Source organism: Endozoicomonas elysicola, from assembly GCF_000710775.1.
GTDB classification, from domain to species: Bacteria; Pseudomonadota; Gammaproteobacteria; order Pseudomonadales; family Endozoicomonadaceae; genus Endozoicomonas; species Endozoicomonas elysicola.
In genome coordinates, this window is record NZ_JOJP01000001.1 from 5262712 (window position 1) to 5320382 (window position 57671).

Sequence of the window (57671 nt, forward strand, 5' to 3'; positions counted from 1 at the left end):
TTCAGCAACCTCATCAAGCACACATCCCTTCTGCACCGGAAATATCCCACGACACAACCATGCAATACCACTCCCGCCCAGAAAGACTGAAGAAGTAGATACGCCATGACGAGGAAGAGATCTTATGTGCAAATAGAATCACTCAGACGATATAGCTCATACAACGGAAAAAGGCCGGCACCCTCGCAGGCACCAGCCACCTGAATCTATTATGCAACAGACTCGGGATTATGCAATGCTTTTATAGAAATTACTTGATTTCTACTTTAGCACCAGCTTCTTCCAGCTGCTTCTTCAGTTCTTCAGCTTCTTCCTTGGAAGCGCCTTCCTTCAGAGGAGCTGGAGCGCCGTCTACAACAGCCTTAGCTTCTTTCAGACCCAGACCAGTAGCAGCACGTACTACCTTGATAACGTTAACTTTCTTGTCACCAGCTTCAGCCAGGATTACGTCGAACTCAGTTTGCTCTTCTGCAACAGCGGCAGCAGCAGCAACTGGAGCAGCAGCAACAGCAGCAGCAGCAGAAACGCCGAACTTCTCTTCCATAGCGGAAACCAGTTCAACAACGTCCATTACAGACATTTCAGCAATAGCGTTCAGGATATCTTCTTTGGACAGAGCCATCTCTATATCTCCAAAAATTTTCTTTGGGGTAACTATTTACAAGAAAACCCCAGAATTTGTTTAAGCAAAAAAGCCAGACAGTTAACTCAATCAGAATTAAGCGGCTTTCTTTTTCTCGTCGGCAACAGCTGCCACAGCACGGGTAACTTTTGATGGGAACTCGTTCAGAGTTCTTGCCAGCTTGGTTACCGGTGCGATCATTACACTCATCAGCATTGCGCGAGCCTGATCCAGAGTTGGCAGTTTGGCCAGAACATCAATTTGTTCTGCACCCAGCAACTGCCCAGAAACAGACAGAGCCTTAATTTCCAACTCTTTATTCTCTTTGGCAAATTCCTGCATCACGCGCGCGGCGGAGCCTGGATCTTCCATTGAGAAAGCAAGCACAGTAGGGCCTACCAGCACTTCCTGCAGACACTGAAGTTCAGTGCCTTCAACCGCGCGCTTAGCCAGTGTGTTACGAACTACCTTCAGGTAGACGCCACCATCACGAGCCTGCTTACGCAGAGCGGTCATTTGACCAACAGAAAGACCACGGTAGTCCGCGATTACAGCCGACAGAGCGCTTTGTGCAGCCTCGCTGACTTCGGCAACAATTGCCTTCTTGTCTTCGAGTCCTAACGCCATGGGCTTTACTCCAAATTTATGAAGTCACATCCAACCATTTATCACGATAAACAATCAGACACTTACAATACGGTGAAGGGTCTATGCACCACTATTGAGTCGTAGCATTTTCACCGTCTACACAGGAAATTAAGCCTTTTGCCTTTTACCCACCACCAAGTAGTGAACCCTGCAAGCAGGAACGGCATCCAACACCTGTGATCTTTGACGACCCCTGCCTGAGCAGGGACCCCAAAGTCTTTTGCGGCCAGTAAGTAACCAGCCAGAAGCCTGAGAAGTCTCAGACCTCATTAATTCTTAAGCAGTCAGGGAAGACATGTCGATGGTCAGACCTGGCCCCATAGTGGAGGACAGAGACACCTTCTTCATGTAAACACCTTTACTGGAAGAAGGCTTCAGCTTCTTCAGATCAACCAGCAGAGCTTCAACGTTCTGCTTGAGCGCAGCGGCTTCAAAGTCAATCTTACCAACACCAGCATGAATGATACCGTTCTTATCAGTACGGAAACGTACCTGACCAGCCTTAGCATTGCGAACCGCTTCAGCAACGTTAGGTGTTACAGTACCAACTTTAGGGTTAGGCATCAGACCACGCGGTCCAAGAATCTGACCCAGCTGACCAACAACACGCATCGCATCAGGAGAAGCGATAACTACGTCGAAGTCCATCTCACCAGCTTTAACACGCTCAGCCAGATCTTCCATACCAACAATTTCTGCACCCGCTTCTTTAGCGGCTTCAGCGTTGGCACCCTGAGTGAACACAGCCACACGAACGTCTTTACCAGTTCCATTAGGCAGAACAGTAGAGCCACGAACAACCTGGTCAGATTTACGAGGATCAACACCCAGATTCACAGAAACTTCGATAGTTTCCTTGAACTTTACACTGGAGATCTCTCTCAGCAGAGTAGCCGCTTCTTCAAAGCCATAAGACTTAGTAGAGTCGATTTTTTCAGCGATCAGTTTCGCACGCTTAGACAGCTTAGCCATTACTCAACACCCTCCACGATCAGACCCATGGAACGAGCTGAACCAGCAATGGTACGCACTGCTGCATCTTCGTCAGCAGCAGTCAGATCAGGTTCTTTGATCTTGGCAACTTCAAGCAACTGCTCGCGAGTCACAGTACCTACTTTCTCGGTATTTGGACGACCAGAACCCTTCTTCAGCTTCAGAGTCTTCATCAGCAGAACAGAGGCAGGTGGAGTCTTAGTCTCGAAAGTGAAACTGCGATCACTGTATACAGTAATAACAACAGGAATCGGCATACCAGCATCCATTTTCTGGGTGCTAGCGTTAAACGCCTTACAGAATTCCATGATATTTACACCGTGCTGACCCAGAGCAGGACCAACAGGTGGGGATGGATTTGCCTGTCCAGCAGGCACTTGAAGCTTAATATAAGCTTGTACTTTCTTGGCCATTTTCAACCTCTACATGGGTCACTGCCTTATTCAACACCCCACCTCAAAACCAAAGACCTTAAGGAAAGAAGCATTCAAATTTACGGCTACCCGTCTACAAAGCGCGGTAGTTTACAGAAATCATTCCGAAATCACCAGCGCAAAAACACTTAAGATAACTGCAAATCACACAATCACCTCAAAGCGTCCATCCAACCCTACAAAATGGCTCAGAAAAACAAAGCCCCGCCAGTCAATAAAGACAAAACGGGGCTATTCGAAAGCCGGCTTACACTAAAGCTTAAACTTTCTCAACCTGACCAAACTCAAGCTCTACCGGCGTTGAGCGACCAAAAATCATTACTGCAACTTGCAGGCGACTCTTCTCGTAATTGACACCTTCCACCACACCATTAAAGTCGGCAAAAGGACCATCAACAACACGAACCATCTCACCAGGCTCGAACAGAGTCTTAGGCCTTGGAGCCTCAGCACCTTCATGCACACGACGAAGAATAGCATCCGCTTCTTTTTCAGTGATAGGCGCAGGCTTATCTGCCGTACCACCAATAAAACCCATCACCCGCGGCGTATCTTTAATAAGATGCCACGAGTCTTCATTCATCTCCATCTGGACCAATACATAGCCCGGAAAGAATTTTCTCTCACTTTTACGCTTCTGGCCGTTCTTAATCTCTACCACTTCCTCGGTAGGCACCAGAATTTCGCCGAAGTACTCTTCCATACCAAGACGCTTGATACGCTCATTCAAGGAGCGCAACACCTGCTTCTCGTATCCAGAGTAGGCATGAACCACATACCAACGTTTCGCCATGTCCTGTCCCTATCAAATCAGGCTGCTGATCATCCAGCCTAGCAGAGAATCGAGCCCCCACAAAATAAGGCCCATCACTAATACGACAGCAACCACCACCAGCGTGGTCTGCACTGTCTCCTGACGAGTAGGCCAGACAACCTTGCGAATCTCAGTCTTAGCATCCTTCAACAACGTCCAGAAGGCACCACCTTTCACAGTTTGCAGAGCAATAAACCCAGCAATACCTGCAATCACCAGCAAGCCGACAACTCTAAGAAGAAGCGACTCAGCAGCAAAGTAATAATTACCGTAAACACCAACAGCGACCAGAATCGCCACAAGGCCCCATTTGAGACCATCCAGTCGACCCGAAGTCGCAATTTCAGAATTTCCACTCATCAGCTTGATTTTCTCTATCTAGACTCTCTAAGAGCAAGCTTCCCAGGAGCAAGAGCTTGATCATCGGAAATGGCAGGCCAGGAGGGAATCGAACCCCCAACCCCCGGTTTTGGAGACCGGTGCTCTACCAATTGAACTACTGGCCTAAATCCTTATCACTCTGAATCACAGAGTCGGTGAATTATAATCTTCATCAACCGACCTGAAAAGCCTTGTGGCTAATCGAGCGCAAAAAAAATACCACTCGAAAAAAAAGAGACATACGCCTCTCGAATATGGAGCTCTTAACCGGAGTTGAACCGGTGACCTCATCCTTACCAAGGATGCGCTCTACCAACTGAGCTATAAGAGCACTTGCTATCTACAACAACCATCTATAGGCAAGATAGGAACTGGAGCGGGTAGCGGGAATCGAACCCGCATCATCAGCTTGGAAGGCTGAGGTTCTACCGTTGAACTATACCCGCAAAAACAAAGCTTTAATCACGCAAACCAATATTGCACGAATTCCAAGGATTTGGAAACCAGCCATCAAGCTTAATTTCAATTCAAGGAAGAACAAATCTGGTGGTGGGGGCTGGATTCGAACCAGCGAAGCTTTCGCGTCAGATTTACAGTCTGATCCCTTTGGCCACTCGGGAACCCCACCAGATGCTGCGCTATTTTATTCAGGAAGTTTTCTTTGTCAACCCAACCTTTTTCTTCCAGATGACCCTGTTTTCAAGATCATCTTTTAATTCCCGGTTCGGCTAACTGTCTCCCTGAGCAGCGAGGCGTATACTAGAGAATCTCTTTGCTCGTTGCAATGCTTTTACAACTCTTTTTTAACTTTTTCAGTTCAGGAAACTGATCTGTGGTTTCATCCCAGAACGAAGAGCTCAACCTGCTTTCAACAGTAGAATCCATCTCAAGCCACCATTGTTCAGGAACCCTGGGCAGCGACTTGATCGCAACACCATAACCCGCATCAGTTAAACGACGACTAACTGTTTTTGCAGACTCGCTCCGTGAGAAAAGCCCCAATGATATACCATTGGCCAGCTCCCCCTGAGTAATCACAAAGCTATCAATTCTTTGCGCCTGTAACTCCCTCAACAAACGGATCGCAGCATCACGACTGGGTAAAGGCGGTATATGAACCCAGTAATCCTGTTGCTGGCTATTTTCATCAGCCCTTTCATGACTACTAACCCCCACTGCAAATAAACGCTGCTGCAGTTCATCCACCTCAACCACATTGGCAAAAGGCCCTACAACGAGGCATTCATTTACAAGCTTACGTCCTGACTGGATCGATGAATTTATCAAAGGTTTTACTCCAGCCATATCACTTGGAGTTGCTGAGTGCGCCCCACTTGTCTCGACAAGCAAAACCAGTCGTTCACCCGACACTTCTGTATAACTATCACTTTCTTCGGGAAGCCAGTACCCTCCCCTGGACTCGTGATAGGAGCCCCAGGCAAAATAACTGAGATTGGCAAATACAAGAAAAATAACTGTCCAGCGCATCGTTTATCCCAGCACTGCCTCTTCAAAAGCAAACGACAGGCCGTCCATCACCAGTTCAGGATGATAAAAACACTCACCGTTAATGTAGGGCTTAAGTAGCGCACCATCACCTCCCGTCAGATATACGACACAATCTTTATGAGTAGTTTGTTGTTCATTCACCATTGCTGCCGCCATAGCGAGAACACCGTTATTAATACAATCCATACTATTTTTGCCTGGACTGACACTGGAGGCTGCCATTTCCACCATGGGCAGTTGGGCCGTATTGGCGTGCAACATCTTTTTCATCAACCCGATACCCGGCACAATATACCCACCGAGATGCTCTCCATCACGGTTTAGCATATCAAGGGTGATAGCTGTACCACAGCTAACAACGATTTTATCTGTCTGCCGGTCCTGATGGTTAGCCGCCAACATTGCCAGCCAACGATCGACCCCAATACCAGGATAAGCAACACGAACTCCCCGCCAATCAGGTTTAACCGAAGCCTGCTGAAGAGAAATATTAAAGTGGCGATCAATCGCAGCATTGAGCAACTCAAAACGCTCCCGCCCCGAAACAATGGATGCCCTGGCACAGTCTACCTGTTCAACCTGCCCCATTAACAAGGGCAGTCCCTGGAGCCAGTTATCGCTGTTTGCAAGATAGCCATGGGAGGCTACGGTATCGCCATTTAACAGTCGCCATTTTAATCGACTATTCCCAGCATCCAGTTCCAGAATTCTCATGTTTACGTGCTCTTTTCAGGGCCAGCAGCCTTCAATGAAACTTCACCGCCATTGAAAACCATCATACCCTCACCAGTTTTCAATAACAGTCCACCATGTGTATTAACCCCGGAGGCCACACCAGAAACACTATTTCCCGATGCATCCAAAACAACACTCTGACCAGCAAAAGCATCGTATTGCTCCCACTGCTTCTTAAAATGGCCAAAGCCATATTGACTGAAAGCATCCAGGGTCTGGCACAACTCACTGATCAGTGCGCTTGCAACATAGTTCCGGCTGACCGCCATTCCACAGACTCGCTGAATATCCACGGCTGGCTGATTAATAGTATTAATTTGGTCCTGACTCAGGGCGATATTGACACCAATACCAATAATAACCTCACAGTCGCCAGTAGGGTCGCCATGAACTTCCAGCAAAATACCACTGAGCTTCTGAAAACTCTCCTTAGACCCTTTACCCGATAAAGGCTCCCAGAGAACATCATTAGGCCACTTTAGCTTCAAACTGCTCGCGCCACAGGATTCCAACGCTTTCACAACACAGAGGCCGACCGCAAGACTCAGACCTTCAAGAGAGGCCATGCCGGCACTATAAGACCATCTAACAGACATGCTGATGGTAGAGCCTAACGGATTATTCCAGGTTCTGCCCCGGCGACCACGACCACTGGTCTGATATTCCGCCAGACATACAGCCTTGATTTCGGGGCTATCTACATGGATATCCCTGACCAGATCATTGGTTGAAGCTGTTTTAAGGCAGGTTTGAATAACTACCGATTCTCTGACAGCCTGATCAAGACCACCCAGAATTTTCTGCCGATCCAACAGCTCAACCCCCGGGTGCAACCTGTAACCTTTCCCTTTCACTGAATCCAGTTGCAGACCAAGTTCTTCCAGCATTTTCAGTTTTTTCCACACCGCAGCACGACTAATGCCCAAAGCACTGCCCAGCGCCTCTCCCGAGTGGAAACTGCCATCAGACAGCAGCTCTAATACTTTTTCCATTTATAGCGAGCCCAAAAGCTTTATCAAGGAGATACAACCCAAGTAATGAGTGGCACAGGAGGTAACAAGAGAATGAAGCCTATCCGTATCTTTGGGTGCGTCCGGTATAGATAATATATCCTGCAGGTCGGTATACCCAACTTAACCACCTGATTTCTTTATCAAGACACTGCGAAAAAACCCAGCCCACTAGTGGGCGTTCTCAATTAGCCATGAGACCAGTTGATCACACAATCATCAGGCAAGGCGAACGGCGCAGGACATGCTGGCTCCATGCTCAAGCCGTTCAACGCTGCATGAGTGTTTGTGTGAGCAACCCGAAGGGCCGCCCATGGTTTACGCCCTTCTGCGTTGCTCACTGCTTATGTATAACCACACCTCGCAGTTCGCGCCTTGCTTGACGCAAACCATGGACGGCTGGTCACATGTCTAATTGAGAACACCCCCTAGCATCCAGCACTGATGCCAATGAATGATACAAAACCATCAGTCTTGCCAATCCATCAAAGAATGAATGCAATACAACACATCTCATGAGCAAAGATGAATACCCACAACCGGAGACTTATAGATTCCTTTATTGACTCTACCTATACTGCATACTCTCTAAATTCTAAATATAGAAAACAACCGATGGATCAGGGAAACAGCAGATGAGCATTTTCAAATCCCACATCACCCGGATGAGTGCCTACACCCCTCCCCTGGAAGGCAGGAATCCTCATAAACATCTGCTACTAGACTTCAATGAAAGAACATTACCCGTCAGCCATCATGTTAAACAGGCGCTTATAGACTTCATCAATGATGACCGGCTGCAAATGTACCCCTCCTATGGTGACCTGACCCGAAAGATTGCCAGTTATGCGGGTGTCAGCGAATCAGAGGTTATGATTACCAACGGCTCTGATCAGGGTATCGACATTATTATTCGTGCTGCCTGCACGGAGGACGATGAAATCATCATCCCCGGGCCGACCTTCGCAATGTACCAGCAGTGCGCCAATATTGAGAGGCTGAAAATCATAGAACCAGCCTATACGCTGGAAGAAGGCTTCCCTGTCAATGAAGTATTGAACTCAATCACACCCAGAACCCGGATGATTGTCATAGCCAACCCGAATAACCCCAGCGGAACAAAAATCAACTGCGAGGACATTCTAACCATAGCTAGAGCCGTACCCGATACCGCACTGCTGGTCGATGAGTGCTATTTTGAATACTCTCAGACAAGCGTTGCTGACAGGGTTATGGAGTACCCGAATATCCTGATTACGCGCACTTTCTCAAAAACATGGGGCCTACCATCCATACGGCTGGGGTATGTCATCAGCCATCCCGATAACATCAAAGCACTGCTGAACATTCGTGGCCCTTATGATGTCAATCAGTTTGCAGCTGTCGCTATTGATGCAGCGCTGGAACATCCAGAGTATACCCAGCAATACGTTAGGGAGGTTATGGAGGTATCCAAACCGTTGCTTGAGCAGTTCCTTGACCAGCAGAAAATTCCTTACTGGCCCAGCGCAGCCAATTTTATCTGGGCATTTCCTGACAACCCGGATGCTATTGAGCAGCATTTGCGAAACAATAACATTCTTGTCCGGCCAAAAGCTGACCAGAGTGGGCGCAAGGGGCTGAGAATAACTCTGGGAGATATAACTCAGACCCGGCAACTGATAGAAAAAGTTCAGGAAGTGCTTTCAAGCTCACGAACATCATGAGTCATGCGCATCGGACAAAAGTTTGGCCCACACATTGAACAGAAGCCTGCATCCTTGGCACTGTCTTGAGGAAGGGTTTCATCGTGATAAGCTTTTGCCGTATCCGGATCAAGGGCCAGGTTAAACTGGTCCTCCCAACGAAACTCAAAACGAGCCCGAGATAGTGCATCATCCCTTAGCTGAGCACCCGGGTGACCTTTCGCGACATCTGCCGCGTGAGCAGCAATTTTGTAAGCAATCAGCCCCTGCTTAACATCCTCACGATTGGGTAGGCCAAGGTGCTCTTTTGGCGTCACATAACAGAGCATCGCACAGCCAAACCAGCCGATCATCGCTGCACCGATCCCAGAAGTAATGTGGTCATAGCCAGGAGCGATATCTGTTGTCAAAGGACCCAGCGTATAAAAAGGCGCCTCATTACAATACTCAATCTGTTTATCCATATTTTCCTGAATCAGGTGCATCGGAACATGACCAGGTCCTTCAATCATTACCTGCACATCATGCTCCCAGGCCTTCCTGGTAAGTTCACCTAACGTTTTCAGTTCAGCAAACTGTGCAGCATCATTAGCATCAGCAACAGACCCCGGACGAAGTCCATCCCCCAATGACAGGGTTATGTCGTATGCTTTGCATATTTCACAAATCTCATCGAAATGCTCATACAAAAAGTTTTCTCGGTCATGAATCTCACACCACTGCCCTAGAATGCCTCCGCCCCTGGAGACAATACCGGTCACACGATTGGTCGTCAGCTTTACATGCTCCCTGAGAGTCCCGGCATGAATCGTAAAGTAATCAACCCCCTGCTCTGCCTGTTCAATCAAGGTATCTTTCATGACCTCCCAGCTAAGATCTGCAACATTGCCATTAATCTTTTCCAGAGTCTGATAAATAGGAACCGTGCCAATCGGTACCGGAGAGTTTCTTAAAATCCACTCACGGGTTTCATGGATGTTCTTTCCCGTCGAAAGATCCATCACCGTATCCGCCCCCCAGCGCGTTGCCCAAAGCAACTTTTCAACCTCTTCCTCTATGGTGGAGGTCACAGGGGAGTTACCAATATTGGCATTGACCTTCACCAGAAAGTTACGGCCAATAATCATCGGCTCCGCTTCAGGGTGGTTAATATTCGCAGGAATAACAGCTCGACCTGCTGCAACCTCCTGACGCACAAATTCAGGCGTTATCTTTGATACTTCAGACCTCCCCATATTTTCCCTGAGTGCTATATACTCCATCTCCGGTGTGACGATCCCCCTCTTTGCATAGTGAAGCTGAGTAACATTTTTTCCAGGCAGGGCACACCTGATAGATACAGCCGACTGAAAGCGCACTGGCTCAACCTGAATATCCTGCTTGCGCCGTAATGCGTATGTTGAAGAGCAGGCGCTCAGTTCTTCTGAGTCTTTACGACCCCGTATCCACTCTAAACGAATTGGCTGCAACCCCTGAAGGAGGTCCAGGCTATGCTCTGGATCGGTATAAGGTCCGGATGTGTCATACACCCTAATGGAAGATTCAGTTGATAATTTGCTGTACTCCCCCTGTCTCTGTCCAATCGCAATTTCGCGCAGGCCCACCCGAATGTCATCGCGACTACCGGTGAGATAAACTTTTCTGGAAGCTGGAAATGGACGACAGGCTTCTGCCAGAAGTGACTGACCGTCAGAAATTGGAGTACTCGTCTGAATACCCTGATGATGAGAGTTACAAGCCATGTATTTCCCTTATCTTTTATTATGTGTATGGCTTGTCGGTGTAGTTAGTAAATAAAAGAGAAAAAGGCTTTTACTACCTTCCTGATGCTAACGATAGCAATAAATTGCTGTATATAAGTCGTCAACTAATATGTTGATAAATCAGAGAATCATCAACAATCAAAAAATAATGCCTATCCTATAATCTCTTTTCTTGTTCCCTTCGCAGGTATTACCCCGGGCAGGTTCAACGGATTTGCTGCAAATAACTCCCAATGGAAGTCTGAAAACGCAGCGATCTCAGCTACATGCACTCCGACAAGATGCGAGAATTATAAAGGTGAACATATCGATAAGGATAGTACCAGGCTCTGTTGACATAAGTTTGCTGGCTCAGTGACTCATATAGCCGTCTTCCAGGCTTAAACCAGAGCGCCCGTGCCGCCGTTACAAGAGCTTGAAAGACGTGAGTATTCTTGCGCCTAGCAACGAATGCTCTGGTTTGAGCTGAGCCTGCAAATTTATGTCAACAGAGCCTAGGAATAATCCCCATCCAGCTCTTTAAGTAGCTTACCCATATATTCCCTGAGGTAATCAGAGTTGCGTTCCGCCATCCGCCGCCCAGCAGTTGTTTGCATGGTTTCAGATAGTTTTAGTAACTTTACTTGAAAGTGATCCAGAGCATATTCACGATCGTCAAGCTCACGATGCTCTGCCAGCGGGTCTTCCGGGTCAAACATCTTTCGCCGTAAGAGACCTGACGTATAAAAAACCCTGGCCAAACCAATCGCACCCAGAGCCTCCATCCGGTCTGCATCCTGAACAACCATTGCTTCAATCGTTTCTGGCGTAATACCCGCAGAATAACTATGGCTCTCTACTGAGTGACAGACGTTATCAATAAGCTCATGAGGAAACCCCATCTCTTCAAGGCAAACTCTGGTTTTTATGGCAGCCAGCGAGGATGCCTGAGATCTTTCAGGATGATCTTTTGGCAGAACCACAACATCATGAAAATAGCAGGCTGCAAGCACCACCAATCGATTTATCGGGATCTGCTCCTGATCCATTATCTGTTGTGCAGTCTTCCACACTCGCTGAAAATGGAAAAAGTCATGGGACGCATCATTATTATCATCGCCCATGGATTGTAACCAGGAGGTAATTTTCTGCTCCCAGCTATTCAGAGTGTCTGTGCAGCTATTGCTCATGAATTCAGGTAAAAAGGACAGTGAATGAAAGTTGAAAAATAAATATTAGAGTGGTGTAGGAAAATTATACTGCGATTTAAAACACTTTTCAGTGTCAGAAAAACCATTCCTGCTGTGTTATTTACAGAGGCGAAATAAGAGAGTGAATTTACAAATAAAAGGCATTGAGGCTCAAGCAAAACAGCTCAGGTCTTTGTGATCCAATTGCAACGACGTAGCTGGTTAGGTTAGAGGTGATAATGGACAGCTGACGATAGTTCAAATCGGTGACTGTATGCGATAACGTGCAACAGTACAGGTGCTCCAGCCTTCAAAGCGATCAAGTGTCATACCCAATTGTTGCATGACCCCCTGAGCAAACTCATTACTGGGTGTTGTATAAGAAATAATCTCCTCCATCCCCAACTGGTTAAATCCAAACTGTGTCACAGCCTCAACAGCCTCAAGAACCAAACCTTGCCCGCGGTATGCCGGTAAAAAGCGCCAGCTCATCTCGATGTGTTTACCATAGGGAGAAAAACCACAATAGCCAATCAGTTGATTATTCTCTTTGAGTACCACGGCCCAACGAGACCACCCCCACTTATCGAGTTCAGCCTGATACCGCCACAACTCGGTTTCTGCAAGACTGCCTGGCTCTGTTGCCATAGCATCTGATGACTGGGAAAGCGTTTCACCCAGTAAAGCAGAATAAGCATCCACATCCTGCAGCTGCCAAGTACGAAGTATCAGACGAGGCGTATCAGTAACAATCAACACGGTAAAACAATCTCCAGAAAACCTTGCTCTAACAAAACTGCTCCAACAAAAGTATCGCGCTGCCGTTTGGACAGTTAGAACATCTAAAAAGTTCTCACTAAACAGGTAGCCTGAATAATACAACTGATTGATTTACTGAAATTAATACTAAGATAACCCGCTACCGCCACTTCCGAAAAAAGGAGAACGAAAAAGGGGGAACGAAAAGGCTTAACAGGCAAAACCTGAACTCAGACTACCGGATAATGATCAAGCAAAAAGTTAAGAGGGCTTTAAAGTGTTAGCCTCTTCCAACAAATAATTGCTTCAACGGTCACACATATATAACTTGCAAATATTAGTGTGCACAGGCTGCCAAAAGTTCCCTGATAGCAATATCAGAAATAATTTGAAAACAAATTGAAGGCAAAACCTGAGCACAATTCAGATCAGAACTCCCTTATCTGTGAGCATTGACTCTGCCACCACACAAGGGATACCTAACAGCAATTAACATCCCGCAAGTGAGGGCTTTCCAAATCCAGCACAGGCCCTTTGGGAATTATTTGCGTCGGATTTATCCCTGTATGGCTGTAATAGTAATGTCGCTTTATGTGGTAAAAATCCGTTGTGCTCCTGACATCGGAAACCTGATAAAGCTCCTTTAAATATCCTTGTAAATTCGAATAATCTGCGATGCGCTTTTTATTACACTTGAAGTGTCCGACATACACAGCATCAAAACGGACCAGCGTTGTAAAGAGCCGCCAGTCAGCCTCGGTAATTTCTCGACCGGCAAGATACCGGTTACTTGCCAGATGAGAGTCTACTTTATCAAGCGCTACAAACAGATCCTCAAAGGCTTTCTCATAGGCATCCTGCGTGGTTGCAAAACCACAACGATAAACCCCGTTATTAATGTTCTTATAAACAATATCATTCCACTGCTCGATATGGTTTCTGAGTTGCTCCGGATAATAGTCATCATAATTCCCCGTAAGCTCATTAAACTCGGAATTAAACATTCTGATGATTTCTGAGGATTCATTACTGACAATGGTATTGTGTTGTTTATCCCACAACACTGGAACAGTGACTCGCCCCGTGTAATCCGGTTTGGCATGCGTGTAGATTTGATGCATTCGGGTAAAGCCAAATAATGGCTCAGGCGAACTCATCACCCAACCTTCTGAAAGCATATCAGGAGACACAACTGTGACGTCTATATGCCCTGTTAGCGCCTTCAACTCTCTAAATATCAATGTTCGATGAGCCCATGGACAGGCCAGAGAGACATAGAGGTGATACCGCCCTGATTCAGGCTGAAACCAAGCCGATGGATCATTTTTAATCCAGTCACGAAACCCGGCATCTTCACGGATAAACTCACCTTTACTCGCGTCAGTATCATACCACTCGTCCCGCCATACACCTTTCACCAGCCTGCCCATATATACTCCAACACACTCTGTCTGATAAACAATAACCAGGGGGCGTTCTCAATTAGCCATGAGTCCAGTTGATCACTACTTATGTGGAATAACCACACTACGCGGTTCACGCCTTGCCTGCGCAAACCATGGGTGGCTGGTCACATGTCTAATTGAGAGCGCCTCCTACATTATAAATAAGGACAAAGCTCCTTAAACCGGAACAAACTGACCATCGAATTCATTTATTTTGAACCAATGAAATCTTCACAAAAAACAGATAAACCAATCCAGTGAAAATGTCCTACCGTATAGGCAGTTATAGGGTAGATGTATCAATGACATGTCACTATTGCTTCAGGGGAACTGTATAGTGATGCCTGATTTCAAAGGCTGATACACAAAGGAACTGCTGGTAACTGACGATATTCGTTAGTACTGTATTTCTAATGTAAAGTGGAGAATAACAAGTGGCTATCGTTTCCATACCTGAGCCTGAAAAACAGATCACACTGGGAGTCAGCTCTTGCCTTTTAGGCCATAAAGTACGCTATAACGGGGGGCACAAACGTTCATCCTTTTGTGTCAATACTCTAGATAACTTCTTTCACTTTGAGCCGGTCTGTCCTGAGATGGCTATAGGGCTGGGAACACCCAGAGAGCCCATCCGGCTAGTAGGTGAACTGGCAGAAACATCAAAAACTTCCGGGCAAAGTTCATCATCTGCTCCAGATAAGCTGCTAAAAATCCGCGTAGTTGGTACCGAGGATGCCAGTCTGGATGTAACTGATGCACTGGAGCATTATGGTCATGAGATGTCTGACCAGCTTTCGCATATTTGTGGCTATATCCTGATGCAGAAATCGCCCAGCTGTGGGATGGAAAGAGTTAAGGTTTATCATGAAAATGGCCACCCGCTGGGTGAAAGTGCACCCGGAGCCTATGCCAAGGCGTTTATGGAAAGCAACCCATTACTGCCAGTAGAGGAGGAAGGCAGGCTCCATGACCCAGTTCTCTGCGAAAATTTTTTCACCCGCGTTTACGCCTATGACCGCTGGCAAAAAATGGTGCTGGCACACCCCTCCTATGCGGCACTGGTCGACTTTCATTCTATGCATAAATACATGATTATGGCCCATTACCCTCAAGGTTATGAGCTGCTTGGTCAAATCGTAGCCAAGGGTAGTAAAGCCCCTCTGGAGACCCTGCTTGATGAGTACTTTCAGGGTTTTATGATTGCCTTGAAGCGACGGGCAAATCGAAAGTCGCACACAAATACCATGATGCATATTCTTGGTTATGTTAAAAAGAACGTGGACAGTAAAGAGAGAAATCAGCTGCTCAAACTGATCGAAGAGTACAGGCAGGAAATGGTTCCACTCATTGCTCCCATGACCATGCTTCGGCACTTTATAGAAAATCATGGCAGCGCATACATACAAAACCAAACCTATCTGACCCCCCACCCGGATCAGCTGGGTTTAAGAAACCGCCTGTAGTCAATAAAAAGGGAAAAGGAAAAAAGATGTCGATCTGGAAAAGACCCTATGACCCCAATGCCGCAATGTTCAAGGAGAATATGTGTGACCATGTCGGTATTGAGATCACTGAAGTGGGCGACGATTTTCTGCGAGGCACTATGCCAGTAGACCACCGAACTATCCAACCCATGGGGCTTTTACATGGTGGTGCATCCGTAGTTCTCGCTGAAACACTGGGCAGCATCGCTGCCAACCTTTGCTGCGAAGATGGTGCTTACTGTGTCGGTTTGGAAATTAATGCCAACCACCTCCGCTCAGCAACTTCTGGCAAGGTCACCGGCACAACCCGACCGATACATATTGGCCGCAGCACTCAGGTCTGGGAAATTAAAATCGAAGATGAACAAGGCAGGCCCACCTGTATTTCCCGTATAACCATGGCCGCGAAAAAATTTTAACGCCAAAGCGCCTTAAGAGCTGAGAAAACTCACTTTAGAATCTCAACCAGGTCCTGTTCAAGCGATCTGGTTGGGCGCTCAACAATGCGGCCAATCTCAAGGCCATTCTGCATGACAATAAACGTTGGAATACGACTGAATTCAAACTGTGCAGCCAAGCCTTCCTCATCTTTCTTATTCCGGTCAACAGCAATGTAAGTTACGTTGATGTTCGGGTTATCAATCTCGTCAATAATTCGAATAAAGCGAGGTGTTTCCCGGTGACAGTCAGGGCACCAGGTAGCAATGATAGCAACGATGTCCGTTGGCACAGATAATTGCTGAAGTGATGCAACGGTACCAGTATCAACCTGATAACTCTGATAGTACCGGCGAAATTCTTCCTGCTCAGCAACCAGTTTTTCTGGGGTTATTTTTCCTGTTGGAACCACGGGGGGATACTCGTTGTGGCAAAAGGCAACTTCTTCAATCACTTCTTTATGGAAGCCGCAGCCTTCTGCCAGCACATGAAGGCTTAACGAGGCTGCAACCACAGCAAGAAGTCGCTTCACTTTTTTATTCATAAACGCCAGACCCTCAAGCTGAATTTGCCGATATGTCTGGCTCAACAGTATATGCAACCCTACTTCTTTTGCAGGGAGCTTTTCAGCAGAGCTTCATCCCGTCATCGACTAAAGCACATCAAGCAACTGCTTTTCAAGCTGAATCTGGTCAGCAGTAAAGTTCCTGATACCCTCCGCCAGTTTTTCAGTCGCCATAGCATCTTCGTTCATAGCCCAGCGAAACGCAGCCTCATTCAGAGTCACTTTTTCATCACTGCAGCTTGGCGAGTCAGCGAACAGCTTTTGCGCAAGCGGCTTCTCAGAAGAAGCCAGCTGATCTAAAAGATTCGGACCAATAGTCAGGTAATCACAACCAGCAAGCTCAATAATCTCACCGGTGTTTCGGAAGCTCGCGCCCATCACCACCGTTGGATAGCCATACTGCTTGTAATAGTTGTAGATACGAGTAACAGAGAGAACCCCAGGATCCTCTGGCGCTGAGAAATCCCGTCCTTCAGCTTTTTTGTACCAGTCAAGAATCCGGCCAACAAAGGGTGAGATCAAATAAGCGCCCGCATCTGCACAGGCCTGGGCCTGGGCAAAACTGAACAAGAGAGTCAGATTACAGCGAATACCTTCTTTTTCCAGAACCTCTGCAGCTCTGATGCCTTCCCAGGTAGAAGCAATTTTGATCAGCACTCGCTCACTATCAGCCCCCTGCTCTTTATAAAGATCAATCAGCTGTCTGGCCTTTTGAATAGTTGCTTCCGTATCAAATGACAATCGTGCATCCACCTCGGTAGAAACAACGCCAGGCACCACCTGCTGGATTTCTTTGCCAATACCAACGGTCAGCCAGTCACAGGCATAACGAGCACTTACCATTTTCTCTTTTGAATGATTGCGCCCAAAGACAATGGCTTCATCAAAAAGCTTTTTGTACGCAGGTAGCTGAGCTGCTTTTAAAATCAGTGATGGATTAGTCGTTGCATCTACCGGCTGGTATCGGCGAATGGCTTCGATATCACCAGTATCGGCCACAACCTTGGTCATATTTTTTAATTGGTCGAGCTGATTTTGCATGCTACACCTTCCCACAGCCGAATAAACAAGCTGGATTCATTATGATGAGTCAATCACGTTGAACAATTAGCGGTCAGTATCCATTGGGGCTCAAGGATTCCAGAGTATCTGCATTAGCTTTTGAAATCAAAACAATACAGAGTTCAGGAGGTATGCAGAGAACAGTTCACTTCAGCTATTTCCCGATCACACTGAATAAACTGTTCCACTTCAAAACGATAAGGTATAGACGACTGTGATCCTGAGCGCATCACTGACAATCCGGCACTTGCATTAGCAAAAAAAGCAGCATCAACCAATGGTTTTCCTTCCGCCAAAGCCACCAGCAAAGCACCATTAAATGTGTCACCAGCAGCGGTTGTATCAATGGGTTTAACAGGAAACCCTGGTATCAGAATACCCTGAGGATAACCTGTATCCATTGACGACACATAAACACCATTGTGGCCCATGGTAATAACCAAATCATTAATCCCTTTATCGTGCATAATGGCTGCGGCAATGGTTGCGGACTCGAGATCAGTGACCTTTATGCCCGTCAGTATTTCAGCCTCTGTCTGGTTTGGTGTAATGAAGTCAATAAGAGAAAGGAAGCTATCAGGAAGGTCTCTACCCGGAGCAGGGTTAAGCACTACGGCAGTATTATGCTTATTTGCAATATCTATAGCCTGGAGATTCACAGAATCAGGAACTTCCTGCTGTAGAAGTAGATAATCTACCGCCTTAACCAGCTGATCATTCTGATCAACAAACGCTTCAGTAAGGCAGTTATTCGCGCCAGAAGCGATACCAATCATATTTTCGCCCTTTGCATTGACGAAAATCAGAGCGACACCTGTACCAGTACCATCTACCTCTGTGATCGCTGAAGTACCAACCCCCTCTTCAGACAGCTGTTGTACAATTTCCCGCCCGAGATCATCCTGACCAATCGAGGCAAGCATATGGGTGTTACCACCAAGGCGAGCGCAAGCTACCGCCTGGTTGGCACCTTTGCCTCCAGCCATAATGTTATAAGAGGAACCAGTAATGGTTTGGCCTGGCTTTGGAAAACAATCAACCCTCAGAACATGATCAACATTAATACTGCCTAGAACGAGAATCTGCTTACTCATATCATCACCGGTGAAAATCAGGCTGACAATGCATAAAGTGTAATTCAAATGTCGTATGAAGCAGGTGGTTTTATAAAAATACTGTTGTAAAAACAGAGTCGGGAAGTCTGGCCAGAAACCAGACTTCTGTTTACCCGAGGCTCATTATAAGTCTGATGATTCTATGAGGCTTTAAGCTGCTCAGAAATGTACGCCCCATCCAGCGGTTCAAACGTAGAGTAAGGACGGTCAGGCAAAAATTCATTGGTATAACAGCTGTGGCAATCCATGGTTTCATCCGTAATACCAAGCTGCTGAGCGTAAAGGCCAACTTTCTCCCAATCTCTGTCCACATTAATCAGATCGCGAGAAAAATAGGGAAGACAACTGATATAAATTTTCCTGAAGGTATCAGTTCTCAATCTCGGAATCTGCTCACAAAGCAGCTCATACGCTTTTTCGGGATTTTCGAGCGTCCACTGAGTCCCTCTTAGGGTCGCTCTCATAAACCGTCTCACATTTTCCTGATTGTTCTCCAGATAGGCCTCATTCACCAGGAAGAGGATGGAACAGAAGCAGCAACACCCGAGTCCAGCAAGCTCATCAACCCTTAACATACCGGTCTCCTGACCACTGACCTGCTCCAGCTCAACCTGCTGAAAGCAGCCAATGCCCATGCCAGCATCTACCTTATTCTGAATAATGGCATCGGTAATGTTCATACCAACACGGATCGTTTCATAGGCATCAGGCTCAATATTTGCCCGTCTGGCCAAGTCATCAATGATGATTTTTCCAAACCGACCGATATAGCCGATCCGTTTTCCCCGGATATCATCAAACCCCTTAATGCCACTGGATTTCAGAAAAATCAGGCCTGTAGGGGGTTCATGAAACAACGTACCAATAGAAAGGACCTTATAGCCCTTGGCTCTGGCCGCAATGGAGTGCACCATCGCTTTCAATGCAATATCCACTTTGTTCTGACCGATCAAGTCGGTTACATCTGAAGGGTCAGTGGTTTCCATAATGGCGGGGGCAAGCCCTTCTTCTTTATAAAAACCCAGATGATGAGCCATGAAGACGGGAGTATGATAGGGGTTAGCATACCAGTTTAGAAGCAGAGAAAGCCGGGGCGTTGCGATCATGCGTTAATCCTCACGACAGATGGAAGTCATTGAATAACGTGACGCATAAAGGCCCGAAGAGGACAGCACCACCTATGCAGGAATCATTCTGAAGAGACAGAACATCTCTCCAGAATGTCTATATAAATTTAAGTGGTCGCTTTATGGCAGTTCCTACGCCGGTACTAACCGGTTCAGGTTCAACAGGTATAATCTCAGCCTGAAAGCTTACTGATCAAACAGGCACCCTGCGCCACTGGAGTCCACCAGCAACCATTAATAAGCAATGAAACAGGCAGACCTTAACGCAAAATTATAGAGTGCTTTTAGTCTTCTGCCAGCTGTCAGGAGGATCTCTCTCTGGCTCCCCTTCTCTGCAACCTTGTCAGATACATCGTAACGCTGACACCTATAGCTACAAGCAGGTATTTAACCCATACCAATTTTACAATCCAGATCGAGATACTCATGGTCAGCCAGAGAAAAACAACCGCGCGGATATAAACCTTTCTGGAAATGCTGCGTTCATCAAGATACTGACGCAACGGCGGACCAAGCACTTTATGACTCAGCAACCAGGAGTGAATGGCTGGAGATGATCGTAAACTGAAAAAAGCTGCCAGTAATAGAAAGGGTGTAGTGGGCAACAGCGGCAGAAAAACGCCGATAAAACCCAGCACAACACAAAGCAGAGCACAGGCTTTAAAAACCCATCGCACCACTGGGTTTCGTATCAGAATACCTGATGATTGAGGGGGCGAAGCTTTATCTCTTGAGCTCATTCTTATCGATAGTTAATTCTGTGGTTATGTTTTACTCAAAAAATGCTTCTTGAATCCGGGTGACATACTCCAGCTCAACCAGTTTTTTCAAGGTCACCAGGTAATTGGCCTGGTAAGTATCACCAACCACCAGATACTGCTCCTTCCCACACTGTAAACGTCCAGGGGATTCTTTGTAGACAATTGCGGTTGGGTCAATAGACATCACCTGCCGTGCCGTATTCACATGCGCAGGAATGCAAAACTCATAACTCAAGGATCGTTTGCCATCCGCTGGGCCATACAGACCATCAGCATCCAGGCGAGTCAAATCAAATTCCACCTTTTGCTGAACCTTGTCTTTCAGAAGACCGTCCAGATGAGTACAACCAGAAAGCAGGGTCAACCCCAATAGAGTCATTAACTTTAATAATTTCATAAACTTTACTGCAAACACTCAAGGTTCAATTATTGCCATCGATTAATCTTATACTTGGTATTAGCGAGTAAACAAGGTTGTCATCTTAGGGAAGGGATAATGGCACAAATAATCAGACCGACATCAGTCACATATGATAAACAACAAGCCATAGAACCAACAGATCAAAAAACCGGAGAACACCAACAACTTGGGCAAACCAAAAAAGTGGAGTCCAATGAAAAGGAGCTGCCTTCTACTGAGCCTCATAGAGGCAACCAAGCACCCACGTCAATTCTGAAGCGATCAGCCAAAGCTGTAAGCCAGACGGATAAAAAGCTCATCACTTTCGGAACTTCTTCCGAAGTCCCCCCCAATGGAGTGGAGCCTCCAGATACTCGCAGTGAAGAAAAAGAATCACAGATTGCTCTTGCTACTGAGCTATTCAACACCGATGGCGACTCGGAACACGAGCAATTACATAACATGCTCGTTATGCAGTATGTCAATGATTGTTCAACTAAGGCAGGAAGCAAAAGAGCACTGACATATGAAACTCTGACTGAAGCGCTCAAAAACAGTATAGGCAGTGATAATAATAAACTGATGGGTATTATTAACAGCGCAGAACAGGCAGCAGAGAAGCAGCTGAATAGCTCAGCAGCCTCTATGGGCACATCAGTAGAAGAGTTGACTGAAAAGATCGAAAAATTTGAGAAACGTCTTGCTGCTTTGGAAACCGGAGCCAGTCAAGATAGTTTGATTAAGAGAATTGAAAATCTAAAAGCGGCACGGACTGAATTACAAGATGCAGGAGATGCAAACCAGAGTTATCACTTTAAGAGTGGGCTCACAAAAGGTAATGCCCCAGAGCTATGGAAACTAAGAGAAATACTAGAGAACTCTGAGACTATCCCATTAGAAGAGATAGAGAGTCAGGCCAGTGATTACGTCATGCAACAGAGTAAGGAAACCGTTCTGGAAAGCATGAAGGTCATGCTGGACAAAGGCCATTACCCGTTTCCCAAACTTAGGCAGGCTATCGAAACCCGGCTGAGCCAGCTCTGATAGCCTGCATGAGACTCAGACGAGCGGCTTGAGGCCTACGGCTTGACGAATAGACGTCAGGAAAGGCGCGGCTTCAGCCCGAGCCTTTTCAGCCCCTTTAAGCAGCTCTTTTTCGATAAATGCCGGATCTTCGATCAATGCATTGTAGCGCTCACGAGGATCTTTCAAGTGCTCATTCAAGAATTCAAACAGCTCATTTTTCAGATCCCCCCAGCCAGCACCATCGGCATATTGCTGACGTTTCACCTCAACCTGGGTGGCATCAGCAAATGCAGAGTAGATCTGGAAAAGAGTACAGGTATCCGGATCTTTCGGTTCACCCGGCTCCAATGAGTTGGTTTTGATCTTGCGAATCAGCTTAAGCAGCTTCTTTTCAGGCACAAAAAGAGGAATCGTATTATCGTAGCTCTTGCTCATCTTACGACCATCAAGACCGTTCAGAACCGCAGTGCTTTCACCAACAACCGCCTCAGGCAAAACAAACTTGGTCTTGTAATGATGATTCATGCGTCCAGCAATATCTCGGGCCATCTCAATATGCTGAACCTGATCGCGGCCCACCGGCACTTTATGGGCATTGAACATAAGGATATCCGCTGCCATCAGCACCGGATAGCAGAACAGCCCCATGGTCACACCCTTGTCTGGATCCTGCTCACCGGCTTCTTCATTGGCCTGAACCGCTGCCTTATAAGCATGGGCACGGTTCATAAGGCCTTTGGCGGTCATACAGCCAAGAATCCAGTTCAGTTCGGCAATTTCCGGAATGTCTGATTGACGATAGAAGGTCACTCGATCCGTATCCAGACCCAGTGCCAGCCAGGTAGCCGCAATCTCCAGCGTGGACTGATGGATGCGCTTAGGGTCACGACCTTTGATCAGGGCGTGATAGTCAGCCAGAAAATAGTACGAAGCAATATCGTCACGCCAGCTTTCCTCAATCGCAGGCTTGATAGCCCCCACGTAGTTACCCAGGTGTGGTGTTCCAGTTGTCGTAATACCTGTCAGTACTTTCGTTTTACTCATGAGTTCACTCGCACAGCGACGATGTAACCTGGCCTGAAACGCAGACCAGAAAGGAGTTTCCTTTGGGTTCTGTTGACATAAGTTTCCTTTCTCAGCTCAAGCCAGAATGCTTCTGACTAGTCGCAAATACGCAGAAATACTCACCGTCTTTCAAGTCGTTGCAAAACGGCAGAGGCATTCTGGCTTGAGCCCAAAGGGCGGGACGCGCAGTCTGGCTCGTAAAGCCGTCTTCCAGCTTCGTTGAACTGGTTTGATGTAGAACCACTACACTTTCATCAGCTCGCCTTGTGGAATACGGCTTTACGAACCAGGCTTCGCGCCCCGCTGGGTTTGGAACCTTATGTAAACAGAACCTAATACAGATTTCAGGAAAGGGCTGCATTATAGAAGAGCGCAGCCCTCTCTCACAATAGACACCTGATCTCAGGGTCAGGCGGGCATCGGCATGATTTCAGAGGCCAGCATCCGATTCCGGCGAATGATGGCACGCAGACGCAGAGTCAACAGAAAGGCGCCCATGGTCAAAGCAGTCACCAGACCAATCCATAAGCCATGAGGTCCCATTGGCTCAACAATCCAGTCGGTCAGCCCCAGGATATAGCCAAGAGGTAACGCCACTCCCCAGCAGGCAAACAGGATCATTGCCATAGGCACACGAGTGTCTTTATAGCCACGTAATGCACCATTGGCAGCAATCTGAATACCATCAGCGTATTGGAACAGTGCCGCATAAACCAACAGCTGAGCAGCCAGAATGGCAACCTCCGGATTCTGTGTATAAATGGAAGTCACGACTCCAGGCAGAAACATCATGACAGAAGCACTGACTGTCGCGCTGACCAGTGTCGTCGCAATGCCCGCATAGCTGGAGTATGCGGCCTGCTCGGTTTTACCGGCACCCAGTGCCTGCCCGACACGAATGGTAAGCCCCATCGCCAGACTCATCGGCACCATAAAGGCCAGTGAGGTAAAGTTAAGGGCAATCTGATGACCCGCAACCACGATGGCACCTAATTTACCAATCAGCAGAGCAACCACCGAGAAGATACTGGCTTCAAAGAAAATGGCCAAACCAATCGGTACACCCAGCTTTAGCTGACTGGAAATAATACTCAGGCTGGGTAAGTCCCAATGGTCAAACAGGCCAATTTTACGATGCTGCTGACCCAGCATAGTGTAACCGGCCATCATCAGGAACATGACCCAGAAACAAACGGCTGTCGCATAACCGCAGCCAACACCACCCAGCTCAGGAAATCCGAACTTTCCATAAATCAGTACATAGTTCAGTGGAATATTCAGGGCCAGAGCAATGAAACTGAACACCATGCTCGGTTTGGTTTTTCCCATTCCCTCACAGTAGCAGGTAAGTGCCTGAAACAAACAAATCGCAGGAATACCCCAGGCAAGCGCTTTTAGATACTCAAGCGTTTTCGCAGCCATCTCAGGCTCAACCTGCAACCATTGAAGCACAACATCCGATTTATAAATAAAAACCAGCGCTAAAAGGCTCATTAGCAGAGCAACCCAGAGTCCTTGACGTACCTGACCACCAATTTCCCCGGTTTGGCGCGCACCGTATAAGTGTGCAACCGTTGGTGTGATCGCCATTAATATGCCACGGATTAACAGGTAAACCGGCATCCAGATACTGGAACCAAGCGCAATAGCCGCCAGATCCATGGCGGAGTATTGTCCTGCCATGCTGGTGTCAACAAAGGTCATCCCTGTTGTGGCCAGCTGGGCCCCCATAATGGGCCCAGCCAGATAAAGCAGTTCACGAAGCTCCGCACGATAGCGGGCAAAGGCTGAAAGATTTGTTCTCATTTTCGCTCACAGAATACGCCCAACGCCATACAGACCCGGGGCGATGGGGCTCATATTCTATCAGCGAATCAAATAATAGACTGATTGTTCATTTCGAAATAATGCACGGTGTTTACCCTTATACCAATTTAAATTGTCTAAGCCCGTTATGAACATGAATTGCTATTACCTTGTTGTTTACTCATGACTCCTTTTTGGAAAGCTGGGATACTCTCACACGGCCACTCTCTCGCTTTTAAAAAGAACCCGTTGCAAGCACCCTCGGAGCAAATGAACATGCCGGAACTACCAGAAGTTGAAACAACCCGGCGAGGTATCGAGCCCCATATTGAAGGACACACCATCCGAGAGGTTATTGTCCGTGAGCCAAGACTTCGCTGGCCAGTACCGGACAACATTAATCAGCTTCTCAGTGGGAAAACCATTCACCATGTAAAAAGAAGAGCAAAGTACCTGTTATTAGATACCGGTTCAGGTCATCTGATTGTGCATCTGGGGATGTCGGGAAGTCTGCGAGTATTAACAACGGATTCGCCGCCACAAAAGCACGACCATATCGATATTCTTCTGACTGATGGTCAACGCCTGAGATACACGGACCCCCGCCGCTTTGGGGCTGTTCTATGGTCTGAAGGACCGCTCCATGAACATAAGCTTCTTAAACATTTGGGACCGGAACCACTGGACAGTGAATTCACAACTCAAAGGCTCTATCAAATGTCCAGAGGGAGAAGCCAGCCGGTGAAGACCTTTATCATGGATAACAAAGTAGTCGCCGGGGTTGGTAATATTTATGCCAGCGAAGCACTGTTCAAAGCCGGTATAAGACCTGACAGAGCCTGTGGAAAAATCTCCCAGGCCCGTTACGAACAGCTGGTTGAATCAATCAAAGCAACTCTGGCCAAAGCGATTGAACAAGGTGGCACAACACTGCGTGATTTCGTAGGCGGTGATGGCAAACCCGGCTACTTCAAACAGGAGCTGGCTGTTTATGGCCGGACAGGCCAACCCTGCCTGAAGTGTGGCAAGACTATTAAGGAAATAAAGTTGGGAAACCGCAGTAGTTGTTATTGCTGTCACTGCCAACGTTAACGTTAACGGGGAACCCTTATTCCTCCGGGAACCCCTTGGTAGCTGAACAAAATCTGCCAGAGCTGTAAATCTCTGGCTCTAAATCCGCCAGCACAGGACAGTAAATAATAGCGGAACATCCGATAGAATGAATCGCTGTAATTTTCTCTTAAGTCAGGCCAGCCCGCAGTAAATCGCTTTTCCCACTCCACCAGAGTATGGTCATAGTCTGCGCCAAAGTTATGCCAGTCTTCTACAACAAACAAATCTTCTGAACTCTGGGTAATCTGCAACATGGATGGCAGGCAACCGTTGGGGAAAATGTATTTTTCAATCCATGGGTTAACCGTGAGGTCTGTTGTCAGAGAACCAATGGTGTGCAGAAGAAAAAGACCACTTTCTGACAAAGCCTGCTTTACAACTTTAAAAAAAGTGTCGTAGTTACGCGGGCCAACATGTTCAAACATTCCGACAGAAACAACCCGATCAAACTTCTGATTCAAATCTCGATAGTCCTGAAGCCTGATCTCAACATCCAATCCCTTGCACCGCTCTCTGGCCAGTTGATGCTGCTCTTTTGAAATCGTGATACCAACAACAGAGGCACCGTAGTGACTGGCAGCATATTCCGCAAGGCCTCCCCAGCCACAACCAATATCAAGCAGTTTCATTCCGGGCTCGATGGCCAGCTTACGGCAAATCAGGTCCAACTTCGACGCTTGAGCCTCTTCTAAATTGTTCGCTGCCTGCCAATATGCACAGGAATACTGCATTCGTGAGTCCAGCATAACCTCAAACAGGTCATTACCCAGGTCATAATGCTCTTCACCGACAATCCATGCTCGCTGCCTTGATTGCCTGTTCACAATACGAGCCCATATCAAGCTGATCAAGATCGGGAGCTGCTTTGGCATTTTCTCACCAAGATGCGCCTCCACCAAACGGGTAAACAGCAAGTCCAGCCTTTCGCACTCCCACCAGCCTTCCATATAACTCTCACCCAGCCCTATCAGCCCCTCTTGAAACAAACGCCGATAAAAACACGGGTTTCGCACCTGAATATCCCAGGGCTCAGTACCATTGAAACCAACCCCGGCAGTCTCTGCCAGTTGCTGTGCAGCACTATGCCAGCGGTCATTGGTTTTTGCCTGTTTATTAGAGGGAGAGACAAGGAAACTCATAACAATACCTTGTGTATACAGAAGAAGCCGGAGGGAAAGTTATCCGGCCGATAACAGTAAGGAGGTATAATCAGGTCTGAGTATTTTAGTACATGACACTTTATTACCATGCAATCATCAATTCACGACAACTATCTTCCCCGAAACCCATTCAAGATTACTCTCGGGCGCTTTGTTCTCTGGCTGCTTGGCGGGTGGAGGATTGAGGGCAATCTGCCTGAAAGTATTAACAAATATGTCATTATCGTCGCCCATCATACGTCAAACTGGGACTTCGTCGTTGGCGTTGCGGTCAAACTGATCACCAGAATACGTGTCCGTTTTTTTGCCAAACACTCTCTGTTTTTCTGGCCTCTGGGCATATTAATGCGCAGACTCGGTGGGATTCCAATTGAGCGTGACAAGTCCATCAACCGGGTTGACCAGGCGATCGACGAGATCAAGAAGAGCGATCATTTCGTGCTGGTCATTGCGCCAGAAGGGACTCGTTCAAAAGTTCAGCGCTGGAAAACCGGCTTTTATCATATTGCCCGGGGAGCCAATGTGCCTGTTGTACCTATTGCCTTCGATTTCCGGGATAGAAAAGTCATTATTGGTAACCCCATGAACATGCTTGGCGATTTGCCCGCTGACTTTCTCAAGATGCATGAGTTCTTTCTTCCTCATCCTGGTAAGCACTCGGAACTGGGTTGCAACGGGCCATTTGATACACCGGGCATTTACAGTAAGTAAATTACCCTAACACCTCATGGGAGTGACATTCCACTCCCTTTTCTTTAGGTTCTCTTGACATAAGTTTCCAAACTCAGCGGGGCGCGTAGCCAAAGTGCTTCTGCCGTTGTTGCAAGAACTTGAAAGACATCGGTATTCCTGCGTCCTTGCGCTTGGTCAGAGGTATTCTGGCTTGAGCTGAGAAAGGAACCTTATGTCAACAGAACCTAAGGCTTTCATTACCGCTTTTCATGAACAGACGGGTTCGATAGAGTGAAGCAACAATAAAAAAGACAGTGAAGGATTCCCATGCCGCTGATTCAATTCATTACCCATGATGGCAATCAATACGAAGCAGAAATTGATACAGGAAGCACGCTAATGCAGGGTGCGGTTGATAATATGATTGATGGTATTCTGGCCGAATGTGGCGGCGCCTGCTCCTGTGCAACCTGTCACTGCTATATTGACGATGCTTGGGTAGACATTGTGGGCCCTGCTGAAGGCATCGAGCATGAAATGCTGGATGTTGTCCGTGAGCCAAAAGAAAACAGCAGGCTAAGCTGCCAGATTACCGTGACTGATGAGATGGAAGGCCTGATTGTTCACCTACCTGAGTCTCAATATTAAATTCCTATAGCCCATAGAAGTGAACTATGGGTTACAATCCCCCACAAAGACCAGATATATAATAAGGTTATTGATAATTATTCGTAATCAGTCTGAATGACTGCTTTCGTTTTTAACTGCGAATCCTCATGAGCCCTATACCCACAACGCCTGGAGTTGCTATGCGGCGGCAAGTAAGTGATGCCTCAGAAGGCTAGGTGACTCGATAGAGAACACGTAGCCGCAAAGTAGCGACTTCAAAGGCGACAGGTATAACCACTCAAATATCGAAAAATGTCAGGAGTCTCCCATGCTCAGCCAAACCATGATCGACAAACTGAATGAACAGATTAATCTGGAGTTCTATTCTTCAAATCTGTATCTGCAAATGGCATCCTGGTGCGAAAGTCAGGGGCTGGACGGTTGTAACCACTTTCTTCGCCGTCACGCTCGTGAAGAAATGGAGCACATGCAAAAGCTCTTCGACTATGTAAACGAGACCGGAGCCATGGCCATTCTGGGTGGTATCGATGCCCCGCCCCACGAATTCTCTTCTGTGCGTGATGTCTTTCTGGCAACTTACGAGCATGAATGCACAGTAACCCAAAAAATCAACGCCCTGGCCCATACCGCATTTACCGAGCAAGACTACTCAACGTTCAATTTCCTGCAGTGGTACGTTGCCGAACAGCATGAAGAAGAGAAGCTGTTTAAGTCCATCCTCGATAAAATTGATATGATCGGTATGGAACACAAAGGTCTATATTATATTGATCAGGAAGTAGCCAAACTGATGAATGAGATGCCAGCACCTTCGGCGTTATAGCAGCCATCAGAGGGGGAAGTATCCTCAGCTGCAAAAAAGAGCCAGACTCTATTCGACTTTTTGGAGTAAGTCTGGTTCTCTATTTAACCACCCACATCTGATCAGAAAGCGCTAACGTGATCTCTGCATACCTGCACCATAGATACTCCCTGTTCCGCCATCATCGCCCGGTCAGCCGGTACATTGTAAAATGTGCCTCTGCCCTATTTACTCTACTGATCAGTGGTTGCGGGTTATTAACAACAACACCAGAACAGAAGCCAGTTAAATTCAGCGATCTTGAAGGGTGGAGTCAGGAACAGGCCATTGGCGTCAGACCTGCATTGCTCAACAGCTGCCAACGCCTGAATCGTTCAGTACTGACCGAAAAAAGCCCTTGGGGAAGTTACCAGCAGTGGCAATCTCTCTGTAAAGAGCTGGTGCAAACTCCAGACCGTCAGCTAAAAGCCTTTTTCGAGCAAAACTTCGTACCGGTAAGGCTCTCCCCTCAAGATAGAGGCTTATTTACCGCCTACTACTCACCCGTTATTCCGGGCAATGTTACCCCTTCTGAAGAGTATTCTGTGCCTCTTTTGAAACTCCCTCATGACCTGGTCAAAGTCCGTCTTGCCGACTTTGGGCTCAGTGGTCAGGGATTGGTTGGCCGAGTCGAGAAAGGTTTTCTGAAACCCTATGGCAGTCGGGCAGAGATCGATCAACAGACGCCAAAAGATAGTGATGTGCTGTTATGGCTGAACAGTACAGTGGACAAATTCTTCCTGCAGGTTCAGGGCTCAGGCAACATAGAATTGCCTGATGGGAAAATAATTCATGTAGGTTATGCCGGCAACAACGGTCACAACTATGTAGCCATTGGAAAAATACTTAAACAGAAAGGAGAGCTTGAAGACGTTTCCATGCAAACCATTCAGACATGGCTGGAGCAAAATCCTGACCAAAAAGAGTGGCTACTCACCCAGAACCCTCGCTACATCTTTTTCAGTTTCTCTGATGAAGGTGCTATAACCGCTCAGGGAGTTCCTGCTAACAGTAGAAGAACGCTGGCTGTCGACCCATCCTATATCCCTCTTGGATTGCCAGTATGGCTTGATACCCGCCTCACCGCTACTGGAGAGAAGTTCCAACAGATGATGGTTGCCCAGGATACCGGCAGCGCTATAAAAGGCCCCGCTCGAGGTGATATCTACATGGGTTTTGGCAAAGATGCAGCTCTTCTGGCAGGACCGCAACAGGAACCTGGCAAGCTGTATGTACTGATTCCCCGATAGCTTAGATGCTTGAATACCTCCATGACATAAGCCCGTCTCATACTCTGGCTTATGTCATGTTAATAAGCTTGATGCCCACCAATAAAACCAGCGTATTCCCAGCACATTACCTTAAATTAGCATGATTTTTCAGCAGGTTACTTCCAAATCAAAGTCCAAGCTTGCTCAATGAAGAAAGTTGAACGATATTGCAAAAAAACAGTCCAATAGCTTATTGCACCACTGCGAATCAATCGAATAAATACACATTATAATTCTAATCCAAGGTGAAAAGATGGCCATCCCTGTACAATACCAGCCACAATCAATATCTATATATTCTCATCAAGTTCAAGCTATCCCAAATTCTAATATTGATGCTGAAGCAACATGCCTAGCGAAAAAAATCAGTGAATATAAAGGGGAAGCCCCAAGCCTTAAAGAAGAGAAGAAAAGTTTAGGAAGTAGAGCATGGTCCTCAATTAAAAGTATTCCAAGGAATATTTCAATATTCTGCAGAGCAGTAACTAAAGTATTATTGATTGGATACTATGTCGTTAAACATAAAGTTTTTGGCGTAGAATTTACAAGCCAACACTTGAAATCCTATCTTCAAAAACTCGGCCCTGCTTATTCCAAGGTATTACAATCTGTTGGTTCCGATGAAGAATTGTTGAACCGATTAGCAAATTTTCTTGGTGCTACTGAGTCTGAGCGTAAAAAGTTCGGAGGCGTTGTTCGAGATGTTTTAGATAACAACCCTGAAATACCAGCAAGAGCTGCAAGATCAATCCTGGATAAGTCTGGATGCCAGTCTTATTCAGTAAAAAGCCACATTGCTACTGGCACGATTGGATCATGCTTTGAAGCTGAAAAAGATGAGCATTTACATGTAGCAAAAGTAATTCCGGACTGGAAAGCTAATGAGATAGCGGCAGGCATCAAGTCCATGAGAATGCTTTTTTTATTCATGCCAAAAACGATTAAAACAACCATCAGAGAGTTAACTGATCCATTTATGGAAGAGTGTAAACTCACAGAAGAAAAACATAACCTTACTACGTTCAAGGAGGCTCTGGAGAAAATTGATCATACAGAAACTCTTGACACTTACTGGGTACCTCAAACAACAACATTAACATTCAAAGTACCAAGTCTGACTGAAGATGTTGAAGCTGATAATTTGCTAATCATGGATAAAATTCATGATGGACATACACTCAATAAATTAACTAACCCTGACAACCGTCAACTTCGAGCACAAGTCTATCAAACCTGCTTTGGTACACACATGATTCATGATGATGCTTTTTTGCATGCATTAGAGCAAGTCCATAGCCAGACAAAAGATAAATGGCGTGAAATGGCCTTAGAGCATGGGATCGTTCATGGTGACCTCCATCCTGGTAATATAATGCTAAGTTTCAGGTCAGGTGGAAACATTGATGTGTGGTTTATCGACTTTGGCAACTGCATTTCTCTTTCCGATACTCAACGACAGCTTTATCCTGAAGTTGTTCGTTTAATCAGTAGCTTGACTAACCCTTTTACTTCTGAGCCGATAAATGAAAATAACCTGGAAATACTAACAGATATTTTATGGGCCAAAATAGCAATCAGTCATAAGCGAAATACAGCAGAAGACAAACAGCAATTTAAAGAAAACTTGAGAGCTAAGCTTATCAAACTCAGGGATCCAAAGGCAGCTATAGATAAATCAAATGCTCTAACTTCCGAAAAAAAGGAAGCATTAAAAAATAATCTTGACAGACCATACGTTCAGAATATTGTCAAACTTCTTATACTATCTATTACTTCAGCTACGTTAAGTTCGATCTGTCAGACAGAAGGTGTTCAATTGCCGCCGTCATTTACACGCTATATAGCCTCTCATTTCAGGGCAGGAGTTATTCTTGAGTAATATAAAGTTTTTCCAACTGCCAGAGAATAGCGATAGGAGTGCAATCTAAAATCACTCCATAAAAGAACACGATTAGCTAGTACAAACAGTTGCACAAGATAAATTGACTAAAACACTTGAAGCACAATATAGCTGAGTAAATCAATCAAACCTCTCTATCTAGACGTTTGATACTACTTGCACTTCGAAAATAAGTATCTGGTCATACAGAATCGAATATTTTTGTTTTTTAAACGGGTAAAGAGCCAGGATTATAACCGTAGCGTTGTAACTGAAACTGCCGAAGAATACCTGAACAATAAATCAGAATATGTGATTTCATATGACTGGATATGCATAACCTGCCCAAGGTCAGATCGAGTCTGAACCAGAGGCAGTAAAGAGATAATTTTCAATACATGCTATTTCTGAGCGTATTTTTTCCCCTGAGAGCATCCTCAGTAAGTAAAGATTACAATCAGCCTGTCATTTCAAGCACCTGAATTACCAGCTTATTAATACCTGCTGCAGCCTCACTGATGTTTTGTGCCAGCATATACGCCGGTGTTGTAACCAGCCTGTGCGACTCATCCACCACAATATCATCAACTGCACAGGTTTGATGTGTGATCCCGGTTTGCTCCATCGCTTCGGCAGTAGCAGCGTCATTACCAATGGTAGCGATAACACCTTCCCCAAAAATACGCCCAACCATTACCGGCGCAATACAGATAAGTCCAACGGGCTTACTTGCTTCGGCAAAAGCCTTAACGGCAACCATCATATCAACCTGTACACGCAGTTCGGCTCCCTCGAAAGCAAAATCCGACAGGTTTTTTGCTGCACCAAAGCCTCCCGGAACAATCAGGGCATCAAAATCAGCAACCTTCAGGGCAGCCAGTGGTTCGATATCACCTCGTGCAATTCTGGCTGCCTCAACCAGAACATTTCGCTGCTCTGCGGTTTCTTCACCCGTTAAATGGTTTATCACATGATGCTGATTCATATCAGGAGCAAAGCACTGATACGTTGCACCCTGTTGCTCAATATTCAGGAGCGTCAGTACTGATTCATGGATTTCAGCACCATCATAAACACCACATCCAGAGAGGATAACGGCGACTTTCTTCTGATGACTTGAACTCATTAGCGTATTCTCCTATCTATACATTTATTAATAAATCGCACAGAAGGTTTCCTGAAAAGGAACGGTTCCTCAACAGAGATTATTCATAAACCTTGAGTGTTCTATAAAGTAGCTCCCGACTCAACTCACGAATAAATCAATTTGGAGTCAATCTTGCATCTAGCAGATCGTTTTCAAGCCCCAATCCTGTGTATCCTCTCAATAATGATTGGTCTTCCCCTCGGGTGGTGGCTAAGAGATAACCAGAATAAATTTGAACTTCTAGTAGCTCCGAATAATAAAGCCGAATCGTTAAGTGATCATACAATTGCAACAAGTACTACCGAACCATCTCTTGCCGAAATTAAAACAACTCATCAGAAGATACGTTCCGAATTTATGCAGGCCCTTGACTCAGAGCAGCTTGATGACGCTTTAATCATTTTTCAGCATCATGAGAAGTTTCATTCAGATATGGCAGCAGAGCTTCACCATGAACTAATTAATAAGGTTCGCCACTACCATAATAACAATAATCCTGAACAAGCTATTTCAATTCTGGAGTTTTTTACACAACACCATTATCAGGACACTGAACTGCTCAGTGAACTAGCTACCTGCTATATTGCTGAAAGCCAGTTCTCCAAGGCCCTGGAGGTCTATACAAATGCCAGATCCTACAGCTATGCCAAGGAAGAAATACGATGGTTTGATGAAAAAATCCATCAAATGGCCCGCTCTCTATATGAAGAGAGCAAGGGGCTTCCAGACCTTGAAGGTCTTATCCCAATATTCCTACGGTTGAGTTATCTGGAGCCAGATTACAGTTTGTACCGGCTGGCTCTGGCCGAAAGCTACCTTATGCTCAATGATACCGAGAGCGCGACCCGGGAATTACTCATTTTACAAATGGATGATGAACTCAATGAGCAAGCCAGCCAGCTTTTAGCCCAATTGTTACCAACCCCCATCAGCGAAGACTCTGAGAATGAAAAAACAATCGTTCCATTATCTGGATCCGGAGGACACTTGGCTGTCGACACCCTGGCGGGTAATCAACACAGAGCTCGCCTGCTTATCGATACCGGAGCTAGCCTCACAACCCTGCCACACCGTATTCTTGCGGAGTTACAACAGAAAAAGCAGGCCAGAAAAATCGGATATATAGACCTGACAACCGCCACGGGTATCCACCGAACACCGCTGTACCGTCTTGATCAGTTCAAAATCGGGGACTTCCTTGTCAGCAACCTGGAAGCCGCTGAATTTGGTCCCATTGATCAAAATATTGATGGTTTACTTGGTATGAATGTCCTTAATCATTTCAACTTTTTCATTGATCAAAACCTGTATCAGCTATCACTAATGCCAAGACAAATGGAGTGAAGCATCAGACTGGTGCTATCATAAGCTTGATCCTCATGTACCTACCCTTTAGGTCAAGAGTCACAAACAACCACGGTAACCCACTTTCTATGCAACTTATGCAAGACTTATGATGCCAGGCACCGGAATGTTCAGTTATACAACAGCGATTGCTGTCATGGTGCTTGGAGGCACACTTATTTTCTGGCTCATGCGCAACAGAAATCAGACAAAACGTTCTCAGCCCATCCTTGATCCTGAGAAAACCATTATCCCAAGGGATAAGCATCCGGTTTCACGTCGCAATATCAGTGATAATGCCCTGAAGGTCATTAACCGGCTGAATAGTCAGGGCTATGAAGCCTACTTGGTGGGAGGGTGTATTCGAGACCTGTATCTTGACCTTCACCCAAAAGACTTTGATGTTGCAACCAATGCCAGCCCAGAGGATGTTCGTAGACTGTTTCGTAATTCGAGACTGATAGGCCGACGCTTCAAATTGGTCCATGTCCTCTTTGGTCGTGACATGATCGAGGTAGCCACCTTTCGGGCTAACCATGAGCAGCACCATGGCCAGGAGAAATCCCGTCACTCCGATTCAGGAAGAATCCTCAGGGATAATGTCTATGGCACCATGGAAGACGATGCCATGCGCCGGGATTTCACCGTCAATGCACTCTATTACGATGGCCGGGACTTCAGTGTAGTTGACTTCTGCAATGGTGTTGAAGACATCCGTACCGGTACTCTCCGGCTGATTGGAGATCCGGTTACCCGTTATCATGAAGATCCTGTTCGCATGCTTCGTGCGGTGCGTTTTGCAGCCAAACTCAACTTCACCATGGCACCAGAAACAGAGCAGCCAATCAATGAACTGGGACAATTACTGCGAGACATTCCATCGGCGCGTTTGTTTGATGAAGTATTGAAGTTACTGCAGTCAGGCCATGGTGTAAAAACTTTTGAGCTGCTGCGAGAGTACCAACTGTTTGCGCCTCTCTTTCCGGCAACGGATCACGCTCTTAATGAGGCACTGAACGAGCAGGATAAACACGTTTACGCCCTGATTATTGAATCACTGAAAAGTACGGACAGAAGAGTCAAGCAGAATCGACCGGTAACCCCGGCATTTCTCTTTGCCGCTCTCTTGTGGCCTCCCATGAGGCGACTGGCCAAGGAGCTTATAGATCAAGGAATGCCCCCCGTTCCGGCATTCCAACAGGCATCCATGACGGTCATCACCAATCAGTGTAACCACACAGCCATTCCCCGCCGTTTCTCGATGATGGTTCGTGATATCTGGGATTTGCAGATTCGGCTTGAGCGCAGACAACCCAAACTAATAGAGTCATTGCTGGAACACCCCAAGTTCCGTGCCGCTTATGACTTTCTGGTGCTCAGAGAACAGTCTGGAGAAAACCTGTCTGCGGCAGGACAATGGTGGACTGAAATACAGGAATTAGACGAACATGGTCGTCACGCCATGATCAAGTCACTTTCCAGCCATGGAGGGCAGAAAAAACAGGGAAATAAACGTCGACGGCGCAGGCGGAAGCCTCGCTCTGATGACGCTGCGTCTAACAACCAATCTGGAGATTCCTGATGGCAGAAACCGCGTATGTGGCACTGGGTAGCAACCTTGAGCAGCCAGAGCTTCAGCTGCAAAGAGCCGTCGATAATATTGACAGTGCGCCACATATAGCTGTTTCTGCCTGTTCCAGACTCTACCGCAGTGATCCTGTTGGCCCTCCGGGCCAGCCGGATTACTGCAATGCAGTTGTCGCTGTCAATACAACATTAAAGCCAGTTCAATTACTGGATGCTCTGCAGTCCATAGAAAAAGCTCACGGCCGAGTTCGCTCTGTCCGCTGGGGGCCAAGAACTCTTGATCTGGACATCATTCTGTTTGGCAACCATACCATTGAATCAGAAAGACTGACCGTTCCTCACTATCAGATGCATGTCCGCAACTTTGTGCTTTGTCCTTTGCTGGATGTCGCTCCTGACCTTGAACTTCCGGATGGCACTGCGTTGAAATCCATGGTTGATGAGCTGGGTTACCAGGGGCTTAATGTGATCGCAGATAGCTACCCATGGGTTTGAAAATCCCAGGTTCTGAAAACCTGGGAACTTGGGCATTGCGCCAAGCCCTTAACTGACAAGCATTCACACTTCTCGTATAATCCGCGGCAGCAACTAATCAAGGTCTTTACCCATGGCTAAAGTCACCCTAAGTATCCTGTCCGAGATGAAAAAAGCGGGTGAAAAATTCACCAGCCTGACTGCCTATGATTCCACTCAGGCCCACTTGGCCAGCAGCCAGGGCGTTGAAGTGATACTGGTTGGTGACTCCCTTGGCAATGTCTGTCAGGGACAAACCAGTACGGTTCCCGTTACTGTAGACGACATGTGTTATCACACCCGCTGTGTCAGTATGAAAGCAGGTGACTCTCTGCTAATGGCAGACCTGCCTTTCGCTTCCTACACCAACGAACAACAGGCTCTGACTAACGCAACGCGCCTTATGCAGGCGGGTGCTGAAGTCGTCAAGCTGGAAGGTGAAGCCTGGCTGGCACCTATTGTGACCCGTCTTCGTGAGCAGGGTATCCCTTCATGTGTTCATCTTGGCCTGACACCACAGTCTGTCCATGTGCTCGGTGGTTATAAGGTACAGGGAAGGGATGAAGCCCGTGCCAACGCCATGATTGAAGCAGCCATCCTGCTTGAGAAGGCTGGAGCTGCTGTACTTGTACTTGAGTGTGTACCTTCTGTTCTCGCCAGAGAAATTACCCGTGCAGTTCAGATTCCTGTTATTGGCATTGGTGCTGGTGCGGATACTGACGGCCAAGTGCTGGTAATATACGACATGCTTAACATGACTGCAGGACGCAAACCAAAGTTCGTTAAGAACTACATGGCTGAAGGTGGCTCTGCACAGGATGCTGTTGCTGCCTATGTTAAAGAAGTAAAGAACGGTACATTCCCTGGCCAGGAACACGGATTCGAATAAACGGATAGCACCCATGCAAACTGTACACTCCATTGCTGAAGTTCAGGATATCGTTGGCGCCCGCAGATCTGAAAGTCTGCGCATTGGTTTTGTTCCTACCATGGGAAATTTGCATGGTGGACACCTGACGCTGGTCGAGAAGGCAAAAAAAAGCTGTGACTTTGTTGTGGTAAGCATTTATGTGAACCCATTGCAGTTTGGTCCGAATGAGGACTATGACTCGTACCCACGGACCATGGAACAGGACCAGCAACTGCTGATGGATCATGGTGTAGACCTGCTCTATGCGGCCAGCACTAATGAAATCTATCCGGAAGGCAGTGAAAACCATACCCATATCAGTGTTGATATTCTCGACGGTATGCACTGTGGGAACACCCGACCTGGCTTCTTCCGGGGCATTGCAACGGTAGTCACCAAACTGTTTAACATTGTTCGCCCTGATATTGCGGTGTTTGGTGAGAAAGATTTCCAACAGCTGACCATCATTCGCAAAATGGTGAAAGACATGGTTATGCCTGTTGAAATTCTCGGCGCTCCTATTGCCCGAGAACCAACTGGGCTGGCCATGAGCTCACGCAACGGTTATCTGACACCGGAAGAGCGTGGCGAAATTGCACCAACACTGCACCTCTGCCTGAGCGAGGCACGGGAAGCTATTCAGGCTGGTGAAACCGACTTTGACCTCCTTCGTAGAAATGCGTTTGCAAAGATGGCTCAAGCTGGCTTCAAACCGGATTACTTTAATATCTGCAATCCCGAAACATTGCTTCCAGCTACTCATAATGAGGAGTCATTGGTGATTCTTGCTGCGGGCTATCTGGGCAAGGCACGATTGATTGATAACATCCATTTTAATCGTTAATTCTTGATCACTACTGGGCCTGTGCTTTGATTGGCCCAGTAGCGACAAATTCAAATACCCCACTATCAAACTTGCCTCTTCCTGCGGTTTTATGCCGTCAGTTTTCTATAGCCAACAACACCAGTAAAATTTTCTATATTTATCACGAGCATAGCTACAAAAGCCAAAAAAATGACACCTTGAAAAGAAGGTTTAAACCCTCTTAATTTCTCAAAATAACACTAAATATGACAAAGGGAGCGACCACTTTTAAGCTGAATATTAATGAAGACTTTTCAAGGAAGAAAACAGTGGACAAGTTTCAGCCTGACATCAATCATAGCCGGCATCAAAGCCAGCGATTAAATAATACTGAATCATCTGGTGAGACGCTTGAAATATCTGGAAATAAGTTTGAAGTCAGCCCCGCCAAGCCAGGGTTTAGAAATAAGATCAGAGCACTCATAAAAAAAGATGCAGGAACCAAAGGTTTGAGGGGGCCATCAACAAACTCTTCCAAAAATCCTGCTTCACGCTCAATTAGGGATCACAACATAAAAACAAACCCACTATTTAATGAACGCCAGCTCCCAGGCCAATTGAAGTTTTTACCACAATCTAAGAACATGCTTCATATGCATAGTCATGAAGCTATTCATCAAAATGGATTGATGCCCCATAGCGATGACACTGATGATCTTGAATCAGATTTGGAATTATTTAAAGAACAGCAACCAGTGCAAGATGAAGCAATGGGTTATTCAGTCGTAGAAGATACCGTTGTTGATCGTGAAACAGGTGAAAAAGTTCAACAGCAAATGTCCACCTCAGAAGCAGCCAAAGACTCTGAACCCACAGAGACCAAAACTGAACAAAACCAGTTAAGACCAACCAAAGAGACAAAACTAAAAGGTAAAAGTGACTGGAAAATCACGAAAGGTTTATCAACATTTAGCAGCACAATTATTAATAGAAAGCATGGTTTAAGTGATTGCGCTCAAAAAGTTTCAGAAGCCATCAAGCAGCGAGATCAAGTAAGTTTTAGAACTGCACTCCATGGCCTTATAGAGTCTACTAAATTACACAATACGCAAAATCCATCTAATATAATCACCTATCATGAGCAGCTGGATCACCTGCATGTCAATGGTAAACCCTTGCTTTATGCATTGGCAGAATCTGATTACCCAGAGTTCATCCAAATGCTATGTCAGGATGAAGCGTTAAAGCTGATGAAACCAAGAGCTTTTTACGCTCTGTCTGTTTTCAAGGACCGCTCGCGAGATGAATATATCACTGATCACCTTCATATTGGTGAACTCAATCGTTCTGGTTGGTGGTGTTATCCAGAGTCGCCTGTCTGCTTTGCATTGTCGTCTGGAAATATTGATACAGCAATTACTTTTATAGAGAATGGTGGATCTATAAAAGGCAGCGAGACAATTCTGAAAACTCTACCAGCAGAAGATTTAGAAAAAATTTCCAGCGCACTATCTAAACAGCAAAGTAATATTAAAAAAGAAATAGAATCCTCTGAAAAAGAAGTTGCTCAACTGGAAAAAGACCCTAATCAAAAAGACAAGTACAACCAAAGCCGACTCAGGATTACTGCTATAGCTGTACAAGGACAGCAAAATTTAGAAGATATAAGTTTGCTAAATACCGAAATTAATCAAGATCGCTAAAAACCCAAATCCACATAAGTCAGCAGGACTGAAATTCACATACGAAGGTGAGTAAGTACCACCTTCAATTAAAATAGTTTAAGAATCATCACTTCTTAATACATTGCAAACATCCTGAGGAGTAAAACTGCCCTCTTCAAGTTCATCTCTTAGTTCTTCAAAAGCATCCCACACGAGCTGACGATGTGTTTTCCCATTTCCAAATATTTTCCCCAAATCCACATAGCCATTCGCAGCAATATGTTCTGTGCAATCACATTCGTCCTCCAACATAGCTTGCATAAATACAGTATTTCCATTATCAAGAAGCTCATTGACACCATCTGCTCTTAATTTAATAAGTTCACCAGCCGCAAACCATTCACCAGCCTCAACAGCAGCCTTTAGAGGTAAAGAGTCATTTTTTAGACGTTTATTGATATCTAAAGCACCAGCTTCGAGCAATAAGCCTGCCAAATACCAAGCTTCTGAATCAAAAGCATCTTGAAGAGGTGAACGATTATCAAAATCTCTTATGTTAAAATTGATTCCATCTTTTTTAAGAATTTCAATAAGAACTTCAGGCTCATCTCTATCGGCGGCCACATGCATTATAGTTTGCCCATCAACATCACGTGGAGACATAATCACTTCAGAACTCATACGCTTGATAATATCTTTTATAAACGGAGAAATCCGACCTTCTGGACAAATTTTATCTCTTGGCCAATTTAAGACCCCAAACAAAATATTACAGCTGTTTGAATCCAGCATATCTATATCAGCTCCACTCTGGATTAGAAGCTGAGAAAATTTAATATATTTATTATTAACAGCAATCATTAGAGGGGTATCACCACCTTTTGCCCGAATATCCATATCTAAACCATGAACCCTATTACAAAAAATATTTAACATTTGTTCATCTCCCTGTTCTGCAACCCAATGCAAGGGATAACAACCATGATAAGAACATTCATTAGGGTCAAAACCATTCTCAAGTTCCACACAAATCTGATCGTATTTTTTTTCATTGATAGCTTTAATAGCAGGGGGCTCAATTTGCTCTTGACTAAATATTTCCAGACCATGACATCCTGTCTTTTCACTTATTAAAACATCTGGAATAACATGAACTGAAGCAGGTTCTACCGAACCATTACCCATTAACATCGCACTTTTTTGTTCTACTCTAGGAATTTTTCTTGATACTTCTCCTGAAGAATGCTCCCCACCGACAATACTATGACATCGCTTTAATCCAATATCTGAACACCCTGATTCTTTTAATTTAGTTCCATCGATTTCTGATGGCACTTTCTTTCTAACTTTACCATCGTCAATGGCTTGAATTCTTTTATCTGCTGAGGTTCTGTCCTCCTTACATTTATTATTTACAACACTAGAACCATGACTACTTATAGAACTTATTGATTCCATAAAAACTCCTGTAATTATAAATCACAAATATTAGGAATCGCTCCAAAATCAAAAATTATAAGATCAGCCCTATAGATTGGGGCCTATTCCATTTGAAAATATTAATAATAGCAATTTCATGTGAAAATAAATTTTTTTCAGAATGACAGAATAAAACAAAAGCAAACCATGAATAACAAAAAAAACAGCTATATATAAACACCAAAAGCTTGACTTGAATTATGCTTATTATTTTCATTCCCCCTGCAATATAGGGTATATTTTCCACCTCGCTTACCCAGCCTACCTTCCACCCTTATCTAATGAGGCAAGACAGTGAGTAACTCTACTGCTCTGGACCACCTGCCCGCATCCAAAGATCTGGCTGCTCTGCAACAGCAAATGGCAAACACCCACCTGCGAAACCTGTTTGCTGAAGATCCCAGTCGATTTGAACGTTACACCCTTGAAGCTGCGGGCCTGTTTCTTGATTACTCAAAGCACCTGATTAACGACGATGTAATGACATCACTGGTTAATCTGGCGGAACAGGCCAACCTCACGCATGCCCGTGAAGCCATGTTCAGCGGTAAAAAGATCAATTACACAGAAAAACGCGCAGTGCTTCATACAGCACTGAGAAGTTTTGGTGATGCTCCGGTTATGGTGGATGGTGAAGACATTATGCCCATGATCCGTGAGACCCGAGCCCGAATGAAGGTCATGACCGAGCAGGTTCACTCTGGCCAGTGGCTGGGTCATACCGGTAAGCCAATCAAACACATCGTCAATATCGGTATCGGTGGTTCCTACCTTGGGTTGAAAACGGCCATTAATGCTATGACGCCTTACCATGTTAAAGGGTTTGAGCATCATTTTGTGGCCAATATTGACCCCAATGAATTGTCTGAAGTTCTGCGTAAGATTGACCCGGAAACAACGCTATTTATCGTTGCTTCCAAATCCTTTAGTACGCTGGAAACCCTGCAAAATGCACAAGCTGCCAGAGCTTGGATGATTGAAAAAGGTTGTGCTGAGGAGGATATTCGCAAGCACTTTATGGCCATCTCGACCAACCTGAAAGCTATTGACCAATTTGGTATCGCCCAGGAGAACACCCTTCCACTGTGGGATTGGGTAGGCGGCCGTTATTCCCTGTGGTCAAGCATCGGCCTGTTGATTTCCATGGTTGTGGGTTATGACAACTTTGAGCGCCTGTTGAAGGGTGCAGAAGCCATGGACCAGCACTTCAGCAGTGCCCCTCTGGCAGAAAACATGCCGGTTATTGCTGGCCTGCTGGGTGTCTGGTATCAGAACTTTATGGGTGCAGAGTCCCATGCGGTCATCTCGTATGACTATTTCCTGCGTGATCTGCCTGGTCATCTGCAACAGGTCGATATGGAAAGTAACGGTAAACGCACCCGCAAAGACGGCAGTACAGTTCCTTACCAGACCGGCTCAGTGATCTGGGGAGGAACAGGCACCAATGATCAGCATGCTTACCATCAGTTACTGCACCAGGGAACACGACTGATTCCAGTAGACTTCATTGCACCAGCCACAACCCATAACCCCATTGGCGAACAGCACCCATGGCTATTCACCAATGCACTGGCACAAAGTCAGGCCATGATGCAGGGTAAAACACTGGAAGAAGTCAGGGATGAGCTTTCTGCTTCAGGCATGGGCACTGAAGAGGTTGAGCAACTGGCTGCGCATAAGGTGATTCCGGGGAATCGCCCTAACAGCATGATTGTTCCTGAGAAGATTACACCGGAGACCACCGGCGCCCTGATTGCCATGTATGAGCATAAGGTCTTTGTGCAGGGTACCATCTGGCAGATTAACTCTTTCGACCAATGGGGTGTTGAACTTGGCAAGGTCCTGGGTGATCGTCTGATCGAGAAGATTCGCTCTAAAGAAGAAACTACTGACCAGGACAGCTCCACCAACGGCCTGATCAAGCGTTTTAAACAATTTAATCACTAAAACCCTTTCAGATGTCTGGAGCAACATAGTTTCAGGCATCTGACTTTTCAATCAAACAATACCTAATCTGCTGTTTTAAAAGAAATAATCATTCATTCTACGCCCCATAAGGCTAACCTGCCCTCATAATATTTTCGCCTCTTACCCTAGAAAATATGGAACTAAATTCCAAGAAAACAGTCTCAATTAGTAATTACATGAAATTAATCGGTTCTGATTACATGTAATGGAATATCAACGAATAATTTATTCATGGAAGATATAAATAACCCATTGAAATTCAAGGAGGATTCTCATGCCTGATATATCTTTACACTTCAAAGCAGCCTGCTCCCACAGCTGGCTAACTAATTCAAAATCAATGCTTCCCTGTAGAGCACTCAAGGCATTTGGCGCTGGTCTCAAGGCATTGTTTGGCAAATATAAAGTAACCATCACAGAACAGACAAAAAACCTGATCCGTCAGCACCCAAATTCGTATTTTGCAAAAGAAACAAGGCATCTTTGCTCATGGTATATACAGCCAGTGAGCCCCAGAACCAATATTACTATCAGGTATAATTCAGAACGCCCCCCTGCTTATGATGAAGTTGCACCAGCATCTCAAAGAGAATACGCATCGAATGGTTTCGTGATGCCAAATGAGAGAGGGGAGTTTCCTCCAAGATATACACCTATAGCACTACCATCATATAAAGTGGAAAGAGATAACCTCTCTCCACCTCCTTATGAAAATACAACCAGCAATCCTTTGGAACCGGCACATACCTAACCACGACATAAGGACTGAGTTAAGAATATTTCTTATAGCGGTTGATCAATGTTGATAAACCGCTGGTTTTTTTCCAGATTATCAAATCTGGTATATCCAATTTTCTTCACAAACCAATCTTTTAAGAAAATCAGGTATCATATGTCCTGTTCATCCATTGGTTATAGAAATAAGTAAAACTCCATGATTTCAAAATCGATACCTCTGACGGATATCCACCGTCATCTGGACGGCAATATTCGCCCTGCAACCATTCTTGAACTGGGTCAAAAGCACAACCTCCAGTTACCTGCGAACAGCTTGGAGGAGTTGATTCCTCACGTTCGTGTAATCAGTCAGGAGCCTGACCTGATCAGCTTTTTAAGTAAACTGGACTGGGGAGTGAAAGTCCTCGCTGACTATGATGCCTGCCGCCAGATAGCTTATGAAAACGTAGAAGATGCCCTGAATGCTCGTATCGATTATGCAGAGCTCCGCTTCAGCCCTTGGTATATGGCAATGACTCATGGCCTGGATCCTGAAGGTGTTGTTGAAGCGGTGATTGATGGCGTTACAGCCGGCAGTCGTGACTTTGGTGTTAAGACCAACCTTATTGGAATTCTGAGCCGTACTTTTGGACAGGAGGCCTGTCAGAAAGAACTGGATGCCTGTCTTGCTTTTAAAGACAAGCTGGTCGCCATTGACCTTGCAGGTGATGAACTGGGCAAACCCGGAGAGCTGTTTGTCGATCATTTCCGCCAGGTTCGTGATGCTGGTCTACACATTACTGTTCATGCAGGTGAAGCAGCAGGCCCTGAAAGTATGTGGCAAGCAATCAAAGAGCTTGGAGCTACCCGAATCGGTCATGGTGTAAAAGCCATCTATGACCCGAAGCTGATGGATTACCTTGCAGAACATAAGATTGGGATTGAATCCTGCCTGACATCCAATATCCAGACGAACACCTTCCCCAGTATTGAGAGCCACCCTCTCAAGCAATTTCTGGATCACGACGTTCTGGCCACAATAAATACCGATGACCCAGCGGTAGAAGGCATTGAACTCCCTCATGAATACGAGATCGCAGCTCCCGCTGCCGGACTGACAAAAGCGGATATTCGACAAGCACAGGAAAATGGCCTGACCATTGCCTTTCTTAGTGATGAAGAGAAGCAGGCACTGCAAAAGCAAAAGATGTCCTGACAATCTACCAGGATTTGCTCCCTGCCTTATGGGACAGTGAGCAAATCAATATGCCACTCCAAATTCACCACTCATGATTAAACAGCGCCATAACACTGGAAACAGCAAACAAATGTAGATCAAGCGGCTGCCCCTGGCTCTAAGCCAGAACAAATCACGGAGAGCGTTGTCTCAATAAACAACTTATTCGGCTGTATTTATTACAGTGGAATAAAGGGATGTTATTAACTGAATCCAATAAGGCGCTACCATGACTCCAGATGTTGGCAACACCACAGTTAATTTACGTGTTTACTCCCCGAATCACCAAACATCCACCCCAAAAGAGGTCACTACTCCATTAGGCTCGGTTAAACCCGTTGAGGGTGAAGCTCTGACAGTAAGAGAACGCGTTAATGATTTCCCTTCCTCCCAAGCAGCTCGGGAAGCATCAAAGTCGTGGCCAGACAAAAAGCTAGCAGAGGCTCTGGGAAGTAATAAATACAAAGAGCAAGACGACATATTTTCGAGTGAAACACTCGCAGCTTTGAGCAGGTTTTCAACCTTTTATCGAGAAGTACAAGGCTGGAGCGAAGAAGATATTATTAAACATTCAAAAGAATGCTACCAAATTAAGCCGACAGAAAGTAAACATTTTCTTGAGTGGATTCAAAGCGTCAGAAACTTTTATCAACGCTTTGACTGGGCTGAAAAGCAATACGATGAAACTTGGATATCACATTTCGAACAGATACAGCCACTGTTAAGACTCGTACAGAACTCCAGCCGAGATGAACATCTTTTCAGTAAATGCACCTGTGGTGAGGTTACCGAATTACTAAAGCCTCTTATAAGAGAGCTTGCGACAAGTTCAGGAAGGTATAATCAGAATGTAACTAAGGTAACGGATGCTATTCAGGCATATGCATATCATACTTCAACCAGTGAAGATTTAAGACGTTTTATAGAGTTATTCCAACCGGATGAACAGATCGAGCAACCGGCCCGCACTCCAGAAGAAATAACCCCCTTAACAGATCTATGGAAACCTTTAGCTAAAAACCTGGGAGCCAAGCTCAATAGGGATGTACAAGAAATACTTGATGCTATGTATGCAGCTCGGTTATGTGTACCATTTCCTCCTGTATGGCTTTGCCTGGTAAAGGATGAGTTTAGAAAAGAGTATTCTCAGAAACTACTAGAAAACTGTGCCTGCTTTTTCTGGACACTAAAAACCTTATACCGAGAGTCTCAACAAACCTATTTGAGCGGCACCGAGTCCACTCACGAGCCTTATAGTATCTTTCGAGCTGTGCTGGACAACACTAAACAACTTGACCCTGAACTCAGCATGTCTGGCATTTATTTGGCCGAGAAAAACTGCTTTCACCACAAAAACCCGGATTATGATGTAACTGCTTTTGTAGAAGCACTGGCCATTAATTAATGGCTCAACCCGATTCTGAGGCCCCCCACGGCCTCTTTTTCACAACAAGCCTTTTTCAACCTCTCAGCTCAGTAATTAACCACCTTCCGACGAGCCGTTATCCAGCATTTGGCTATTCTGCCGAGTAATTATCAGTAAATAGCCATGAGCGGCTCTCTGTAAAAAGAACCCCGCTCCCACCAGCATGAAAATGACCTAAAAGTCTGGAAAACGGCATTTTCGTGGCTCTCAGAGGGTTAAAAGCCTGAACGCAAGGAAAGGACACTGGTCATGGATTCAGAACAAATCAAAAAAGGTTTAAATAATGAAGCACTTTTCAATATAAGTGGCCCATTCCATCCTGAGAGTGAGGCTTCAATTGAGCATGCCCCATCACACCAGAGCCCAGACCATCGTAAACTCAAAGGGCAGGTTGTTGCAGAACCTTCAGAAAAAGGGGTTCTCAAACCCACAGAATACTCTGTTGACCCATGGGATCATGAGTCATCTCCTGTAGAGCAACAACTTTTCTCTGATATCAGTGAACTGGTGACGACTTCCATCAGCGACAAGATTGAACTGAAAAAAAAACTGTCAGATCTTTATAAGCAAGCTCATGAGTTAATGACACGTTATAACCAGAGAATCCAGAGCCTTTTAATGGATGACCGTTTTCTATACCGTCAGTCCTCAGAAATCTCAGCCCTGATGATCCGGGGGTTAATGCCTCCATTGGAAGAAATAAAAACACTGGAAAAATCACTAACCTCAACACGAAAAAAATTGGCCGAAGAGCCCATTGATGTTCTTCAGAAATCAGCAAGTGCAGAACTGGAAAAAGTGGAGAAAGTGCTGAAGGAAGCCAAGAGCCGGATAACCAGGCATACCAAGCCATTAAAGCCAGCACAGCTAATAAAAAAACAACTGGAACAACGCCTGGAGCGGGAAGCGTCTGAACTTCAGCAGCAAGTTCCCACAACAGCAGCTTCAATGCCATTAAATAATACCAAAAACATCTCCAGTGAAACATTAACCACGATCAAGGCTGAGCCTGTCAGCAATTCTCCCCTGGCAAGTCCTAAAAACCAGGTACAAGAACAATCAACTGAAGACTTAACCTCAAAACAGCTAAAAGCATTGGCAATAAAGCTCGATACTTCCAGTACGGAAAGTCGAAAGCGTAGCATTCAGTCCATACTCAGCTATGTGGGTTCAGAATATAAATACTACGCCCCCCTCAGGCCATTCCTATCCGTTGCGGGGCAGAAATGTGAACTGCTGTCCATGAATCCTGATAAAGCATGTAAAGCCTGTCAGGAAGCCATTGCGTTACTTGAAGATGCCTCCTCCCTGAGTGAAACAGAATTGTCACTGAGCACACTGGTTCAGATTGACAAAGCCATTAACAGGCTGGCTTCATTTGATAAAAAGTTACCTGGTGAAGTCTGGCAGTTATTAACAGAGCTAACACCTTATAAAGCGGATAGACGATACCACCTGTTAAACATGTTGTGCCGTAAACTCCTGCTTGATGGCCCCACTCCTTTAACACAAAAAGCGGTCCTCAATAAATTCCAGGACGTTAAACAATGTCTATTCCAGTTCAAAGAAGAGACCAGTGACGAGGTATTTGATCAGCAGTTTATGGCTGTTTATGGCCAGATATTCACCTCTCCAATCCATCTGAAAAAAACACTCAACACGGTTAACAAACCCCATGAGGTTCATGCATTGCTTCAGATGCTCTCACGTCAGAAAAAAAGTGATCAAACGCTGCTCTCTGGAGCCATCGAGAAGCTGAAAGCTATTGGTGGAGAGCAGCTGGACCCCCTTCTCTGTGGGGCAGCTGCTTTTGACTTCCTTGTGAAAGAGTTGCCTGAAAAATTATCTTCTGAGATCAGTAATTATCGCCCTTCTGAACCCAGTCAAACCCATAAGCAATTAACACAATCTGTACTCGCAAAATACACGGACTACTACAAAGCAATAGAACTGGCCAAAAAACAGAAAGAAGACATTAATAAACCATTTCAACACAACAAAACGTTTACTCAGTTCAGCAAAAGGCTGCCAGCGATTTTGATCGACTCTGAAGCCTCCGAGAACACTGAACTGAAAGACATTTGTCAACAGATGCAGGCAATCATCAATCAGCCTCAGAGTAATGGCCAAACAGTGCAATCCCTTGCAGTATGCAGGGCAAATATTATTCATGCGCTGAAGAATAAATGTCTGACGGATCATCAGGCAAGTATGATTATTAAGCTGTTTCTTGAGACTCAAACCTCGATAGAGCAATCAGGGAAGGGAGTTCCAACACAGGAAAATTCTTTTCAAGCTCCTGAAGAGATCGTTCAAGCTCTGGCCTCTCTTGAAAATGGCGCTTCACCTAAATGGTACAACCAGCTGTTTACAGGTCACCTTCAAGAGCAGAGGGCAAATGCCCTGGATGCAGTCAAGAGCATCATCAATGCTTGCCAGCAAACCACTGCAGCACCGGGACAAGTAGCCAGTTTCATGGAGGCAACAGCCTTGGAAATCACAACAAATAATGATGATCCTCTGATCAAGCAACTGAGTTCAGCGATGAAGGCTTATGCTCATCAACTGAAAGACAGCTAATTCGGCTTATCTTATGCACTGGTCGGCGTATGCTGTCGCCGCCAGCTGACCGCTACCCTCCTGATCTTTTGGCATCAAAACCTTCTTTTTTAAGATGATCGACCATGATATCCACATGATCTCCCTGCAGTTCAATATTGCCATCTTTGACAGCTCCACCACCTCCGCTACGTTTCTTCAGCTGTTTGGCAAAGGCTTTTAAATCGTTTCCAGCCATTGGCAACCCACTGATGACCGTTACCATCTTTCCACCTCTTCCCTTTTTCTCCGGGCGAACACGGACATTGCCATCACCAACCACCTCTGGCTTAGTCACTTCTTCCTTAACTCGACCAACATCCGTGGAATAGACCAGCTTGCTTTGTGAGTTACGCTGATAGTTGCTCATCACCAACCTCTGGATTCAGAAAGTCATCTTTTTAACGTCTGCACTGACCATTGTCGAGCACTAAAAAAACCAACATTAAATGTTGGTTTTTTTAGTGCCATGGGGGAATGTGGAATCAGGCGCCGCCGGTTAAAATATTGTTTTTAACGGCTGAGGATAAAGACTGAGCCCTTTCAACTTCGCCAGAACTTCCTACATTAGCGACTTCATCAGAGACCTGACGCTCCTTGCGCATCCTGCCAGCTTCATCCGTTCCCATTAGTGCTTTTCTGAGGTTCTCATCCGATTGCGCCTGCATCTCGAGCCTATGCATGTAACGCTTGAATTCCTCCGGACTCATAGGTTCATGAGAGTATGGATGTATTGGACGCCCCTGCCCATCTTCCTTGGGAATTATATCTGCAGGGTTTGGCTTCTGGAAAACTATACCACTGCTTAAACCATTTATTTGCTCAGACATCCTTTTCTCCTTCCTTGACTACTTTTCTGGATTATCAGATTTGAGATTTGAGCATTACTCCTGTGGCCTAATCTGAAGTTATGAAAAACATCAAAACTAACTATCAGTTTAGCCGACTCTAGTTAAGCAACGGGTTTCCATGGAAAATCAGAAAATAAAAAACATGAAAATCAAAAAGTTATAACCAACAGCCCATAAAATCAAAACCTCCTTATCCTGGAGGTTTTTTGAAAGTAATTTAGAGTACGGGGCTAATCAGGAACAGGCCTCAGCTATCTTTAAGCCAGCCATTTTGGACAGAAATATCAATCTGTTCAAGGACATAGGTCCACAGCTTTGGCGCCAGTTTTTCCAAGTACTGATTACGCTTCAACACCTGGCTGCGGGTAACCTGATACTTTGCCCAGGTACCACCCTCATTGTCCATATTTTGAATCACTGGTAACAGGCAATCCATGGCTTTTGCAAAACGGGCATCGGGAGTTTCCACCTGTTCAAACTCCAGCCAGAGCGCTTTAAACTCCTCTGCCTGCGCCTCGGGTAAAAGGCCGAATAGTCGCTCAGCGGCTTGCATTTCCTTTGCGCCCTGACCGGACAATTCACTACTCTCGGCAAAGGCAAACGTATCACCCGCATCAATCTCAACAATATCATGAAGAAGCAGCATGTTAATGACACGGCAAATATCGACAGGCTCCTCTGCATACTCTTTGAGAGCCAGAGCTTGTACGGCAATATGCCAGCTATGCTCAGCGCTGTTTTCCTGCCGGTTGTTATCAGGCTTTACCATGGTTTTTCTATAAACAGCCTTGAGCTTATCCAGCTCCCTTAGAAAAAACAGTTGCTGCCCAAGCTTTGAAGAGATTTCAAACATATGCCTTGAACCATATTACTAATTTAGAGTCAAAGAGAGTAAATCCTAACAGATCACCTAAAAGGCTGCGAACCTCTTCACCATTTAAATCAAATAGTTACACACCAAGAAAAACACAAAGCCAAACTAAAACCATAAAACTGATGCTTCTGAAATTTCCAGAAACGACTGAAGAAACAGAGCCGGGAAAAAATAGATGAGCGGATCGATTTCCGTACAAAACTACAGTAATTCTTCTTTGATTCTGTATCCAGAGACTGAAAATAACGAAGAAAATGATGCCGCTATTGAAGCTAATTCCAGTACGGCCTCTGAAAAGCAAACTGAAAACCAGACATCGCCTGGAGAAACAACCGTAATCACTGACAGAAAATGTGAAGTTATTGAAGAACCAGAAACCTTTCTCTCCAAAGCCAAACGATTGTTGTCAAAAATCCCGACTATTCTTTGTATTCCTTTGAGAGTAGGTACCACTTTACTGAATGTAGGTATTTTTGCCGGTTATTACGTTACTGTTATGGCCATTACCGGTGTTGGCGCTTTAACAGGAGCCCTGACTGGATTGGCCTCAAAAATAAAAGCCCGCTTTTCTTCAACCCCATCTCAGAAATCGTTGAAAGACTACACCGTTAGCTATGCGAAAAATACGTTTGAGCTGATGATCTTTCCTTATGAACAACTTCCTGAGAAATTTAAAGGCTCAATCTTTCCAGCTATTTCAGGGGCAGCGCTTTTCCTTTTTGAAACCCTGGCAATCCCGGGTAAGAGGATACCAATCGAAGTGTATGAAAAGGTTTGCTCTAAAACATATACCGCAACCAAACCCTACAAAGCTATCACTGACATGACCGTTCATATCATTGATATGACGAAAAGCTTCATTCAAGGTTGATACCGTCTATTTGCTAAAAAAGGTTTGAAAAGGCATTCGAGTTTTTGGTTAAAGAGCTGGAATATCAGCAGCCGTTCATACGAAAAATATGGTTAGCTGCTCAAGGGGCGTTATCCATTAGGCATGATGCCAATTGATAACGCCCTAATATTAATCACCCCTGCTCAAGCAAACGGCGTAGATCAATTATGGCCGCATTCGCTCTGGAAATGTAATTAGCCATTACAAGAGAGTGATTGGCCAGAAAACCAAAGCCAGAACCATTGAGAATCATTGGGCTCCATACAGTATCCTGAGTTGCCTCCAGTTCACGGATAATCTGCCGGACACTGACGGTCGCGTTCTTTTTGTCCAAAACATCAGCAAAATCCACTTCGACCGCCCTGAGAAGATGTATCAGAGCCCATGACGTCCCACGAGCTTCATAGAAAACGTCATCAATCTGAGACCAGGGCGTTTTCACATCAACCAGAACCACACTATCAGTAGACGGCGCTGCACCAGCATCACCTGCCAGATCCGTATTCAGTCGAGGTTTACCGACACTGGCACTCAGCCGTTGAGAAAGGCTACCCAGGCGCGTCTCTACATCACCCAGCCAACGGGTCAGATTATCAGCACGGGCGTAAAACTGAGCAGAGTCACCGGGGTCTGACAATCGTTGCATATAGCTTTGCAGTTTATTAATACCGCGCTGATATTCACGCTCACTGGACGGCAAAATCCAGCTTCTGGCATCAAAATTAAATTGAGGCTCGGCAACCGACAGGTCAGGATCTTCACGTGACTGAGACTGAGAGCGGCTGAAATCCTTACGGAGAGCTCTGGCCATATCCCGAACCTGAATCAGCACACCAACTTCCCAATTCGGCATGTTATCCATCAGCACGCCTGGAGGCATGATATCGTTACGCAGGAAACCACCCGGTTTATTCAGCAGCGTATCTGCCAGAGAATACAATGTTGCTGTTGTGGTATAGCCTGTCACAACTTTCTGGCCATTGTCTGTTGCTACTTTTTCAGCATTGGCTTGCACCGAAAATAGCTCAGGCTCCTGACTCCAGTACCACCCTATGAGAGAGAGAAGCAGTATCAGGATACCAGCCCCAACCAACAGAGCTTTACCGTGAACAAGCACGGATATATTTTGAATGCCCGACTGAAAGGTCGCTTTTATCTTTTCCAGCGCCATAATCTCCTCGTTCGTCACCGCTCAGGCTCGTTATCCTGAATATGGCGTTCCAAAATGGATGCGCTTATTGAGTAGCCATTATCCTCTAATAATGCGGGTTGTGCGAGCACCTACTGAATTCGTCCGGTAAGTTGTGCAGAAAAAACATGATAGCCATATAGAAACAGGTGCAGGCGCTCACAACGATTCAGGACGCCCAAGATAGTAACCCTGCCCACCCGCAACCCCCAGCTGCTTTAAAGCCTCCCACTCTTCCTCACTTTCAATGCCTTGAGCAAGCACACCTATATCCCTGGACTCAGCCAGCATCGAAAGAGTTCTGATATAAAGCTGATTTTCGTAACTGGAAGTAATCTCTCTGGCAAAACTGCCATCCACCTTTAAGTAGTGGGCATTAATAATCTGAAGAAAGGTCAGAGCCTGACTGGCAACCCCAAAGTGATCAATAGAGAACTGGCATCCTGTTTCAACCAGCTTATCCACTCGCTCAGCTACCCTATCGCCCACAAGCAACAGTGTCCGCTCAGGTGTTTCAAGAATTAAACGTCTGGCCAGGTCCTGACGAAGCTTGAGAGCATCCAGTAACCAGTGATAGAAATCATCATCCACCAGTGAATAAGGAGAGATATTCAGGCAGTAGAGCTGATAATCGTCTCGCTCATCAATATAATCAGCAAGCGTAAAAAATACGGCTCGATCAAACTCGGCATAAAGGTCATAGCGCTCGACAATGGGCAAGAAAGAGTCCGCAGGTACAAGATCACCATCCAAATTCAGTCGAGCAAGTACTTCTGTAAATGCGACATCACCATTAATGTCCAGAACCGGCTGCCCATACAGCTCAATATTTCCCTGTGACATCAAGGCTTCCAGCTTTTCGAGCCACTGTTTATCACTCCACCGCATGTATGGATAGGCAGTCTCACCACTGACATCTGAAACATCCCAGCAATTCTTCACCCAGACCTCGAGTTCGAGCAATTGCTTGTCACCATGATCCAGAAGGAACTCTGGCTTACAGAGCCCCTGGTGAGTCACCGACGCAATATGCAAACAGTTGCTGCCTTCGGCAGTGGAGAAAAACTCCATAGAAGCCAGAACCCGGAAAAGCAGCTCGGTAATCCTGCGATTTTCACTCATACCACAGGCTGGCACAAAAACCGTAAAACTCGAACCACTTCTCCTGCCAGAAAAAGCCTCCGGCCATGGCAACAGGGTTTTACCAATCCAGTGGCTGATATTGACCAATAACTCATCGACAAACTTCTGGCCATGATTCCGGTTCAACAGCTCCAACTCCCTGACCTGAATCATAATAAGGCTTCCGCCTGCTCCACCGGTCTCTTCACTCAAAGCGGTATTCATCCGACTTTTGAAGGCCTTACGATTCAGTATTCCTGTCAGGGGATCTTTAACGGATTTGCGACGCAGTTCCTCAGTTAGAGCCACTTTTTCAGAGAAGGCTTTTTCCAACTTCCCGGCCATCCGATTCATTGCCTGAACAACTCTGCGTAGATCACGAGTCTTTGGAAGCTCTGGCTGGATTTCAAAATGCCGCTCACAAATTCGGTTTGCCTGATGCTCCATCCTTTTCAAAGGCCGAAGTACAGCACCCAAAAGAATATTTAAACCGATGATGGCAAACAACAAACCTGCACTGAATAGCAGTGCATCGCCGCTAACCTTGGACCAGAGACTCCGATAGGCATAACCTGGATGGCTGGCCACCAGAAGCTGTCCGATTGGTACCCAGCCGCTGTTAATCTCACTGGTCACTTCCGGAGCCTCCAGATCCACCAGTTTCACAAACCAGTCAGGAACCCCTTCCAGAGTGACAGGGTGCTCACTGTTCACAAGCACATTGCCAGACATATCCACAAAGCGAATCTGGCGGTAATAGCCATGATCGAACACCGCATCAATCATCGAGTCAACTGTGGCAACGTTATCAACACCGGTTGAAGCAATGGCAACCCCTAGAGAGGTTGCAGTATCCTGAGCATGGGAATCCAACTGTTCCTGTAAATAATGGCGGGCATCGCTTACCGTCAACGCAAAGCTGCCGGCAAACAGCAGAATCAAAAGCAGCGTTAACGATAGAGCCAGTTCACGAAGTAGTGTCATGGTGGCATCCCTGCACTTTCGTTTGGAGGGGTAGCAAAATCATTAGCTATTCCCCTCATTCAGTTTTCCCTGGCTATTTGATTTCTGCAGGCGCCTTCGCAGCTCAGTCCAGGTTTTGATTTTGCTTGACTCTCCAACTCTGACCCCTTCCCCGCGCTGACGGGATAACCAGAGCCCATCCCCATTAAAATTATACACAGGCACCAGGTCTTTTCGATTACTGGCAGGTCGAATCTCACTGATCAGGTTATCCAGAATCAATGGTTCCTCTCCCGGGCTAGCAAAGTAACTGAGTACCATGTGGGCCTGATCAAGCTCTACAGCCTTGACATAAGTAATCCTTAACTTCTCGTCAGAGACCCCCATCTCACGAAGCGTAAAATACTTGGCAATTGAGAAGTCCTCACAATCGCCAGCGCCACTGGCCAGGAATTCCACAGGGGTCGCCCAGAAATCCTCTTCACCCCAGTGGTCAATATCATTCATAAAACGCATCCGGTTAAAAAAGTCATTCACCTCAACCAGTTTTTGCGGCTCAGACAGATTCTGGCTATAAGTCATCAAATTCTGCCAGTGGTTAAGCCTCTCAACCGCTGCTATACCATAAAGGCTTCTGGCACTTTCGATTAATGCGTTGCCCACAACCAGATCCCCAGCCAATACGACAGCAAAGAACAAATGTCCCCATTTGGATGGAAGAAAGTGAAGTAGCATCCAGAATATTACCAACTGATTCCTGATCCTATATAGAATCGGCCGCGCTAAGGGAGTACTGTAAGGAAAAACCGTCAAAAGACGATAACAGGGTTGGCGGCTGACGAATTCTATGCGTATAATCCAATCCGCTTTACAGGGCCTATAGCTCAGTTGGTTAGAGCAGCGGACTCATAATCCGTTGGTCCCAGGTTCAAGTCCTGGTGGGCCCACCATTCAATTGTATTATTTCATGAGCAAAAGGATTGTGATATCAAGCTCCTTGCTGCTCACCCCAAACACACGTTCTGATTTAAGCTTTAACAAAGCACTCCGATACATCGAGCCCTGCCCTAAGATTTTTCCTTGTATTCATAGCTGTAAACTATTGATAGGCTAGCCATCAGATTATATGCTGCCTCTCAATCCAAGGAAGCATGAGTCACGTTTGAATGCGCTCATTAAGCAGAAAAAACAACCAGTGCTCGACACCATCATCCAAAAACGAAGAAAAATCAGGAAATATTGATTACCTTGATACTCCGACATGCATGTTGCACAGAGAAACTTCGGAGACGCTCATCAACAAAAGATCTTCCACCTGGAATAAAATACTTGAAAGAATAAAGAACTTATTATTTTCAAAATAATACCCATGCCATAAGACTTCACCTTTTCTCTGAGTCAGCCATAATCGATAACCGAAGAATTTTAAGTGTTCTGACTCAGAACGCATGATCAAGCTCAATGGAAAAAAGCAGAATATAAAGGAAAATCTGATAGAGGCTCTTTCTTACAATCATTGGTACAGAACTAAATAATCAAGTTCTCACTGCCATTCTTAAATTGGAATTAAATGAAAACGATTCTTTGTTTTGGCGATTCAAATACCTGGGGAGCCATACCCGGAGAAAATCGCAGATACAGTCATCAGGAACGATGGCCAGCGTTGTTAAGAGGTTTGCTCCCTACTGACTGGCATATCATTGAAGAAGGCCAGCCCGGAAGAACCACCGTATTTGATGACCCTTTCGAGGGAAATAAGAATGGTTTGAAATATTTAAGACCATGCCTGGAGTCCCATCATCCTGACCTCGTCGTCATCATGCTGGGTACAAATGATCTAAAGCACCGATTTGGGCTTTCAGCCAGTGACATATCCCGTGGTGCTGCTCGATTGGTTGAAGAAGTATATCAATTCACATCATTAGCCATAGATAAACACCCAAAAGTTCTATTGGTTGCACCGCCTCCGGTAAAAGAGGCTGGACCTCATAGAGATATGTTTA

General features: G+C 45.7%; 54 protein-coding genes, 5 tRNA genes and 2 riboswitches (2 of these 61 only partly in view). Of the genes, 24 read left to right on the forward strand and 35 right to left on the reverse strand.

The window, feature by feature from the left end:
* From GV64_RS24930 to birA, 14 genes are all read right to left on the reverse strand, one after another.
* On the reverse strand, positions 1–132 hold the 5' portion of the coding sequence (locus GV64_RS24930) for a hypothetical protein (protein WP_152554158.1). Its footprint begins 87 nt before the window's first position; only the first 132 of its 219 coding nucleotides appear in the window; the start codon lies at positions 130–132; the stop codon falls past the left edge of the window.
* A gap of 118 nt (positions 133–250) precedes the next feature.
* Entirely contained in the window at positions 251–622 is a 372-nt protein-coding gene (gene rplL, locus GV64_RS22145) for a 50S ribosomal protein L7/L12 (RefSeq protein ID WP_020581775.1), read from the reverse strand.
* A gap of 96 nt (positions 623–718) precedes the next feature.
* Positions 719–1249, reverse strand: a complete 531-nt coding sequence (gene rplJ / locus GV64_RS22150; RefSeq protein ID WP_020581776.1) for a 50S ribosomal protein L10 — start codon at positions 1247–1249, stop codon at positions 719–721.
* Between the two features lie 297 nt (positions 1250–1546).
* Positions 1547–2242 carry a 50S ribosomal protein L1 gene (gene rplA, locus GV64_RS22155; RefSeq protein ID WP_020581777.1) on the reverse strand — a complete coding sequence of 232 codons (696 nt, stop codon included), beginning with the start codon at positions 2240–2242 and terminating at the stop codon, positions 1547–1549.
* Positions 2242–2676, reverse strand: coding sequence for a 50S ribosomal protein L11 (gene rplK / locus GV64_RS22160; RefSeq protein WP_020581778.1), 435 nt, complete (start codon positions 2674–2676; stop codon positions 2242–2244). The genes rplA and rplK overlap by 1 nt, the downstream gene beginning before the upstream one ends.
* Before the next feature lie 280 nt (positions 2677–2956).
* A complete protein-coding gene (gene nusG, locus GV64_RS22165) occupies positions 2957–3490 on the reverse strand; it encodes a transcription termination/antitermination protein NusG (RefSeq protein WP_020581779.1) in 534 nt (177 codons plus the stop codon).
* A gap of 12 nt (positions 3491–3502) precedes the next feature.
* Positions 3503–3871, reverse strand: a complete 369-nt coding sequence (secE, locus tag GV64_RS22170; RefSeq protein WP_020581780.1) for a preprotein translocase subunit SecE — start codon at positions 3869–3871, stop codon at positions 3503–3505.
* 70 nt (positions 3872–3941) lie between these two features.
* Positions 3942–4017 (reverse strand) — tRNA-Trp (locus GV64_RS22175).
* A gap of 130 nt (positions 4018–4147) precedes the next feature.
* Positions 4148–4223, reverse strand: a tRNA-Thr gene (locus GV64_RS22180).
* Between the two features lie 41 nt (positions 4224–4264).
* Positions 4265–4338 (reverse strand) — tRNA-Gly (locus GV64_RS22185).
* Positions 4339–4436: 98 nt separating this feature from the next.
* Positions 4437–4520: transfer RNA gene (locus GV64_RS22190), tRNA-Tyr, on the reverse strand.
* A 131-nt stretch (positions 4521–4651) separates the two neighbouring features.
* Positions 4652–5380: an SPOR domain-containing protein gene (locus GV64_RS22195; protein ID WP_020581781.1), complete on the reverse strand. Its 729-nt coding sequence runs from the start codon at positions 5378–5380 to the stop codon at positions 4652–4654.
* Between the two features lie 3 nt (positions 5381–5383).
* Positions 5384–6115, reverse strand: a complete 732-nt coding sequence (locus GV64_RS22200) for a type III pantothenate kinase (RefSeq protein WP_020581782.1) — start codon at positions 6113–6115, stop codon at positions 5384–5386.
* A gap of 2 nt (positions 6116–6117) precedes the next feature.
* Positions 6118–7128 (reverse strand): bifunctional biotin--[acetyl-CoA-carboxylase] ligase/biotin operon repressor BirA, encoded by a 1011-nt coding sequence (gene birA / locus GV64_RS22205; RefSeq protein ID WP_020581783.1) that lies wholly within the window; start codon positions 7126–7128, stop codon positions 6118–6120.
* Between the two features lie 653 nt (positions 7129–7781).
* On the opposite strand from birA, the gene GV64_RS22210 reads away from it, so the two are divergent.
* Positions 7782–8852: a pyridoxal phosphate-dependent aminotransferase gene (locus tag GV64_RS22210; protein ID WP_020581784.1), complete on the forward strand. Its 1071-nt coding sequence runs from the start codon at positions 7782–7784 to the stop codon at positions 8850–8852.
* Here GV64_RS22210 and thiC read toward each other — a convergent pair.
* The 4 genes from thiC to GV64_RS22230 all read right to left on the reverse strand — a co-directional run bounded on the left by thiC (position 8819) and on the right by GV64_RS22230 (position 13952).
* Entirely contained in the window at positions 8819–10573 is a 1755-nt protein-coding gene (thiC, locus tag GV64_RS22215; RefSeq protein WP_020581785.1) for a phosphomethylpyrimidine synthase ThiC, read from the reverse strand. The two genes, GV64_RS22210 and thiC, sit on opposite strands and share 34 nt — an antisense overlap.
* Positions 10574–10753: 180 nt before the next feature.
* A riboswitch (TPP riboswitch) is annotated at positions 10754–10880 on the reverse strand.
* A gap of 208 nt (positions 10881–11088) precedes the next feature.
* Positions 11089–11763: a phosphohydrolase gene (locus GV64_RS22220; RefSeq protein ID WP_020581786.1), complete on the reverse strand. Its 675-nt coding sequence runs from the start codon at positions 11761–11763 to the stop codon at positions 11089–11091.
* Between the two features lie 258 nt (positions 11764–12021).
* Positions 12022–12522, reverse strand: coding sequence for a GNAT family N-acetyltransferase (locus tag GV64_RS24055; RefSeq protein WP_020581787.1), 501 nt, complete (start codon positions 12520–12522; stop codon positions 12022–12024).
* Positions 12523–13001: 479 nt separating this feature from the next.
* The gene (locus GV64_RS22230) at positions 13002–13952 is read right to left on the reverse strand and encodes a glutathione S-transferase family protein (protein ID WP_020581788.1); all 951 of its coding nucleotides are present in this window, start codon (positions 13950–13952) and stop codon (positions 13002–13004) included.
* 449 nt (positions 13953–14401) lie between these two features.
* Between GV64_RS22230 and GV64_RS22235 the strand changes: the two genes are divergently transcribed.
* Both GV64_RS22235 and GV64_RS22240 read left to right on the forward strand, forming a co-directional pair.
* Positions 14402–15430, forward strand: a complete 1029-nt coding sequence (locus GV64_RS22235; RefSeq protein WP_020581789.1) for a YbgA family protein — start codon at positions 14402–14404, stop codon at positions 15428–15430.
* Positions 15431–15456: 26 nt separating this feature from the next.
* Positions 15457–15870: a hotdog fold thioesterase gene (locus GV64_RS22240; protein WP_020581790.1), complete on the forward strand. Its 414-nt coding sequence runs from the start codon at positions 15457–15459 to the stop codon at positions 15868–15870.
* Positions 15871–15899: 29 nt separating this feature from the next.
* On the opposite strand, the gene GV64_RS22245 is transcribed toward GV64_RS22240, so the two are convergent.
* From GV64_RS22245 to GV64_RS22270, 6 genes are all read right to left on the reverse strand, one after another.
* Positions 15900–16433 (reverse strand): thioredoxin family protein, encoded by a 534-nt coding sequence (locus GV64_RS22245; protein WP_026258157.1) that lies wholly within the window; start codon positions 16431–16433, stop codon positions 15900–15902.
* Between the two features lie 108 nt (positions 16434–16541).
* On the reverse strand, positions 16542–17495 hold the full coding sequence (tal, locus tag GV64_RS22250) for a transaldolase (RefSeq protein WP_020581792.1): 954 nt from the start codon (positions 17493–17495) through the stop codon (positions 16542–16544).
* Positions 17496–17638: 143 nt separating this feature from the next.
* Entirely contained in the window at positions 17639–18610 is a 972-nt protein-coding gene (gene rbsK / locus GV64_RS22255; protein ID WP_051087800.1) for a ribokinase, read from the reverse strand.
* A gap of 161 nt (positions 18611–18771) precedes the next feature.
* A complete protein-coding gene (locus GV64_RS22260; protein ID WP_020581794.1) occupies positions 18772–19737 on the reverse strand; it encodes an ABC transporter substrate-binding protein in 966 nt (321 codons plus the stop codon).
* Positions 19738–19869: 132 nt separating this feature from the next.
* Positions 19870–19977: riboswitch (TPP riboswitch) on the reverse strand.
* Between the two features lie 83 nt (positions 19978–20060).
* Entirely contained in the window at positions 20061–20498 is a 438-nt protein-coding gene (locus tag GV64_RS22265) for a YbaN family protein (protein ID WP_020581795.1), read from the reverse strand.
* A 31-nt stretch (positions 20499–20529) separates the two neighbouring features.
* Positions 20530–20916 (reverse strand): hypothetical protein, encoded by a 387-nt coding sequence (locus GV64_RS22270; RefSeq protein WP_152554159.1) that lies wholly within the window; start codon positions 20914–20916, stop codon positions 20530–20532.
* A gap of 99 nt (positions 20917–21015) precedes the next feature.
* On the opposite strand from GV64_RS22270, the gene GV64_RS22275 reads away from it, so the two are divergent.
* A complete protein-coding gene (locus GV64_RS22275; RefSeq protein ID WP_020581797.1) occupies positions 21016–21963 on the forward strand; it encodes a hypothetical protein in 948 nt (315 codons plus the stop codon).
* Between the two features lie 15 nt (positions 21964–21978).
* On the opposite strand, the gene GV64_RS22280 is transcribed toward GV64_RS22275, so the two are convergent.
* Together GV64_RS22280 and GV64_RS22290 are read right to left on the reverse strand one after the other, a co-directional pair.
* On the reverse strand, positions 21979–22989 hold the full coding sequence (locus GV64_RS22280) for a tryptophan--tRNA ligase (protein ID WP_020581798.1): 1011 nt from the start codon (positions 22987–22989) through the stop codon (positions 21979–21981).
* Between the two features lie 429 nt (positions 22990–23418).
* A complete protein-coding gene (locus GV64_RS22290; RefSeq protein WP_020581800.1) occupies positions 23419–24816 on the reverse strand; it encodes an MATE family efflux transporter in 1398 nt (465 codons plus the stop codon).
* A gap of 276 nt (positions 24817–25092) precedes the next feature.
* On the opposite strand from GV64_RS22290, the gene mutM reads away from it, so the two are divergent.
* Entirely contained in the window at positions 25093–25908 is an 816-nt protein-coding gene (gene mutM, locus GV64_RS22295) for a bifunctional DNA-formamidopyrimidine glycosylase/DNA-(apurinic or apyrimidinic site) lyase (RefSeq protein ID WP_020581801.1), read from the forward strand.
* Positions 25909–25910: 2 nt separating this feature from the next.
* Here mutM and cfa read toward each other — a convergent pair whose 3' ends face one another.
* On the reverse strand, positions 25911–27068 hold the full coding sequence (gene cfa / locus GV64_RS22300) for a cyclopropane fatty acyl phospholipid synthase (RefSeq protein ID WP_020581802.1): 1158 nt from the start codon (positions 27066–27068) through the stop codon (positions 25911–25913).
* Positions 27069–27176: 108 nt separating this feature from the next.
* Between cfa and GV64_RS22305 the strand changes: the two genes are divergently transcribed.
* The 5 genes from GV64_RS22305 to GV64_RS22325 all read left to right on the forward strand — a co-directional run bounded on the left by GV64_RS22305 (position 27177) and on the right by GV64_RS22325 (position 32382).
* Entirely contained in the window at positions 27177–27800 is a 624-nt protein-coding gene (locus GV64_RS22305) for a 1-acyl-sn-glycerol-3-phosphate acyltransferase (protein WP_020581803.1), read from the forward strand.
* 288 nt (positions 27801–28088) lie between these two features.
* A complete protein-coding gene (locus GV64_RS22310; RefSeq protein ID WP_020581804.1) occupies positions 28089–28409 on the forward strand; it encodes a 2Fe-2S iron-sulfur cluster-binding protein in 321 nt (106 codons plus the stop codon).
* Positions 28410–28698: 289 nt separating this feature from the next.
* On the forward strand, positions 28699–29214 hold the full coding sequence (gene ftnA / locus GV64_RS22315; protein ID WP_020581805.1) for a non-heme ferritin: 516 nt from the start codon (positions 28699–28701) through the stop codon (positions 29212–29214).
* Positions 29215–29330: 116 nt separating this feature from the next.
* A complete protein-coding gene (mltA, locus tag GV64_RS22320; RefSeq protein ID WP_020581806.1) occupies positions 29331–30482 on the forward strand; it encodes a murein transglycosylase A in 1152 nt (383 codons plus the stop codon).
* Between the two features lie 274 nt (positions 30483–30756).
* A complete protein-coding gene (locus tag GV64_RS22325) occupies positions 30757–32382 on the forward strand; it encodes an AarF/UbiB family protein (protein ID WP_020581807.1) in 1626 nt (541 codons plus the stop codon).
* A gap of 457 nt (positions 32383–32839) precedes the next feature.
* Here GV64_RS22325 and elbB read toward each other — a convergent pair whose 3' ends face one another.
* Entirely contained in the window at positions 32840–33508 is a 669-nt protein-coding gene (elbB, locus tag GV64_RS22330) for an isoprenoid biosynthesis glyoxalase ElbB (protein ID WP_020581808.1), read from the reverse strand.
* A 153-nt stretch (positions 33509–33661) separates the two neighbouring features.
* On the opposite strand from elbB, the gene GV64_RS22335 reads away from it, so the two are divergent.
* The 6 genes from GV64_RS22335 (at position 33662) to GV64_RS22360 (ending at position 40391) form a co-directional block, all read left to right on the forward strand.
* On the forward strand, positions 33662–34873 hold the full coding sequence (locus tag GV64_RS22335; RefSeq protein ID WP_152554160.1) for a retropepsin-like aspartic protease: 1212 nt from the start codon (positions 33662–33664) through the stop codon (positions 34871–34873).
* A 127-nt stretch (positions 34874–35000) separates the two neighbouring features.
* Positions 35001–36455, forward strand: coding sequence for a polynucleotide adenylyltransferase PcnB (gene pcnB, locus GV64_RS22340; protein WP_020581810.1), 1455 nt, complete (start codon positions 35001–35003; stop codon positions 36453–36455).
* Positions 36455–36955 carry a 2-amino-4-hydroxy-6-hydroxymethyldihydropteridine diphosphokinase gene (gene folK / locus GV64_RS22345; protein WP_020581811.1) on the forward strand — a complete coding sequence of 167 codons (501 nt, stop codon included), beginning with the start codon at positions 36455–36457 and terminating at the stop codon, positions 36953–36955. Before pcnB ends, folK begins: the two co-directional genes overlap by 1 nt.
* 112 nt (positions 36956–37067) lie before the next feature.
* A complete protein-coding gene (gene panB, locus GV64_RS22350; RefSeq protein ID WP_020581812.1) occupies positions 37068–37862 on the forward strand; it encodes a 3-methyl-2-oxobutanoate hydroxymethyltransferase in 795 nt (264 codons plus the stop codon).
* A gap of 13 nt (positions 37863–37875) precedes the next feature.
* Complete coding sequence (gene panC, locus GV64_RS22355; RefSeq protein ID WP_020581813.1) at positions 37876–38727, forward strand: pantoate--beta-alanine ligase; 852 nt, start codon at positions 37876–37878, stop codon at positions 38725–38727.
* Between the two features lie 290 nt (positions 38728–39017).
* The gene (locus GV64_RS22360; protein WP_152554161.1) at positions 39018–40391 is read left to right on the forward strand and encodes a hypothetical protein; all 1374 of its coding nucleotides are present in this window, start codon (positions 39018–39020) and stop codon (positions 40389–40391) included.
* Between the two features lie 78 nt (positions 40392–40469).
* Here the strand turns inward: GV64_RS22360 and GV64_RS22365 are convergent, their stop codons facing one another.
* Positions 40470–41810, reverse strand: coding sequence for an ankyrin repeat domain-containing protein (locus GV64_RS22365; protein WP_020581815.1), 1341 nt, complete (start codon positions 41808–41810; stop codon positions 40470–40472).
* Between the two features lie 315 nt (positions 41811–42125).
* Between GV64_RS22365 and pgi the strand changes: the two genes are divergently transcribed.
* The 5 genes from pgi to GV64_RS22390 all read left to right on the forward strand — a co-directional run bounded on the left by pgi (position 42126) and on the right by GV64_RS22390 (position 49759).
* Complete coding sequence (pgi, locus tag GV64_RS22370) at positions 42126–43778, forward strand: glucose-6-phosphate isomerase (RefSeq protein WP_020581816.1); 1653 nt, start codon at positions 42126–42128, stop codon at positions 43776–43778.
* A 295-nt stretch (positions 43779–44073) separates the two neighbouring features.
* A complete protein-coding gene (locus GV64_RS26020) occupies positions 44074–44550 on the forward strand; it encodes a hypothetical protein (protein ID WP_020581817.1) in 477 nt (158 codons plus the stop codon).
* A 183-nt stretch (positions 44551–44733) separates the two neighbouring features.
* Complete coding sequence (gene add, locus GV64_RS22380; RefSeq protein WP_020581818.1) at positions 44734–45732, forward strand: adenosine deaminase; 999 nt, start codon at positions 44734–44736, stop codon at positions 45730–45732.
* 250 nt (positions 45733–45982) lie between these two features.
* Positions 45983–47158 carry a hypothetical protein gene (locus GV64_RS22385; protein WP_020581819.1) on the forward strand — a complete coding sequence of 392 codons (1176 nt, stop codon included), beginning with the start codon at positions 45983–45985 and terminating at the stop codon, positions 47156–47158.
* A gap of 270 nt (positions 47159–47428) precedes the next feature.
* A complete protein-coding gene (locus GV64_RS22390) occupies positions 47429–49759 on the forward strand; it encodes a hypothetical protein (protein ID WP_020581820.1) in 2331 nt (776 codons plus the stop codon).
* A gap of 52 nt (positions 49760–49811) precedes the next feature.
* On the opposite strand, the gene GV64_RS22395 is transcribed toward GV64_RS22390, so the two are convergent.
* The 3 genes from GV64_RS22395 to GV64_RS22405 form a co-directional block, all read right to left on the reverse strand.
* Entirely contained in the window at positions 49812–50147 is a 336-nt protein-coding gene (locus tag GV64_RS22395) for an SUI1 family translation initiation factor (RefSeq protein WP_020581821.1), read from the reverse strand.
* 115 nt (positions 50148–50262) lie between these two features.
* Positions 50263–50607 (reverse strand): hypothetical protein, encoded by a 345-nt coding sequence (locus tag GV64_RS22400; RefSeq protein WP_020581822.1) that lies wholly within the window; start codon positions 50605–50607, stop codon positions 50263–50265.
* A 268-nt stretch (positions 50608–50875) separates the two neighbouring features.
* Entirely contained in the window at positions 50876–51481 is a 606-nt protein-coding gene (locus tag GV64_RS22405; RefSeq protein WP_020581823.1) for an HD domain-containing protein, read from the reverse strand.
* 196 nt (positions 51482–51677) lie between these two features.
* Between GV64_RS22405 and GV64_RS22410 the strand changes: the two genes are divergently transcribed.
* Complete coding sequence (locus GV64_RS22410) at positions 51678–52373, forward strand: hypothetical protein (RefSeq protein WP_020581824.1); 696 nt, start codon at positions 51678–51680, stop codon at positions 52371–52373.
* A gap of 154 nt (positions 52374–52527) precedes the next feature.
* Here the strand turns inward: GV64_RS22410 and GV64_RS22415 are convergent, their stop codons facing one another.
* The 3 genes from GV64_RS22415 to GV64_RS22425 all read right to left on the reverse strand — a co-directional run bounded on the left by GV64_RS22415 (position 52528) and on the right by GV64_RS22425 (position 56403).
* Positions 52528–53565 carry a DUF2333 family protein gene (locus GV64_RS22415; RefSeq protein ID WP_020581825.1) on the reverse strand — a complete coding sequence of 346 codons (1038 nt, stop codon included), beginning with the start codon at positions 53563–53565 and terminating at the stop codon, positions 52528–52530.
* Between the two features lie 177 nt (positions 53566–53742).
* The gene (locus GV64_RS22420) at positions 53743–55689 is read right to left on the reverse strand and encodes a bifunctional diguanylate cyclase/phosphodiesterase (RefSeq protein ID WP_020581826.1); all 1947 of its coding nucleotides are present in this window, start codon (positions 55687–55689) and stop codon (positions 53743–53745) included.
* 42 nt (positions 55690–55731) lie between these two features.
* A complete protein-coding gene (locus GV64_RS22425) occupies positions 55732–56403 on the reverse strand; it encodes a transglutaminase-like cysteine peptidase (RefSeq protein ID WP_020581827.1) in 672 nt (223 codons plus the stop codon).
* A gap of 138 nt (positions 56404–56541) precedes the next feature.
* Here GV64_RS22425 and GV64_RS22430 point away from each other — a divergent pair.
* Both GV64_RS22430 and GV64_RS22435 read left to right on the forward strand, forming a co-directional pair.
* A tRNA-Ile gene (locus GV64_RS22430) sits at positions 56542–56618 on the forward strand.
* Positions 56619–57238: 620 nt separating this feature from the next.
* Positions 57239–57671: the 5' portion of an SGNH/GDSL hydrolase family protein gene (locus GV64_RS22435; protein ID WP_020581828.1), read on the forward strand. 191 nt of this gene lie beyond the right edge of the window; only the first 433 of its 624 coding nucleotides appear in the window; the start codon lies at positions 57239–57241; the stop codon falls past the right edge of the window.

What these genes read in the sequence shown, in the direction of transcription:
- nusG (WP_020581779.1), bottom strand. Translation starts at nt 3,490, where the DNA reads ATGGCGAAACGTTGGTATGTGGTTCATGCCTACTCTGGATACGAGAAG.
- GV64_RS22275 (WP_020581797.1), top strand. Translation starts at nt 21,016, where the DNA reads ATGGCACAAATAATCAGACCGACATCAGTCACATATGATAAACAACAA.
- GV64_RS22280 (WP_020581798.1), bottom strand. Translation starts at nt 22,989, where the DNA reads ATGAGTAAAACGAAAGTACTGACAGGTATTACGACAACTGGAACACCA.
- ftnA (WP_020581805.1), top strand. Translation starts at nt 28,699, where the DNA reads ATGCTCAGCCAAACCATGATCGACAAACTGAATGAACAGATTAATCTG.
- mutM (WP_020581801.1), top strand. Translation starts at nt 25,093, where the DNA reads ATGCCGGAACTACCAGAAGTTGAAACAACCCGGCGAGGTATCGAGCCC.
- panB (WP_020581812.1), top strand. Translation starts at nt 37,068, where the DNA reads ATGGCTAAAGTCACCCTAAGTATCCTGTCCGAGATGAAAAAAGCGGGT.
- rplA (WP_020581777.1), bottom strand. Translation starts at nt 2,242, where the DNA reads ATGGCTAAGCTGTCTAAGCGTGCGAAACTGATCGCTGAAAAAATCGAC.
- thiC (WP_020581785.1), bottom strand. Translation starts at nt 10,573, where the DNA reads ATGGCTTGTAACTCTCATCATCAGGGTATTCAGACGAGTACTCCAATT.
- GV64_RS22410 (WP_020581824.1), top strand. Translation starts at nt 51,678, where the DNA reads ATGAGCGGATCGATTTCCGTACAAAACTACAGTAATTCTTCTTTGATT.
- GV64_RS22395 (WP_020581821.1), bottom strand. Translation starts at nt 50,147, where the DNA reads ATGAGCAACTATCAGCGTAACTCACAAAGCAAGCTGGTCTATTCCACG.
- GV64_RS22310 (WP_020581804.1), top strand. Translation starts at nt 28,089, where the DNA reads ATGCCGCTGATTCAATTCATTACCCATGATGGCAATCAATACGAAGCA.
- GV64_RS22425 (WP_020581827.1), bottom strand. Translation starts at nt 56,403, where the DNA reads ATGCTACTTCACTTTCTTCCATCCAAATGGGGACATTTGTTCTTTGCT.
- birA (WP_020581783.1), bottom strand. Translation starts at nt 7,128, where the DNA reads ATGGAAAAAGTATTAGAGCTGCTGTCTGATGGCAGTTTCCACTCGGGA.
- rplJ (WP_020581776.1), bottom strand. Translation starts at nt 1,249, where the DNA reads ATGGCGTTAGGACTCGAAGACAAGAAGGCAATTGTTGCCGAAGTCAGC.
- GV64_RS22265 (WP_020581795.1), bottom strand. Translation starts at nt 20,498, where the DNA reads ATGAGCTCAAGAGATAAAGCTTCGCCCCCTCAATCATCAGGTATTCTG.
- GV64_RS22230 (WP_020581788.1), bottom strand. Translation starts at nt 13,952, where the DNA reads ATGGGCAGGCTGGTGAAAGGTGTATGGCGGGACGAGTGGTATGATACT.
- GV64_RS22390 (WP_020581820.1), top strand. Translation starts at nt 47,429, where the DNA reads ATGGATTCAGAACAAATCAAAAAAGGTTTAAATAATGAAGCACTTTTC.
- GV64_RS22385 (WP_020581819.1), top strand. Translation starts at nt 45,983, where the DNA reads ATGACTCCAGATGTTGGCAACACCACAGTTAATTTACGTGTTTACTCC.
- GV64_RS22245 (WP_026258157.1), bottom strand. Translation starts at nt 16,433, where the DNA reads ATGAATAAAAAAGTGAAGCGACTTCTTGCTGTGGTTGCAGCCTCGTTA.
- GV64_RS26020 (WP_020581817.1), top strand. Translation starts at nt 44,074, where the DNA reads ATGCCTGATATATCTTTACACTTCAAAGCAGCCTGCTCCCACAGCTGG.
- secE (WP_020581780.1), bottom strand. Translation starts at nt 3,871, where the DNA reads ATGAGTGGAAATTCTGAAATTGCGACTTCGGGTCGACTGGATGGTCTC.
- GV64_RS22240 (WP_020581790.1), top strand. Translation starts at nt 15,457, where the DNA reads ATGTCGATCTGGAAAAGACCCTATGACCCCAATGCCGCAATGTTCAAG.
- GV64_RS22200 (WP_020581782.1), bottom strand. Translation starts at nt 6,115, where the DNA reads ATGAGAATTCTGGAACTGGATGCTGGGAATAGTCGATTAAAATGGCGA.
- tal (WP_020581792.1), bottom strand. Translation starts at nt 17,495, where the DNA reads ATGCAAAATCAGCTCGACCAATTAAAAAATATGACCAAGGTTGTGGCC.
- panC (WP_020581813.1), top strand. Translation starts at nt 37,876, where the DNA reads ATGCAAACTGTACACTCCATTGCTGAAGTTCAGGATATCGTTGGCGCC.
- GV64_RS22415 (WP_020581825.1), bottom strand. Translation starts at nt 53,565, where the DNA reads ATGGCGCTGGAAAAGATAAAAGCGACCTTTCAGTCGGGCATTCAAAAT.
- GV64_RS22405 (WP_020581823.1), bottom strand. Translation starts at nt 51,481, where the DNA reads ATGTTTGAAATCTCTTCAAAGCTTGGGCAGCAACTGTTTTTTCTAAGG.
- GV64_RS22290 (WP_020581800.1), bottom strand. Translation starts at nt 24,816, where the DNA reads ATGAGAACAAATCTTTCAGCCTTTGCCCGCTATCGTGCGGAGCTTCGT.
- folK (WP_020581811.1), top strand. Translation starts at nt 36,455, where the DNA reads ATGGCAGAAACCGCGTATGTGGCACTGGGTAGCAACCTTGAGCAGCCA.
- GV64_RS22400 (WP_020581822.1), bottom strand. Translation starts at nt 50,607, where the DNA reads ATGTCTGAGCAAATAAATGGTTTAAGCAGTGGTATAGTTTTCCAGAAG.
- pcnB (WP_020581810.1), top strand. Translation starts at nt 35,001, where the DNA reads ATGTTCAGTTATACAACAGCGATTGCTGTCATGGTGCTTGGAGGCACA.
- elbB (WP_020581808.1), bottom strand. Translation starts at nt 33,508, where the DNA reads ATGAGTTCAAGTCATCAGAAGAAAGTCGCCGTTATCCTCTCTGGATGT.
- GV64_RS22365 (WP_020581815.1), bottom strand. Translation starts at nt 41,810, where the DNA reads ATGGAATCAATAAGTTCTATAAGTAGTCATGGTTCTAGTGTTGTAAAT.
- cfa (WP_020581802.1), bottom strand. Translation starts at nt 27,068, where the DNA reads ATGAGTTTCCTTGTCTCTCCCTCTAATAAACAGGCAAAAACCAATGAC.
- GV64_RS22270 (WP_152554159.1), bottom strand. Translation starts at nt 20,916, where the DNA reads ATGAAATTATTAAAGTTAATGACTCTATTGGGGTTGACCCTGCTTTCT.
- rplL (WP_020581775.1), bottom strand. Translation starts at nt 622, where the DNA reads ATGGCTCTGTCCAAAGAAGATATCCTGAACGCTATTGCTGAAATGTCT.
- GV64_RS22195 (WP_020581781.1), bottom strand. Translation starts at nt 5,380, where the DNA reads ATGCGCTGGACAGTTATTTTTCTTGTATTTGCCAATCTCAGTTATTTT.
- GV64_RS22305 (WP_020581803.1), top strand. Translation starts at nt 27,177, where the DNA reads ATGCAATCATCAATTCACGACAACTATCTTCCCCGAAACCCATTCAAG.
- GV64_RS22210 (WP_020581784.1), top strand. Translation starts at nt 7,782, where the DNA reads ATGAGCATTTTCAAATCCCACATCACCCGGATGAGTGCCTACACCCCT.
- GV64_RS22260 (WP_020581794.1), bottom strand. Translation starts at nt 19,737, where the DNA reads ATGATCGCAACGCCCCGGCTTTCTCTGCTTCTAAACTGGTATGCTAAC.
- rbsK (WP_051087800.1), bottom strand. Translation starts at nt 18,610, where the DNA reads ATGAGTAAGCAGATTCTCGTTCTAGGCAGTATTAATGTTGATCATGTT.
- rplK (WP_020581778.1), bottom strand. Translation starts at nt 2,676, where the DNA reads ATGGCCAAGAAAGTACAAGCTTATATTAAGCTTCAAGTGCCTGCTGGA.
- GV64_RS22420 (WP_020581826.1), bottom strand. Translation starts at nt 55,689, where the DNA reads ATGACACTACTTCGTGAACTGGCTCTATCGTTAACGCTGCTTTTGATT.
- GV64_RS22325 (WP_020581807.1), top strand. Translation starts at nt 30,757, where the DNA reads ATGGCCATCCCTGTACAATACCAGCCACAATCAATATCTATATATTCT.
- GV64_RS22220 (WP_020581786.1), bottom strand. Translation starts at nt 11,763, where the DNA reads ATGAGCAATAGCTGCACAGACACTCTGAATAGCTGGGAGCAGAAAATT.
- add (WP_020581818.1), top strand. Translation starts at nt 44,734, where the DNA reads ATGATTTCAAAATCGATACCTCTGACGGATATCCACCGTCATCTGGAC.